The sequence below is a fragment of the Algoriphagus yeomjeoni genome (genome assembly GCF_003259505.1).
GTDB classification, from domain to species: Bacteria; Bacteroidota; Bacteroidia; order Cytophagales; family Cyclobacteriaceae; genus Algoriphagus; species Algoriphagus yeomjeoni.
On record NZ_QLLK01000016.1, the window covers coordinates 1 to 57,671 of the forward strand.

Below are 57,671 nucleotides of genomic sequence, written 5' to 3' on the forward strand. Positions count from 1 at the left end.
GGAGGGTTCTGGGTTTGAGTCAAAGAAAATGAAATTACCGAGTGGATAACGATCTACTAAAAACAATATGATTCCGTAGCTCAGCTGGTAGAGCAATACACTTTTAATGTATGGGTCCTGGGTTCGAGCCCCAGCGGGATCACTTGATAGCGTCAAGAAAAGCCTTGACAAAATTACAGTTTTAACTTACAAGGAGTTAAAAAGAAAGTTTCGGGGTGTAGCGTAGCCCGGTATCGCGCCTCGTTTGGGACGAGGAGGTCGTAGGTTCGAATCCTGCCACCCCGACTTTATTATTGTTAGTTTGAAGTTCACTTCTCACTAATTGTCCGGTCCTGTAGCTCAACCGGATAGAGCAACTGCCTTCTAAGCAGTAGGTTTCAGGTTCGAGTCCTGACAGGATCACTATTCAAAAGCGGAATCACGTTCCGCTTTTTGTTTTATTATTAATTACCGATTCCGTAGCTCAGCTGGTAGAGCATCCCGATTTTGATCGGGAGGGTACTGGTTTGGAGTTAAAGAAAAGAAATACAAAGTGGATAATGATTCACTATTATATAATATGATTCCTTAGCTCAGCTGGTAGAGCAATACACTTTTAATGTATGGGTCCTGGGTTCGAGCCCCAGAGGGATCACAAGAAAGCAGACTAGAAATGGTCTGCTTTTCTTATTTTTATGGCAATCTTTTTTTAACCATGGCCACTCTTTACATCCTTTTCTCTGAAAAGCTAAACAAATACTACGTTGGTGCATGCAAAGAATTAGAAAGGCGCTTATATGAGCATAATATTGGTCATTCCAGATTTACCTCTACGGGAATTCCATGGAGGGTCGTGTATAAAGAGGCTTTCGAAGATCTACCATCTGCCAAAAGGAGAGAATCCCAAATTAAAAAGATGAAATCTAGAAAATATATTGAAGCGTTAGTAGACTCAACTCAGTAGGGCATCCCGATTCTAATCGGGAGGGTCCTGGTTCCGTACAGTTGTCGGAACGAGCCCCAGAGGGATCACAAGAAAGCAGACTAGAAATGGTCTGCTTTTCTTATTTTTATGGCAATCGCTTTTTATGGCTTCTGTTTATATCCTGTTTTCAGAAAAACTTAACAAATACTATGTTGGTGCATGTACCAATATTGAAAGGCGCCTTTATGAACACAATATAGGTCATTCAAAATTTACTTCAACTGGAATCCCTTGGACAGTAGTTTATACGGAATTTTTCGATGATTTACCTTCTGCAAAGCGAAGGGAATTACAAATCAAAAAAATGAAATCTAGGAAATACATTGAAGAATTAATTTGCTCTGCACAGTAGGGCATCCCGATTCTAATCGGGAGGGTCCTGGTTCCGTACAGTTGTCGGAACGAGCCCCAGCGGGATCACTAGATAGCAGTCCAAACGGGCTGCTTTTCTTATTTTTAGGCATTTCTATGGTTTGTTGTGTCATTCCTTCACCATTAAAGGAAGTAGGATGGAAGGAAAAAAAAATGCCCCCATCAAGCTATTCACTTAATGGGGGCAGACTCAAAGGGAAGTTTCCTTAAAGCTTCTTAATCATCACATTTTTAAAATAAACTAGATCACTATGATCTTGGAGTGCAATTCTCCCCTTTTTGAACGTACCCCAATTAGGCATGTTCTTGAATTTGCTGTCAGCAACCAATGCTTCCCATTCAGGTGTCCAAAGCGTAGTGCTTACCACTGTGGTTCCGTTAAGAATAAGATCTAGCTGGCCATTGTTTGAGATGATCTCCGCTGAGTTCCACTCTCCATGTGGCTTAACGGTTTCTTCACTGCTTACAATCAAATCATACAGGTCTCCAGCTCTATGGCTGATGATTTTAGCATCAGGGTGGCCATCATTATCTAGCACCTGCATTTCTAAGCCAGTATTATAGGTGTTCTCATATTCTGGAGCTTCTTGTACATAGAATATGAGACCACTATTACCGTTCTCGGCGATTTTCCAATCGTATTTCAAATGAAAATTCTCATATTCTTCATTGGTTACGATATCTCCTCCTTCTCCGGCTTCCTTGTCAATATTCTCTACATCAAGATAGACTTCACCATTTTCAATTTTCCAGGCATCTATGGCATCTCCTCCATTGTATTTATGCCACTTGGAGAAATCATTATTTGCAAATAGATCAACCCATTCTTCTTCCTGAGATTCAGAAACAGTCACTTCTTCTACTTCAGTTTCGACTGTTTTCTCGCCAGAGCATGAAGCAAGGATTCCTGCCAAAGCTGCGACGATGATATAGTTAATCTTCATTTTACTTTTTCAAAAGTAGAACGTATGCTACCATATCCTTAGCATCTTCTATGCTCAAAGCTGGGTGTGGAGGCATTGGGATTTCCCCCCAGGTTCCCACGCCACCTTCAATTACTTTTTTGGCCAGCATTTCGATGTTTTCTTCCGTAGCTTCGTATTTAGCTGCTACATCTGCATAGGAAGGGCCTACGATCTTCCTTTCTACCATATGACAAGATGTACAATCAGAAGCCTTTAATTTTGCTAAACCTTTGATGTAAATTGGATTATCTTGGTATTTTTCTTCCAAACTCATTTCTACTTCAGGTGTCGCTGGGGTAGCGACAGTTTCAGCGGTTTCAGTAGTTTTTTCTCCGCCACCGCAGGCAAATGCCAATCCTGCCATTGCTGCAATTGCAAAGTTTATTGGTTTTGTGATTTTCATAAATGTTATAAATAAATTGTTTAAGTAATTAGATTCCTAAAATTCGTTTGTTGAATTCCTCGTCTGCTCCTCTACCAGCAAAGTCATCAAATGCTTTTTCTGTGACGTTAATGATGTGGGATGCGATAAATGGAGCGCCTTCTGCGGCTCCTTGCTCAGGATGCTTGATCGCACACTCCCATTCCAAAACGGCCCATCCATCATAATCGTACTGCGAAAGTTTGCTAAAAATTCCGCTAAAATCAACTTGGCCGTCTCCCAAAGATCTGAAGCGACCTGCTCGCTCTACCCATCCTTGGTATCCACCATAGACGCCTTGCTTCCCTGTCGGGTTGAACTCAGCATCTTTTACGTGGAACATTTTGATTCTTTCATGGTAAAAATCAATGAATTGCAAATAGTCTAAGCACTGTAGCACAAAGTGGCTTGGGTCATACAGGATGTTGGCACGCTTATGATTATTGACTTTATCTAGAAACATTTCAAATGTCACTCCGTCATGCAAATCTTCTCCCGGGTGAAGCTCATAGCATACATCAACGCCGTATTTATCGAATTCATCAAGGATAGGAGTCCATCTTTTGGCTAGCTCAGTGAATCCAGTTTCGACCAAACCAGCAGGTCTTTGAGGCCATGGATAAACCGTATGCCACATCAATGCACCCGAAAAAGTAGCATGTGCGGTGAGCCCCATATTGTGAGAAGCTTTTGCTGCATACTTCAATTGCTGCACTGCCCAGTCAGTTTTTCCTTGCAGGTTTCCCTTCAGATTATCAGGAGCAAAGCCATCAAATAACTCGTTGTATGCCGGATGAACAGCTACCAATTGTCCTTGCAGGTGAGTAGATAATTCAGTAACCTGTAAGCCAGCTTCTTCTACTGTACCCTTGATCTCATCTGCGTAAGTTTTACTTTCTGCAGCTTTCTGCAAATCAATCATTCGACCATCCCAAGATGGTATTTGAACACCAGCATAGCCAAGGTCGGCCATGTAGTTACAAATGTTCTTAAGATTATTAAATGGTTCTTTGTCGTCAATAAATTGTGCGAGGAAAATCGCAGGGCCTTTAATTGTCTTCATTTTTCTTAGATTAAAATATTAGGTTCAAGAATTTATTTTTCAACTATGAATGGTGTCCACTTCGTATCAGACTCATTGCTTTTTAATACATGATCTATGAAAGCCATTCCTCTGATTCCATCTTCTATACCAGGGTAATCTTCCCATTCAGGTTTTGGAATTTCTCCGGCTCTCTCTGCATAGATACAGCGTGCAAAATTTCTATACAAATTAGCAAATGCCTCCACGTAGCCTTCTGGGTGTCCTGCTGGGGTTCTGGTGTTTTCATTTGCCAGAGACCCAAGGTATCCTGTTCCAGCTCTTAAAATCTGGGCTGGAGCGTCTGGCCATCGGGCAATCAGCGTGTTATTTAACTCTTGCTGCCATTCCAAGCCGCCTTTTTCGCCATAGATGCGAATTCTGAGATTGTTTTCTGCACCTGTGTCTGTTTGCGAAGCTGTAAGTACGCCAGAAGCACCATTTTCAAACCTCATCAAAACTACGCCATCATCGTCGATGGGTCTTCCTTCAATTTTAATATATAAATCTGCGCAAATAGCAGATACCTTTTCTCCAGAAACATACTCTGCTAAGTGGAATGCATGCGTGCCTATATCTCCCATGCAGCCCGCTAATCCGTTTCTCTTCGGATCGGTCCGCCATTCTGCCTGCTTGTTGTTTTCTGATTCGAGTAATTTCCAAAGCCAACCTTGAGGATATTCTACGTACACTTTTCTCACTTTACCTATTTCACCTTCAGCAATCATTTGTTTTGCTTGCTTGATCATAGGATACCCTGAGTAAGTATGCGTCAGTAAGAAACGCTTGTCAGAAGCTTTTACAATATGGTAGAGGTCCTTAGCTTCTTGGTAATTTAAAGTCAGCGGCTTGTCCAATGCGACATGAAAGCCATGCTTAAGTGCTTTTACTGCAGGATCGAAATGGACATTATTTGGGGTCACAATAGCAACCACGTCAATTCGCTCAGACTCTGGAAGTTCAAGTTCCTTGGCAAACATCTCATCATAACTGGCATAAACACGTGTAGGGTCTAGCATGAGTTCTTCCCCTCGTTGTTTTGATTTTTCAGGATTTGAGCTGAATGCACCTGCGACAAGTTCGAACATGCCGTCCATCAATGCTCCATTTAAATGAATAGCTCCGATAAAAGACCCTGGACCACCACCTATTAGTCCGATTTTTAATTTTTCTGAGGATAACATATGTAAAAAGACTATATATTCAGGATTAAATACTTGAAATAATTGAATCTGAATTGAAAAACCTTCGGTCTTCGACTGAATTGATAGAATAATTGACCAATAGCTTCATCTTGGTATGAGTGGCTTTTGAGTTGGTTTCAAGTCAGAACTTTATGAAGTAGTTTGTACGCTCTAAAATACTTCAAATTGGTTAAAGTTTAAACCATACCTAATTCTTAATAGTTATCGTAATCCTAATCTTTTCCTAAACCCATGAATATCAACGTAAAGCTTCGCCTTTCTTTAATGATGTTTTTGGAGTTTTTTATTTGGAGTTCATGGTATGTAACTATGGGGACTTTTCTTGGATCAAATCTAACGGCAAAAGATCAGGATGTCTCTCTGGCTTTTTCTACGCAATCATTCGGTGCCATCATCGCACCATTTATAGTAGGGTTGATTGCTGACCGGTATTTTCATGCACAGCGAATCTTGGGAGTGATTCATCTAATGGGTGCTGGCCTGATGTATGTACTCTACACTTCATCTGATTTCTCTGGATTTTTCCCAATCCTACTTTTATACATGATTCTGTTTATGCCAACTTTAGCTTTGGTCAATTCAATCTCCTTTCATCAAATGAAAAATCCTGCTAAGGAATTTTCATTTATTCGAGTTTGGGGTACAATAGGTTGGATCACAGCCGGGTTATTGATCAGTTTTTTGTCATGGGATAGTCAGGTAGGATTAAGGGAAGGTTTATTGAGAAATACCTGGATGATGGCAGCCATTAGCTCTTTAATATTAGGGGTGTTTAGTTTTATGCTTCCGCATACTCCCCCACAGGCTAGGGTCAAGGGACAATTCAAACTTTCTGAAGCACTAGGACTAGATGCATTAGGAATGCTAAAACATAAAAATTACGCGGTTTTCTTCGTTTCCTCGATTCTGATCTGCATTCCTCTTGCTTTCTACTATCAAAGCACAAGCCCATTTCTGACTGAGATAGGTATGGAAAATTCTACTGGGAAAATGGCAATGGGGCAAGCTTCAGAGGTGATTTTTATGCTGGCTTTACCAATTTTCTTCGTCAGATTTGGCATTAAAAAAACCTTGATTGTCGCCATGATAGCTTGGGCAGTACGCTATGCTTTCTTCGCTTTAGGAGATGCAAATGAGGGCGTTTGGATGCTTCTAGCTGGGATCGCTCTTCATGGGATATGCTATGATTTCTTTTTTGTGAGTGGTCAGATTTATACCGACTTTCATGCAGGAACAAAATATAAATCATCAGCTCAAGGTTTAATTACTTTGGCTACCTACGGAATAGGGATGCTAATTGGCTTCTGGGCGGCGGGTTTGATTTCAAATTATTATTCGAATGATGGTGGAGAACACATTTGGCAATCAATTTGGTTAATTCCTTCTGGTATTTCTGTTTTGGTTTTGCTACTTTTCACTGCTCTTTTCAAGAAGGAACAAATAAATTAACTTCAATTAAAACCCTAATGACCAAACGTATTGATAATGGAAGAAGAGAATCTTTCAAAAAAGTTTTACTCGGAGGCGCTGCTTTCAGCACCCTTTCTTCGTTCGAGATGAAGGAAGAGAAACCATACGAATTGAAAGGAAATATTAACCATGGCGTTTGTCACTGGTGTTTCAGAGATTTTGAACTTGATGCTTTCTGTGCCGAGGCAAAGAAAATTGGCATCAAAGGAATAGACTTAATAGGACCTAGTAATTGGCACATACTTAAAAAACATGGTCTGGATTCCTCCATGTGTAACGGCGCTGAAATCAGCCTGACGGAAGGATTTGGCGAGGTAAAATATCACGATCAACTCATCAAGAATTACACAGAAATGATTCCTAAAGTAGCAGATGCAGGCTACAAAAATCTAATTTGTTTCTCTGGAAATCGAAGAGGGATGGATGATGAAACTGGATTGAAAAATTGCCAAATAGGACTTGAGAAAATTATCCCTTTAGCTGAAAAGCATGGAGTAATCATTCAGATGGAGCTGCTCAACAGTAGAGTGAACCATAAAGATTATCTGTGCGATAAATCCGCTTTTGGCGTGGAGTTATGTAAGCGATTGGGTAGTGAAAACTTCAAACTACTATATGACATCTATCATATGCAGATCGATGAGGGTGATTTGATCCGAAGCGTAAATGATAATCACCAATACTTTGGTCATTATCATACTGCAGGTAATCCAGGAAGAAATGAGCTGGATGATACTCAGGAAATTTATTATCCAGCTTTGATGAAAGCTATAGTAGCTACAGGTTTCAAGGGGTATGTATCCCATGAGTTTATTCCAAAATCTGCAGATAAAATAGCGGCTTTAGCTCAGGGAGTACAAATCTGTGACGTGTAATTAACATTTAAATCAAACACCCATATATATGGCAAATGAATCATATGACGCAATTGTAGTTGGGTCAGGAATAAGTGGCGGTTGGGCTGCGAAAGAATTAACAGAAAAAGGTCTTAAGGTATTATTGCTGGAAAGAGGCCCAAATGTAGAACACATTAAAGATTATAAAACAGCTACCCTTCCACCTTGGGAAGTGCCTCATCGAGGTAGAAGAACACAGGAACAGCTGGAAAATCACCCAAACTTAAGAAGAGATTATGTTCTGAATGAGCTTAATCTTGACTGGTGGGCACACGAAGATGATTCACCTTATGTTGAAGAAAAACCGTTCACTTGGTTCCGTGGATATCAAGTTGGTGGTCGTTCTCTTCTTTGGGGAAGACAATCGTACAGATGGTCTGATTTAGATTTTGAAGGAAATGTAAAAGAAGGCGTTGCCGTAGATTGGCCTATTCGCTATAAAGATATTGCTCCTTGGTATTCTTATGTGGAGAAATTTGCCGGAGTTTCTGGTTCCAAAGACGGATTAGATGTACTTCCGGACGGTGAGTTTATGCCTCCTATGCCTATGAATTGTGTAGAGACAGATGCCGCAGCAAAAATCAAAGAACATTACCAAGGTGCCAGAACATGGACTATCGGCCGTCCAGCAAATATTACCCAGCCACTTCCTGGTAGGCCTGGTTGTCAGTACCGAAACAAATGTTCATTAGGTTGTCCTTTTGGAGGATATTTCAGTACTCAAGCATCTACCTTGCCTGCAGCTGAAGCTACTGGTAATCTTACGCTTCGTCCTTGGTCAATTGTAAGAAGATTGATTTATGATAAAGACACTAAGAAAGCAACGGGAGTAGAGATCATCGATGGGCAAACCAACGAAACTATTGAGTTCGATGCGAAGATCGTCTTCCTCTGTGCTTCAGCTTTCAACTCAACAGCTATCCTTATGCGTACAGCTACGGATATTTGGCCGGGTGGATTAGGTAGTAGTTCAGGGGAGCTTGGGCATAATGTAATGGATCACCATTTCCGTTTGGGAGCTAGTGGTACCATGGATGGCTATGAGGATAAGTATTATTTTGGGCGCAGACCTACAGGTCTTTATATCCCAAGATTCCGAAATGTAAACGGTGATAAAAGAGATTACCTAAGAGGTTTTGGATACCAAGGAGGAGCTAGCCGAAGTGGATGGACGCGTGATGTTGCTGAATTGAATTTTGGGGCTCCAATGAAAGAGGCACTTACACAGCCAGGACCATGGTCTATGGGAATTACGGCGTTTGGAGAAATTTTGCCATACCATGAAAACACTATCAAACTAAGTGATACTGTAAAAGATAAATGGGGTCTGGAATCCTTGGTGATGAATGCTGAGATCAAAGACAATGAAATCAAAATGCGTAAGGATATGATGGCCGATGCGGCAGAGATGCTTGAAGTGGCTGGTTTCAAAAATATCAATGAATATGATTCTGGCTATACCTTCGGACAAGGCATTCACGAAATGGGAACTGCAAGAATGGGTAGAGACCCGAAAACTTCAGTTTTGAATGGGAATAACCAAGTTTGGGAAGCGAAGAATGTGTTTGTGACTGATGGAGCATGTATGACTTCGGCTGCAGCTGTAAATCCTTCACTTACTTATATGGCGTTGACTGCAAGAGCAGCAGCTTTCGCAGTAGATGAATTGAAAAAGCAAAATCTCTAATCGTAAAAGACAAGACTATGACTATGAATAGAAGAGACGCTTTGAAAAGCGTCATGGTAATGATGGGAGGCACAATGGTTGGCGCTACGGCAATCATGACAGGCTGTACTCCTGAAAACCAAATAGAGGGTTTGGACTTTGATCCAAATGACATTGCTTTCTTGGACGAGTTGGGAGATACTATCATTCCTGAGACCAACACTCCTGGAGCTAAAGCTGTAGGAATTGGTTCCTTTATGGTAATGATGGTGAAAGACACCTACGACGGAGATAGCCAAAAGACTTTTGTAGACGGAGTGAATAAGCTTGGTAAGGATTTCAAAGCGGCTAATGGTAAGAGCTTTGTAGGAGCTCCTGCAGAGGAAAGATTAGCTTATTTAAATGGGATGTATGAAGCTTATAAAGTTAGCGCTGAAGCTAGAAGCCCAGAGGTAATTAATATGCTTCGTGACTTGACAGTTCTTGGCTACTTTACTTCTGAAATCGGAGCGACTCAAGCCTTAAATTACGTTGAAGTACCTGGGAGATTTGATCCCTGTATTCCATACAACGAAGGAGACAAAGCTTACGCAGTTTAATTAATTTACCTATATAAATGGCCTGCTCTTTCGAAGGGCAGGCCTTCCTATTTTATGAATAAACAAAGAAGAAAATTCCTTCAGATTGGCGGTATGCTTGGTGTAGGAGCTGCATTATTTCCTTACGAAATCGCCGCGAGATCGGCGGAAATTGCAAAGCTATCTAAATTTGGACTTCAACTATACTCTGTGAAGGAAGAGATGGCAAAGGATGCTGCTGGCACCATGCGCAAGCTTGCTGGGTTTGGTTACAAGCAATTTGAAGGGTTTGATGGCGGTAAAGGGATTCTCTGGGGAATGAAGCCAGCGGAATGCAAAAGTTTATTAAGTGATATTGGTGTTGATTTTATTTCTTCTCATGCTGATGTGTTCAAAAATCTCGATGAGCAGGCAGAGCAAGCTGCGGAAGTGGGTATGAAATACTTGATTTGCCCATATATCGGAGCTCAGAACTCGGTAGAGGAATGGAAAAATATCTCTGAAAGATTCAATAAGGCAGGTGCGACTTTAAAATCCCATGGGCTGAAGTTTGCCTATCACAACCACGATTATACTTTTAAGATGCTTGATGGACAGTTGCCTCAGGATATTTTGATGGCAAATACTGATCCTGATTTAGTGGATTTCGAATTGGACATGTATTGGTCTCATGTGGCAGGTTACGATCCGTTAAAGTACATAGCTAAATTCCCAGGTAGATTTAAACTATGTCATGTAAAAGATGCTGAACCAGATGGAGGAGATACACACGATCGAGGTGTCCTACTTGGAGCAGGTGAAATGCCCTACGCAGAAATCATCAAGAAGTCCAAAAAGTATGGAATGGAGTATTTCGTTGTGGAGCAAGAGCGCTTTGTAGGTACTACACCTCTTAAAGCAGCCGAAGCAAATGCTGTGTACTTAAGTAAGCTAAAGGTTTAGATTAGGTAAAAGGTACTTTGCTTCTAAAGAGAAGTAAATAAACTGCCAGTGCTAAAATAATCAACAAAGCCACTTCAAATTGCGCCCAAATCTGGGATCGGTTAATGATGATATTGGCTTTGTTGATTAGCTTTTCACCTTCCTCTAATTGGATTTTACTCAAATTATCTAAGTCCTTTTGTGCTTTACTTATTTTTTGATCGTAGAGTTTTACTTGATTTTTATTCACACCAGAAGAGTCTGAGTAGAGTAGGCTGTAGGTTTTGATTTGTAAATCATTTTCGATTATACTTTTGAAATCAGTCAAATATTGCTCTTCATTTTCGGTGAGGTTGGTTTGCTCAAAATCAATAACTATATCCAAAATATTTTTCTCATGCATAGCTATTTCATTTACTACTTTGGAATAATCGTAGCCCAAATCGCAGTGATCTACCAGCTTTTGAATCCTAAATAGGTTTTCTGAAATTCTAAAAATATACCCCTCTACAACCAATCGGTCATTATATACCTCTGTGAATGTGCTGCTTATACTTTTAAAAGCTTGGCGTTCTGTTAGGTTTTTACCATAGATCAAAAGCATCAAAATTCCAATAATTACTAGGGCTGTAATTTTCCTTTTCTTGAAAGCAGTGTTTTCCATTAATAAATAGATTTAAGCTGGGTTCTTAATTGTTTTCAGTTTAGGGATATCTCCTTGACTTTCCAATTTTTTTTGTTCTAAACAAGAAGGTCCTTCAAAACCGGTAATGTTTTTATGATTTTCCTACCAGTTTTAACTCAATCTAAATTGAGAATGTTTTTTGAACTCATTTTAATTGTCCGGCATTAAAGATATGCAGAGAAAAAATCATTTTCAGCGCATAGGTAGAGACCTTTTGATGGAATGATTAAATTTAGGCTAAGAAATAAACCCAAAAAGAATGGCATATTATCATAGAATGGGAAATATCCCACCCAAACGACACACTCAATTCCGACAGCCAGATGGCAGTCTCTACAAGGAAGAAGTCGTGAGTTCAAAGGGGTTCTCGGGAATCTACTCTACACTTTATCATATCAATAATCCTAATGAAGTAACAGCAATAGGCAAACCGAAACCTTATTCCTGGAAGGCAGCAACCGAGCATGGTTTAAAGCAAACTCATCTAAAAACTTCCAATGTGGAGTTCACTGGGGATGATTACTTGTCGGCACGGAGAAATCTCATGATGAACTCTGATGTGATGATGGGAATTTGTTCACCTCGCCAGCGGAAAATGGATTATTATTTCAAAAATGCAGATGGAGATGAATTAATTTATGTGCACGATGGGGAAGGAGTGATGTATTCCCAGTTTGGAAAACTGGAAGTGCACAAAGGAGATTATATCGTGATTCCTCGCACTACAATTTACCGTTTTGAATTTGAGGAAAAGGGCCCGCTACGTTTATTGATTATAGAATCTTTTGGAGCTATCGAGACGGTCAAGCGCTATAGAAATGAGGTAGGGCAATTACTTGAACATTCACCGTACTGTGAGCGGGATATCCGTCCGCCTCACGAGCTTCATGTCGAAGATAAAAAAGGTGAATACCTAGTCCAGATCAAAAAGCAGGGAATGCTTCATCAATACTCTTATGGCCACAGCCCGCTGGATATTGTAGGTTGGGATGGGTACTTATATCCATATGCTCTTTCGATTTATGATTTCGAACCGATAACTGGTAGAATTCATCAGCCACCTCCAGTTCACCAGACTTTCCAAGCCTGGGGATTTGTGATTTGCTCCTTTGTACCGAGACTCTTTGATTATCATCCACTTTCTATTCCTGCGCCATATAATCATTCCAATATCGATTCGGATGAGGTCTTATACTATGCCGAAGGGGAATTTATGAGTAGAAAAGGAATAGACCGAGGTTCATTTACCCTTCATATGGGAGGTTTGCCGCATGGTCCGCATCCAGGAACTGTGGAGAAATCCATCGGAGCAAAAGCTACCGATGAGTATGCGGTGATGCTAGATACGTTCAAATCACTTCAGCTTACGACTGACGCGCTGGCGTTTGTGGATGAAAATTATCCGATGAGTTGGACGGAGTAAAGCTAGTTTATCTAAAAAGTAATAAACCAAAAAGCCTCGATCTGTACGGATCGAGGCTTTTTGCTTGAGGAGTATAAATTCTTACTTTTTGTCTGTGATTTCCAAGATAGGCTCCCCAGTTGAGCCATTTGGAAGCTTGATATTCAGCATCATAGAAAGCGTAGGTGCGATGTCAGTAATGGTTGCATATCGGGAGCTCTCACCTGCTGGCACATTCCATCCATAGAATAGGATTGGGACATTGGTATCATAAGAATAGCCGGTTCCATGCGAAGTACCTGTATCTCCACCTGATAGCCATGCCGGTTCGAGTACAATCAGAATATCTCCTGAAGCCTTATGATTGTATCCCATTTGCAGTCGCATCGCTCTACCTTGTGTAAATTCCCGTGTGCGCATTGCCGTCCCAGTATAGACTTCTTTGATCCCATCAGCTTTCAACAGATACCGTGCAATTTCATTTTCAAAATCTTCAAGGTTTATCTCCTTTTCCTGTATTAGCTCATGGTTAAGGAAGAGTTGTCCATTTGAATAGTTTTTTATCCATTTGCCTACTCCATATTTCGCTAAAATGTAGCTTTGAAGCTCATTCATGACAGCGCCGGTACGAATATTACCTGCTGGTACCTTCTCGCTAATCATGTGTGTAGCAACTTCAGCTACTGCATGATCTGCAGATAGGAAAACTACATATTGGTCTTTGCCATAAGTCTCATCAAGGTAGTTTAGTAGCCTCTCAATATCTTGGTCCAGTCGTAGGTAAGTGTCTTCGATTTCTTTGGATTGAGGGCCAAATCTATGTCCTACATAGTCAGTAGAAGAAAAGCTCAGGGCCAAAAAATCAGTTTCTTCTCCCATGCCCAATTTTTCTCCTTCAAGCGCTGCCAAAGCAAAATCTAATGTTAGCGTATTACCAAAAGGCGTAGAAGAAATCAATCCAAATTTGCCATTAGTTTCTCTAAGAGCTTTCAGGTCATAAGGAAAAGTAGGTGTGTCTTTTCCGCTGAAAGTTCCTTCAAAAGGATTGTCATCCTCCATACTTTGAGTGTAGGTTTTGATGGGGTAGAGTGTGTTCCAAGTTTGCGAAAGGTATTGATCCACCAGTTTCCGGTCATTGAATTTATCTACCCATTTAGGAAGCTGATCGTAATAGTAGGTAGAAGTCATGAATTCTCCAGTGTTGGAATCAAACCAGTAGGCATCGCCCATGTGGCCTGCCGGAAGGCTGGCGCCACGATCTTTGATCGCCACACCCACTACTTTGGATCGCTTTTGCGTCGCGATTCGTAGCTCGTCCGTGATGGTTGTCGTGAGCATGTTTCTAGGGCTGATGTAGCCATTGCTTTCTGAACCGCCTACATTCGTCACGGTAGTGTCTCCAGCACAATAGATCATTTTATCTATGCTTTTCGCATACCAGTCATTGCTAATGATCCCGTGTGTTGCAGGAGTAGTGCCTGTATAGACAGAGGCATGGCCGGGCCCTGTGTACGTTGGGATGTAGTTGAAATGGCCGTTTTTCATCATAAATCCATCGTTCATCATCCGCTTAAAACCACCTTCAGAATACCTGTCTGCAAATCGATATAAGTAATCCTGACGCATCTGATCTACGATGATGCCAACTACTAGTTTGGGTTTTTTGGATGCTTCCTGTGCCAGTAGAGGACTGGAAGCCAAAATGAATAGCAAAAATACAATCCCGATTTTTTTCATCTGTTTATATAATTGGGTTTTTATGGTCAGATAGCCTGTCCCTAACTTAACTTATGAGAATCTCGCTTGATCGAAATTTATCTTAAATCGTGACGATTTGGTTGAGCAAGGTTCCAAGATTTAATTTTTATAATAGCCAAAGATAAGGATATGCCGGAATCTATGGATTAAGACTTTGTTAAATGGTCAAAAGGCCAGACATTAGATTTCCATACTTAAATTAATTTTATGAAAAAGACTATTTGGACTTTTGTAATGCTGATGTTCGCTGCGAGCGCTTTTGCTCAGTCCTATTTTGAAGACGGTCTTACTTCCGAGTGGCATAGAGGCAGAAGAGATGAGTTGAGAAAGCTTATGCCGGAGAATTCTGTGGCAGTTTTTTTTAATAATCCTGTAAAAAACCGAACCAATGATGTTGATTTTGTCTATCATCCTAATACGGATTTTTTCTATTTGACAGGATTCCGCGAGCCCAATGCTGTACTTGTCCTGTTCAGTGAATTGAGGGAAATAAATGGAGAAATGGCTGATGAGCTGATCTTTGTACAGAACAGAGATCCCCGAGCTGAAATGTGGAACGGAAAACGTCTGGGTTTAGAAGGAATGATGAACGAGCTAGGTTTTGAAGAAGCTTTGCTAAACTCAGATTTTGGGGCAAAGTCAGGAATTAATCTTCAGGATTTTGATAAGATCCTGACTTTTAGTCTCTCAGAATCTATCGAAGAGAGTACTTCAAATGAGCCTCTAATCACGATGGTGAATGAATTCAAAGCTGCCACAGCGTATCCAGACAAGCTGACTGAAGCCAGTGCTCAGTTGTATACTATGATCAAAAACTCGGATCTGGAAACTTCTGATCGAGTGGTACAGATGCTCAAACGATATCAAAATCAGTACCCTGAAATGATGGATGATCCATTTATAAGTTCCTTCATGAATGCAGAGTCTCCTGAGAAGAGAATGGTGGTAAAAGAGGAAATGCCTGAGCAAAAGCTTGATATCACCGCTTTAGCAAGTATGATGGCAACGCTGCGGGAAATAAAGACTCCTGAAGAAATTACCCTGCTCAGAAAAGCAGTGATGATTTCGGCCGTAGGCCAAATAGAAGTGATGAAAGCTGCGAAAGTTGGAATGACCGAACGTGAAATTCAGGGTGTTCATGAGTTTATTTATAAGCGGTATGGTGCTGAGGAACTGGGATATCCATCTATTGTAGGCAGTGGGAATAATGGCTGTATTCTACATTACATCGAGAATGATAAACGTGATTTGACTGATAGATTACTTCTGATGGATTTGGGTGCAGAGTGGAGAGGGTATACTGCAGATGTGACGCGCACCATTCCGATCAATGGTAAATTCAATGCAGAAGAAAAGGCGATTTATGAATTAGTTTACCAAGCTCAGGAAGCAGGAATAGCAATTTCTAAGCCTGGGGTTACTTTTCAGGAGATCGACGCTGCAGGCCGTCAGATCATCAATGACGGACTTGCCAAATTGGGAATTATCAAAAAAGGAGAAAGTCACATGTATTTTCCTCATGGGACTAGCCATCACATAGGACTGGATGTGCATGACAGTGGTACCCGTGATCCACTCAAGGAAGGAATTGTCTTTACAATTGAGCCAGGAATTTATATTCCTGAGGGGTCTGATTGTGATCCAAAATGGTGGGGAATAGGCGTGCGGATTGAGGATGATATTTTGATCACCGAAGACGGAGCGGTTAACCTATCCGAAGCTGCCCCAAGAACCATCGCTGCCATCGAGGAGATGATGCGACTTCCAAGTGTGCTGGAGGAGTGGGTGCTGCCGGAAATTGATTAGAAATCTCCCGCAAAGGCGCAAGAGACGCAATATTTGAGGTTTCTTTTTTGAACCACGAACTCGAAATATTTTGTCCCTTATCATTCGCTCAACAGAATTTAGATTTGCCTTGAAAAGGATGTTTTCTATTAATTTTTACCTGAGACCTTTATGCATGAAAACGAGATTTCAAAGATTATCGTAGATATCGCCTTTTTGATATAGAAAAGGCTAGGTCCAGGACTATTGGAATCAGTTTACCAATCCGTATTTGTATATGAGCTCAGATCAAAAGGACTTGAGGTAAAAACAGAGGTGATTATTCCGGTGATTTGGAATAATTTAAAATTAGATCAAGGCTTTCGTGCCGATATTATTGTAAATGACAAAGTCATTATTGAGCTGAAATCTGTAGAGAAAATTCTCCCAGTTCATCCGAAGCAACTGAGGACCTACCTTAGGTTGACGGGACTCAGGCTTGGAATGCTAATAAACTTCAATGAGGATAAACTCACAGAAGGAATCAGACGAGTTGTGAATGGTCTTACTGAAACTTAAAATTGCGTCTTTGCGCCTTCGCGGGAGGTTTAGATTAGAATTCCTAATCCTTCCTCTTCAGATCACCCCGCTTGATAGACCGAATAAACTGACTCCAAGCAAAAGGATCGAGGAGTCTGAGTGTTCTTGGGCCATAGAGATCCTGATTTTGCTGGGCTTGGGTTTGTTGGAAATATCGGAAGTTTTCATTGCCAGATGCTGGCATGGATTCAGCCCAGCGAAGAAGCATTTCTGGACTCATGTTCGCGCGGGAAATAGACATTGGGTCAACCACATTCAACGCGATTACGGCTTGTTTGAATTCCTCCTCTGTTGGATAAGGCATTACTTCAATTTCAGCTAACGCTATTTCGTCTACCTCCATGGTAAGAATCAAGCTGATTCTATCACTTTCTACTTTGGTGGGGACTTTGAAGGTTTGTTTTTTCAAACCTATAAAGCTAAATACCACTGAATCTCCCTCTAAAACAGGCATGGAAAAGTAACCGAATCGGCCTGAGCTAGTACCTCTACCTTTTGTTGGGACATAAATATTTACGCCAGCAACAGCATCTGTGCTATCGGAATTAAGGATAATACCCGAAAGTTGGATTACTTTTTTTTCTTGCACATCTTGAGCTTTTACTTCAAGTGATGAAAAAAATATTCCTGTTAGGAAAATGAAAGTGGCGCTAATGAGTAATGAGTTCTTCACAAATTGTAAACTTAATAGAACGGCAAATGGTTGTTATTTCGGACACGATATTACCCTAATTTCGTGTGATTTTTTGTTTTACCCTCATAAACTCCGTTAAATCTTACTAATGCGGCTAAAAAATATCAGCTTAAACTACGGACTTAGAATCTTCAAAGCGCTTTCTGAAGAGCCAAGAGTGAGGATTTTTCATCTTCTGATGCTGAATAAAGAGCTTTCTATCTCGGACTTTGAGCTAATCCTTGATTTTACTCAAACAAAGACAAGTAGGCACCTTATTTATCTGAAGAATGCTGGACTATTGGGAAGTAGGAGGGTAGATCAATGGGTGTTTTATTACATCCTCGAAGAGTACCTTGAAATCATTAATCAGATTTTTAAGTTTATTCAGAAAGACGCAAGTCTCATCAAGGACCAAGAAACTTTCGAAATTCTGAAATCCAATAGAGAGCTTGCAATCAATAAAATTCAGAATAATCAATACAGACGTTAATTAACTTGAAAACTTACCAGCACCTCTTCTTTGATCTGGACCACACGCTTTGGGATTATGATCGAAATGTTCAAGAATCACTTTCCGAGCTATTTCTTCATTACAAGCTAGAAGAACTCGGGCTTACATCCGCTCAGCACTTAATTGATTCATTCTATGCAGTCAATTTCAAGCTTTGGGCAGCATATGATAAGGGAGAACTGCAGAAAGATGAGCTTAGAACTACACGTTTTCCTAGGATTTTTGCTCAAGCCGGAGTGCTCAACGCAGTTATCCCTGAAGAATTTGAAGGTGACTTCATGCTTCGTACATCGAGTAAAAAGCATCTTTTTCCCCATACGATCGAAATTTTAAATTATCTCAAGCCTAAATATAAACTGCATGTGATTACTAATGGGTTTGACGAAAGTCAGGCAAATAAAATGAAGTCATCAGGTTTGACCGACTATTTCGATCTTGTGATTACATCTGAGACAACGGGATATAAAAAGCCCGACCCAAAAATTTTTCAACATGCGTTGTCAATGGCTGGAGCAACCAAAGAAACTAGTCTGATGATCGGAGATAATCCTAACTCAGACATCTTGGGAGCCTATAATTCAGGAATAGATCAGGTGTTTTTTAATCCGAATGGAAAGTCAATTGATATTCTACCTACCCACACAATTTCACATTTGAGAGAACTAGAAAGACTTCTCTGAGGTTCTTTTGTAGCCAAATCACTTAGCCAAGTAAGAGCTTCTGGCTATCTTTGGCCTACAGAAAATCAAAAATCCAAATATATTATGCTTAAAGGTTTTTTCAACGTACCCATTCCGGTTAACGAGCCGGTAAAAGCTTATGCTCCCGGAAGTCCGGAGAGAAAAGAATTACAAGCTGCTCTAAAAGAAGCTAGATTACAGCAGGTTGACGTGCCGATGTATATCGGTTCTGAAGAAGTAAGAACTGGAAATACGCACAAAATGTCTCCTCCTCACGATCACCAACACGTGTTGGGTCATTTTCACGAAGGCGATGCTTCTCATGTGGAGCAGGCGATTGATGCGGCGCTTGGCGCCAAAGAAGCTTGGGAAAACCTAGCTTGGGAACAGAGAGCAGCTATTTTCTTGAAAGCAGCAGATCTTTTGGCTGGACCTTACCGTGCCAAAATCAATGCAGCCACCATGCTTGGTCAATCCAAAAATGCAATGCAAGCTGAAATTGACGCAGCATGTGAATTCATAGATTTCCTACGATTCAATGTGCAATACATGACTGAAATCTATGCGCAGCAGCCTCCAGTTTCTGGAAATGGTGTTTGGAATAGACTGGAGCAGCGTCCACTTGAAGGATTTATATTTGCCTTGACTCCGTTCAACTTCACTGCAATCGCAGGTAATCTGCCTACTTCTGCCGCTATGATGGGAAATACCATCGTGTGGAAGCCAGCTTACACCCAGATTTATTCTGCTAACGTACTTATGCAGGTGTTCAAAGAGGCAGGTGTTCCTGCTGGTGTGATCAACTTGATCTACGTGGATGGTCCTGTGGCGGGAGATGTGATTTTCAAGCATCGTGATTTCGCAGGAATTCACTTTACAGGTTCTACTGGCGTATTCCAGCATATTTGGAAGACTATTGGAACGAATATTCATCAATACAAATCTTATCCAAGAATCGTTGGTGAGACGGGAGGAAAAGACTTTGTGATCGCACATAAATCAGCTATTCCAAAAGCCGTTGCAGTTGGACTGGCGAGAGGAGCTTTTGAATATCAAGGTCAAAAATGCTCTGCCGCTTCCCGTGCTTATATTCCTTCCAATATTTGGGATGAGGTAAAAGAGAGTTTGGTGGCTGATTTATCAACCATGAAAATGGGGGGGACTGAAGATTTCACGAACTTCATTAATGCCGTAATTGACGAAAAGTCATTTGACAAAATCGCTAAGTACATTGACAATGCGAAGGCAAATCCTGCTGTGGAAATCATCGCCGGAGGTAACTACGACAAATCAAAAGGTTACTTCATCGAGCCAACTGTGATTGTAACGCAAGATCCTATGTACACAACTATGTGCGAGGAGATTTTCGGTCCGGTGTTGACGATTTACGTGTATGACTCGGAGCGATTCGAAGAGGCGTTGGAATTGGTTGATCAAACTTCCCCGTATGCATTGACCGGAGCGATATTCTCTCAAGACCGATATGCGGTAGAGCTGGCTACGACAAAGCTGAGAAATGCAGCTGGCAACTTCTATATCAACGATAAGCCGACCGGGGCAGTAGTAGGGCAGCAGCCATTTGGCGGAGCGAGAGCATCAGGAACCAACGATAAAGCAGGTTCTATGATCAACTTGCTACGTTGGGTTTCTCCGCGTACGCTTAAGGAAACATTCGTTTCTCCGGAGGATTACAGATACCCATTCCTAGGAGAAGATTGAGAAATATTCAATTTCAATTACTAGATATAAAAGGAAAGGCCAGCATTTGCTGGCCTTTTTTACTTTTACTCTGGGTGATTAATAAACTATCTTTCCTTTTATAGTACTCATGCCTTGGCCGTTTAAGGGGTTGAAATAGCCATCAACAGTTGCCGAGCCTGTAGCACCTTCAAATTTCCCTGTTCCTCCTATAATTTCAACTTCAGCTTTAAATTCTATCCTCTCTTCACTAGCCGGAGTAGCGATGTTTTGAATATTTTTGAACCAAACAGAATTGCCTTTTCCATCCGTAGTCACAGAACTTACTTCAGGATTATCTACAAAAATCCCTAAAGCTTCTAATTGTTTAGCATAAAATTGAGTCACTGGAGCACCGACAGTTCCAAATCCATCAGTACGCTGATTTAGAAAAGTAAGGGCTTTCCCCATATGATTGGAATTTCCTACGCCTTGCCCCGGAAAGTAGATGGGATTAATTGCAGTCCATTGGCCATTTTCATCTAATTGTGTTAGTTGATTAGTGAATTTTTCAAAGTAGCTTCTTTCTACAGCTTTCTTAGCATTTGGGTCGGTGGAGGTTGTAGGTTTGACAAGAAGTTCTGAATCATTAATCTCCTGAAGTTGAACTGGTTCCTCCATGTATGTGGTACATGAAGCCATTAGGATTGATCCAGCTAGAGTCATTAGGCTCAGCTTTGAGCGCATTGATTTTTTCATATTTTTTTAAAGTTGGGTGTGGGTATAAACATATTATTTTTAAGTACTTATAGGTTTTGAATTGGGTGAGAAATGGGTGATTTCAAAACTTATAAATACTAATATGCACTTTATACCAATAAAAATGCCAGAAATTAAATTTCTATACAATAAAAAATTGTCTCTGATACTTTCTTCCTTACTTATTTTGCTTAGAAATACTTCATAGAATAATACTATTTTTCTTCAAAAGTCTAATCGAAGTATACAAGTTTATCCTTCATGCCTCTTTTGGTGTTCTGATCCCTTAGCTGGAATTTCTGGAATTACTTACTACTCTCATTAGTCGTGGATCCAAATTGCTGACAGTTTTGCACTCCTACACAAACTATATAAAAAAGCGTTGTCATTTCGCAATAATATATTCAGCGTATTGTATTGGTAATGAGCTAGTTATTAGTAAACCCTTAGTCTGATCTGATGATATCTTTCTGATAAAAGCAACTAGATAACTTGCGGTGGCATAGGATGTTCTTCTCATAGAAATGCCCCCAGAAGCATCAAGCTTTTTGGGGGCATATTAAATTGTTGAGCTTTTTCTACTTAAATAAGATTAAGGAACTCAATACACTTGACCTCTTAATTCACCACCAGGATGTATGTCAGTATGAACATTGACATAGGCATTGCCTGTTCGGAAAGCCTCTTGGAGTATAAGCAAATCACCACCTTCTAATTTTCCTGAGAAATTTGTAGGCAAAATATCACCTCTAGCATAAATTCCAGAAACAGGCCCGACCACTTTATCCATTCTCAAGGTAAAAACGACTCCTCCATTTACACCAGCTTTTGCAAAGTGAATGTGAGCAAACCTCACGTCAGAAATTCCATCCACATTTACATGGAAAGAAGCTGCACTACCGTCATTAGAAAAATTAAATTTGGCGACACCAGTTCCTTCTGAATCTACTGAAGGGACTTCATTTGCTCCGGCTAAATTTGCACTATAATTTTTGTTGTCATTGGCTTTGATCATGCTTACTTGACCTCGAATTTCGCCTCCAGGATTGGTGGTGGTGTGCACATTTACATAAATTCTACCTGCTTCTAACTCTGTAATCAAGTCGGCAATGGTCTTTCCGGCCAATGCTCCAGACAGGTTTGAGGCGTCGATCATACCCTGTGCGATTACACCATTCTCAATACCTGACTGACTTTGTAAATTGACTACCACTCCACCATTTACTCCCATTGGTGCATTGTGAAGATGGGCAGCGACAATCCCTGTAGTATTAGCAACGCGCACCTCAAATTTTAATGTGTTCCCATCCACCTGCGTAATTCGTGCAGCACCTGATCCAGGTGAATTTACAGAAGGGTTTTCCTCCGATCCTATTAAAAATGCACCGAATTCAGCCAGTTGACCTTTACGTGCATTAGGGTCAGAATCTGTTGCAGAAGTGATAGTGTTTTCATCTACTGACCGATTCAACACGGGTACTTCTTCCTGCATATTTTGGCAGCCAAAGGCAAAAAAAGCCAAAACAGCAAGGCTCATGAGTTTTTGAAAAGAATTTTTCATAATGATATATTTTAGGTTTGTATATTAACAATAAGAATATACGAAAGTAATTTCAGGAATATATTGTTTTGATTTTCAAATAGTTAAAAAATTGGATTTTGGCAGGTTACCAATGAAAAAATCAAGTGCCAATTATTTTTGCTTACCTACTTTGAATTGATTTTGAATTTTTAGTTATTCATCTGAACTCTCGTAAATGAAACATCTATACTTACTTCTTCTGGTCTTTACATTTTTTGCTTGTTCCAAAGAAAAAGAACCTATTCAGGGTAAACTTGAAGATTATGTCTCAGGAGAAATGAGTTTTGAGCGGGATGCGGAGACGGGTTTTATGGGGTTTCAAGGAAGTTTAATTAAAGACGGGAATGAAATAGCTTATACTAAGTGGAATGATATTTTTAGTTTTTACGATGTCAAGAACGGTCGGAAAATAGCAACTTATGTGGTTCCTAGGGAAGGGCCAATGGCGTTTAAAGGAATGCCGGAAGTTGGAGGTTTATTAGAGGATGGTGGATTATTTGTCACAAGCTCTACTGGCTTCACCAATATATACAAGAATGATACTTTAACTCTTTCCTATATGCGGGATATGGAAGAGTACGAGCCAGATAAGTACCTTTATTTGGCAGATAAGAGAAATGCATTTCATGAGCTTGCCGACGGTAAGTATGAATTGACATTTAATCCATTTGAATTTATGGCATTTCGTGAAGGGAGGGATGGTTTGGATTTGTCTTTCAAATCTTGGATTGGGGAATTTGATGGTGAAGGAAAGTTGCTGTGTAAATCTGATTTTAAAGCGCCATACGATGAATCCTATTCCCAGTCTTCCTCAGGAGGAAAATTGGTGAGGATGGTAGCAGAAGGGAAGTCCTGGGCCATGTTCCCTTATTCTGATTCCCTTTATCAAATCAAAAACTGTAAGGTGATAAGCCGTAGAAAATTGCCAAAATTGACCCCATTTGTCTATTATCCAGATATTTATGTAGGAGATAGAAATAGGGGTTCCTGGGAAAGGCCTGACGACGGAGCTCTCAATTTGCACCTGATTCATGATCTATCCTCTGGTCTGAATGTGAGAATGACACTTGTAAAAGACAAGAAGGTCAATACAGAAATCAAGGATCCCAGACAAAGAATGTTTCTAGATGAAAAAACTTATCTGCTTTTGATTTATGATTCTGAATGGAAGCTTCGGGCGGAGCTTGAAATAGTTTATCCTACAGGGACTCGCTTTGAGAATATTTTTTCTATCTCGGAAGGACTGCTGATTAATAAACCCGCGCAAAAGTCAGAGGATGAATACGAGTTTTATAAAATTGATTTCAGTGGGTTTGCTGACTGACCTTTGTCATTACGCAGGAGAAACGACCAAGGGATTTCCTCGAAGGTCTTGAACATTTAGTGCTTTCTTTTAATTTTCATGCTATTAATAGAAGCCTTTTAGACCAAGAAAAACTAAATGTTTGTCGAAAAATATAAACTCTCGAGGTGATTTCTCAGTCATACTTCCTTCGAAATGACATGCCAGACAAAAAAAACGGCTGAATCTCTCCAGCCGCTCAATCTCAAATTTCAAATAATAAATTTCAAATTTTTAGGTATACATCGCGCCATTTACCGAAAGCACCTGCCCGGAGATATAGCTACTCATCTCTGAGCCTAGGAATACACAGGCATCAGCCACTTCTTCCGGTCTTCCGCCTCGTTTCATTGGGATTCCGTCTCTCCAGCCTTGTACTGTTTTTTCGTCAAGCACTTCAGTCATTTCCGTTTCGATAAATCCTGGCGCCACGGCATTGCATCTAATGTTTCTGGAGCCTAGCTCCAATGCAACCGATTTGGTGAAGCCTATGATTCCAGCTTTGGAGGCGGCATAGTTTGCCTGCCCGGCATTTCCTTTCAATCCTACTACGGAGGTGATATTGATGATGGAGCCAGCTTTGGCTTTCATCATCGTTCTATTGGCAGCTTTTACTGTATTAAAGCAAGATTTCAGGTTGATTCCGATCACCTCGTCCCAGGCTTCCTCGGTCATTCTCATCAATAAGTTGTCACGGGTGATGCCGGCGTTGTTAATCAAAACGTCCAATCCCCCAAATTCTGCCACTACAGCATTTACCAGTTCCTCGGCAGCTTTGAAATCTGAAGCATCAGATCTATAGCCTTTGGCTTTGATGCCATAAGCGGCCAATTCTCTTTCGAGTGTTTGCCCTTTTTCCACACTTGACAAAAAAGTAAAAGCGACATTTGCGCCTTCCTGTGCATATCTGATAGCTATTGCTCTTCCGATGCCTTTAGATGCGCCGGTGATCAATGCCGTTTTTCCTGAAAGTAATCCCATGGAGTTTAAAATTTTGTTTGGTCAAAATTAGAAAAAAAGCTAAAACTTTCGATTCTAAAATTCATTTCCCTTTCCATAGATTGCATTAGAAGTCTATTTATTTGAGAATCAGGGATAAGTGAAAATATAATTTTAGTCTTTATCAAATAGGCCAAATATTCCTTCGAAAACCACTTCCCTTTTTCTCCAAATCCTGATTTCTGATTGGAATCTGGATTGAAACCTAATTTTTTTCTGAAGCCAAAAGGCCTATTTTTGCATAGTTTCAACTCGTTTTAAATAACTCAAAATAGATATGTCTTCGACAAAATTTGACGTGATCGTGGTGGGTAGTGGACCAGGCGGCTATGTAGCAGCTATTCGCGCTTCCCAACTCGGCCTAAAAACTGCCGTGGTAGAAGCTGCGGAATTGGGTGGTATTTGTCTTAACTGGGGTTGTATTCCCACCAAAGCATTATTGAAAAGTGCTCAGGTATTTGAGTACATCAATCACGCTGCTGATTACGGAATTACCGTAAAGGATGCCAGCGCTGATTTCACAGGAATCGTCAAAAGAAGCCGGGGCGTAGCTGACGGAATGAGCAAGGGAGTTACCTTCCTAATGAAGAAAAATAAGATCGAAGTGATAAAAGGTTGGGGTAAAATCCAGCCGGGTAAGAAAGTTGAAGTCACTGATAGCGAAGATAAAAAGACAGTCTACTCCGCGGATAATATTATCATCGCCACTGGTGCAAGATCTAGAGAATTGCCTGCAATGAAGATCGATAAGAAAAAGATTCTCGGTTACCGTGATGCGATGGTGCTGGATAAGATGCCAAAGAAAATGGTCGTTGTAGGTTCTGGTGCAATAGGAATTGAGTTCGCTTATTTCTATGCTACTATGGGCGCTGAGGTGACAATCGTGGAATTTTTGGATAGAATTGTTCCAGTGGAAGACGCTGAAGTTTCCAAAACTTTGGAGAAACTCTATAAAAAAGCAGGCATGACGATCATGACTTCTTCTGAAGTAACTGCGGTGGATACCAAAGGAACTGGTTGCAAAGTGACCGTCAAAACAGCTAAAGGCGAAGAGACTTTGGAATGTGATGTGGTACTTTCTGCTGCTGGTGTAGTTTCTAACCTTGAAAACTGCGGATTAGAAGACGTAGGGATTTTGGTAGATAAAGGGAAAATCAAAGTTGACGAGTTTTACAAAACAAACATGCCTGGCTATTATGCAATAGGCGATGTAGTTCCTGGGCCAGCTTTGGCACACGTAGCATCTGCCGAAGGTATTATATGTGTGGAGAAAATTGCAGGTCAGAATCCTGAGCCATTAGATTACGGTAATATTCCAGGTTGTACCTATTGCTCTCCTGAGATCGCCTCTGTGGGCATGACAGAAGCTAAGGCAAAAGAAGCTGGCTATGAGTTGAGAATCGGTAAATTCCCATTCTCAGCATCAGGAAAAGCATCGGCAGCTGGCGCAAAAGACGGTTTTGTGAAACTGGTATTCGATAAGAAATACGGAGAATTACTTGGTGCGCACATGATAGGATATAATGTGACTGAGATGATTGCTGAGATTGTGGCTATCCGCAAGCTAGAAACCACGGGACACGAATTAATCAAAACCGTGCATCCTCACCCGACAATGTCAGAAGCGATTATGGAGGCTGCGGCCGCTGCTTATGACGAGGTTATTCACCTTTGATAAAAATATTTTGAAAATAATGGACACAAGACTTACTAGTGTAGGTCTTGTGTTTTACATTTAGGGAACAAATTTTTCAAACCCCCAATTTTTGGAAGAAGTACAACTCATCGCCGGACTCAGGGCAAAAGACAGAAAGACCACAGAGTATTTGTATGACAAATACTCAAGGGCTCTATTTGCGGTGATCTCAAGAATTGTATTCGATAAGGATATTGCAGAGGAGGTTTTTCACGATTCTTTTGTGAAAATTACTAGAAAAATAGATCATTACGATGAGTCAAAAGGGCGTCTGTACACTTGGATGGCCAATATTTGTCGTAATTCAGCCATTGATAAACTTCGCTCCAAAGAAATTTCACAATCCGGTAAGACCAACACAATAGATGACTTCGTATATGGAATGGAGAGCCAATCAGGCACCCAAGAACAAATAGACGGAATCGGAGTGAAAGAACTGATGATCGAACTCAATGATGATCAGAAGTTTATAGTTGAGTATATTTACTTTAAAGGATATACACATTCTGAGGTATCGGAGGAATTCGATATACCTCTTGGCACCGTCAAGTCTAGGGTGAGAGCGGCCATACAAGTGTTGAAAAAAAATGTAGCAAGAATCTAGTGGATATTCAATCTTACATATCGTCAGGTAAACTGGAACTTTTCCTTCTTGGAGAGTTGACGGAGCGAGAGCGTGAGGAGGTATTGAGCCTAGCTATGATGCATCCGGAGATCCAAAGGGAGTTGGATGAGTTGGAGGAGACTATGTTCTCTTTTGACAATATGACTGGTGTAGCGCCATCTCAGGAAGTAAAGGATAAGATTTTCTCTACCCTAGAAAATGATTTTATTCTCAAAGAAGCTCCAAAACCAACTACTGCACCGACTGACACGAAAGTGGTGCCTATAGCTAGTCCTTGGAAGCCTTTTGCGATAGCAGCATCTATAGCGGCAATAGTAGCCTCAGGAGCAGCATTCTATTATGCTGACAAGTACCAAGAAAGAAATGATCAATTTACTGCCTTACTTCAGGATCAAAGCGTGATGGCTGATAACTTGAATCAGGTTAAGCAGGACTTTGAAGAAGCTGATAGCAGACTTGATAAATTTGTAGCTGGAGATTTCAAGCGAATTGAAATGAAAGGCGAAGGTTTTGACATGCAGAAAGATGCAAGAGTCGATGTTCTTTGGGATCAAAATGCACAAGAAGTATTTATCGCGGTAAATAATCTGAATGAGTTAAGTGATGATCTGGATTACCAGCTTTGGGCTATCGGAGACGATGGGCCAGTAGGAATCGGGCTTGTTAATTCAGGAGAAAAGCTGACTTTACAGCAAATGGAAGCAGTAGCTCAAGCTGGAGCTTTTGCAATCACCATAGAGCCAAAAGGAGGTTCCAAATCACCTACGCTAGAGAAGTTGGTTGTGCTGGGAGAAGTGGCTTAGTAATTTAAAATGATAAAATTTAAAAAAGCCTGTTCTGAAAAGAGCAGGCTTTTTTTGTTTAATTCTTACTTTAGGCTGCTTTTGTATCTTTATTGGCATGAAAGCGAAACTACTTACTATATGAAAATAAGTTGGTAGACTTTACGAATACTCACAAGAGATCATGATTCAATACCTATGAAGAAATTACTTTTAAGTTTATTACTTTCTTTTTTTTCACTTTATTCCTTTGCTCAATCAGGTCCTGATGAAGATCAATTGGGTACTTGGTACATGTACTTTTATAATAAGTCCTTTAAGAACTCCCAGTTTGGCATTCAAGGAGACTTACAGCTACGTCTTTGGAGTCCAGTCAGTGATTTGGAGCAGTTACTCCTCAGGTCTGGTCTTACTTACAAGCCTGAAAATGCCAATATCTTATTTACTCTGGGGTATGCTAATATTACTACTGGGGCTTATGGCGAATCCGATGCAACAGTAATGGAGAACAGGATTTATCAAGAAGCATTATTTCCCACTAAAGTAGGTCGTGTTTTCCTGTTTAACCATAGGTTCAGATATGAGCAAAGATGGGTAGAGACACAGGATCTCCGGACCAGATTTCGCTACAACCTTTTCCTTAATGTTCCATTAAATGGTTCAGCTTTAGAAAAAGGAGTAGTATATCTGGCTCTGTACAATGAGATTTTCATTAATGGTCAACGCGATATTGGTGAGGGAAGGACTGTTGAGCTATTTGATAGAAATCGATTATACCTCGGAGGAGGATATGGTTTGCTGTCTAATCTGAGAGTGCAAGGAGGCTGGATGTTGCAAACCACTGATAACTGGAGTAAAGGCCAATTGCAAGTTAGTTTGCACCATAAGTTCTAAAAGTTTTAGGCTTGGCCTGTACTGAAAAGAGTAGGTTTTTCATTTTAGGGAAATAGAAGCATTTTTAACCCGTATTATGCATTAGCAATTCTACTACGGCTTCAAGCTGCTTCAAAATCAGACGGTAGGCTTCACTTTTCGCTCTCACCGTAGCGATGCTACGACTCGATCTCCAAAGTGACTGATTTTCTTGCAGTTTGAAGCCTCGCTTAGAATCCTAATGCATAGTTCGGGTTTAATCTATTAACTTTCGCCTATGGAACTTCAACTCTCTACGCCTGCCTTACTTTTTTCGGCGATTACACTTTTGATGCTTGCTTAGTGAAAGACAATTCTATGACTTCGATAAAAGTTTTTTATGTGTATTCGGATAAGTGCACGTAGCCAAATAAAGACAATTTGTGACACTAACTTGTTAGATAGTTTTGATTCGTGTTCCTTGGTTAAAAATAGCCAATGCCATGAATATCATCAATTTTGTCCAATATTTTCCTGACGAGGAAAGCTGCGAAGTTTATCTAAAATCCTATCGTGAGAAGGCTGGAATCCGGTACAAAACCTGTAAATCCATTACCAAGCACTATTGGTTCAGCACAGGTAAGTTTTTTGAGTGTAGCTGCTGTAGACGCAGGAGTTCGCTAAAAAGTGGAACTGTAATGGAACGAAGTAAGCTTTCACTTCATGTTTGGATGACTGCATTTATGCTTATGGCAGCTACCAAGAAGGGGTTTTCATGTCTTGAGTTTCAGCGTCAACTGGGATTGTGTCGGTATGATACCGCCTTCAGGTTGATGCATAAGATTAGAGTAGTCATGGGTAAAAGAGATGCGCTTTATACGCTCACTGACATGGTTGAAATGGATGAAGCCTATATAGGCATAGCAACTGACAAGAAAGTAAAAGAGAATTTAAAAAGAGGCAAAGGGAGTCAGCGGAAGGCTTCAGTGGCTGTTTCGGCAGAATCAATCCCTTTGGAAGATCTGGAAACAGGGAAAACAAGTCGGTTTTGTGGTTACTACAAAATGGAGGTGCTTGGGAAAGTTGATGGCGAACATGCTGAGAAATTCATCAAAAAAAACACGAGCGGTGAGATCGTATTGTTTACCGACAAAAACACTGCATATGAGCACATTGAGGATATCGTTGAAACTCACTTTACGGTGATTTCTGGAAAGGAAAGCACTAATGATACCCTTCAGTGGGTACACAAAGCAATCAGTAACCTGAAACGAAAATTATTGGGAATAAATCACATGATCACCTACAAGTACCTCCAGAACTATCTCAATGAGTTTGTATACAAACTAAATCGAAGATATTTTGGAGACCGCCTATTTGACAGACTGATTATTGCGGGAATTTATCCCTACGTGCAGTAGTGCGGATACACATAAAGTTTTTATATGAAAATAGATTAAAAAAAAATCTAATTAATTTTGTAGGTTGATTTTTTTTATAATTAGCCATTCTTTTCCGGATAATTGAATTGGTAAAGGCTCTACCAGCGTATTGCAATGAGCAATTAACTTTATGTTTTATGAAAAAACGAATGATTTATCTTTTAGCAACAGGGATAGTTATTTTCTCTGGAATGATTTTGCCTCACTCAACAGATGCCTCATGCACAAGAAGCACGTCACAACCACAAAATAATGGTTTTTGTAATTTGAACGCAGAGGAAAATAAGGATGGTAGTGTTACATTAGATATGGCTTGTGAAAAATTACTTGATGAGGAAAATGGATCTTTAGGGAAATGTAAGCTTCCGCCAGGGGAAGCGTAACTTTTATAAATTTCTAGGGCCAAGTTCAACTGGCCCTTTTTTAAACTCTAATCTAATTCTTTAACCAGGTATGAAGAAGTATCTATTTGCACTATTAATTGTAGCTTTCTCGTGCAATTCTAAACAGCAAGATTCGGCAGTGCAGATTGAGCTTGAGGAATATTATATTTTTGAGTTGGATTCTTTAACTCGACGAGATTCTAAACACGTGGGTTTTGTCCCATCTCTCAACTCTATTTATCTTTTTAACGATAATACTTATACCATTTATTTTTACGATTTAGAGACAAAGAAGAACTGGAAAAAAATTCCATTAGCCAAAGAAGGTCCAGATGGCTTAGGAAGAGTAGATTTATTTAAAGTATATAGTTTGGACAGCATTTTTTCAGTGAATGAAATACTTGGACAGGTAACCAGAATTAGCAACGAAGGAACAAAAATTGAGAAGATTAGATTTTTGGACATGGATAATGGAGATCCAGCCATACAATCAGGAATAAGTTTTTTTGAATTTAATAAATCCAAACTTTATACTTTGGCAAGGCAGACACCAAACGTATTACCATTAAGAAACAAAATTTTACTAGAATATGATTTTCATTCAAAAGAGAAGACTTTTGAAATAGAATGGCCCATTGAATATATAGAAGATTGGATGATGGCGACTAAACCATCTAGTGCTGTTATACGAGGTGATAAAGTGTATTTATCTTTGCCCTACAACGAAAACATTTTAATTTATGACCTTATTGATGGTAACTTAGAAAAAAAGTATGCGGGATCTTCAAAAATAAAAAAGTATGTTCCTTACTCTGGAGATGGAGATATTCAAAGCCGGATAAGACATAGTCTCGAAGGAGCTAGATACGGTAAACTAGTTTACGAGCCAAGTTCAAAAGTATTTCTTCGAGAAGCATCGGTTGGATTGAGTATTCCTTTGGATGCAAATCCATTACTGGCAACTTCAGAATCAGGAAGCTTTTTGTCAAATAACAAGGATAATGTTTATGTGCTTACAATTGTATTAGATGATTCTCTGAATAAGATAGGGGAAGTTCCACATCAAAAATTATATCAAGATGCTTTTTGTACAGATAGTGCACTATTTAGAAGGGTGGTTATATATGAAAAAGAGAATGAAGATATTTTGGTTTTTGGAAAGTATAAGCTGAAATACTGATGAGGAAATATGGGTATTTCATCATAGTTGCGCTTGCTATAGTTTCATGTGCAAAACAAAACGATGAATTGGCTAGATATCTTTTTAATGAGAATCCAGATATTAGTTTTTTATTGGTTATTCCAAATGCAGGATGTACCGAATGCATTACGACAGTCGAAGAGTTTGTTAGTGTTAATAAGCAGGAAATAAACCAAGGGATAATAGTTTTTACCGGGAAAATATCTAAAAAGAATATTGGTAGACTGGGATTTACTTTTGATGATAAAAATATTTATCTGGATACCTCCTCTTATTTTTTAAGAGAAAATTTTTTAACCGTCTATCCTTTAATTATTTACAAGAATGGCTTTGATTTTAGGATTGAAGAAATATCTCCCAATAATCCTGAAGCATTGGATTCTTTGAAATATGTCCTAGAGGTAAATTAAAGTTCATGCAGCTTTCAAGGCTAATGTTGATTGCTGATATTTACATTTATGGAACTTCAACTCTCTACGCCTGCCTTACTTTTTTCGGCTATCACACTACTGATGCTTGCTTACACCAATCGCTTTCTGGCGATAGCTAGCCTGATTCGAGGATTGCATAAAAACTATGTGGAAGCTTCCAATCAGGAAATCATCGTAGAGCAGATCCATAATTTGCGCCGTCGACTTACCCTCATCAAAAACATGCAGCTCTTCGGAGTTTTTAGCTTTTTATTATGCATCATTTGCATGTACTTGCTCTTCCGGGGTTATACTACGATTGCGAATTGGATTTTCGTTGGGAGCATGGCTTCGCTTTTAATTTCTTTAGGAATATCGCTGATTGAAATTCAGATTTCCACGAAAGCTTTGAATTTAGAGCTTAAGGATATGGAGGATATTTTCGAAAAACGTGCTAGTGGACTGGATTTTATATTCAAAAAAGAATCAAAGAAAGATGAAGTATAAGTTTTTGTGGATCCCGTTTTTACTCTTGGTATTTGGTTCATGTAACCAAAAGCCAGCAGAGCAACAGGAGTTAGCAGCGGTAGAATCTACAGTAGAAGAAGTATCTCAGCATTACATCCAATTAAGTAGTGTAGAAGAAGCCCGGGATTTTTATGCCTGGACTTCCGATCGGATTCCGATGGTCTCGGCACATAGAGGCGGTCCATATCCGGGATTTCCAGAGAATGCCATTGAGACCTTTGCCAATGTGCTGAAATACACTCCGACGATTATTGAATTGGACGTGGCCATGACCAAAGACGGGGTATTGGTTCTGATGCATGATGATAAACTGGATCGCACGACAACTGGGAAAGGGTTGGTCAGTGAGGCTACTTATGCTGAGGTTCAGGAGCTTTATTTGAAAGACGAGGATGGAACGATTACAGATTTCAAAGTCCCGACTTTGGAAGAAGCTTTGATCTGGTCCAAGGGGAAAGCACTGTTGACAGTGGACATCAAGCAGTCAGTTCCCTATGAAAAAATCATCGAAGCAGTACGGGAAACGGAATCAGAAGCTCATGCAGCTTTGATCACCTATTCCTTTGCGGCAGCCAAGAAATTGCACTATATGGCACCCGAGTTAATGCTTTCAGTGACAATACGAAACATTGAAGAAATTCAGCGCTTGGAAGAATCCGGTATTCCATGGACTCGGGTGATTGCTTTTACAGGTGTAGCAGAGCGTCCGCAAGAATTCAACAAGGCCCTACACGAAAAAGGAGTGTTCACTATTTTAGGTGTTTTGGGTAATCTTGACCGAAGCGCAATCGCAAGAGGGGATCAACTCTATACTAGTTTCGTCCAGAAAGGCGCTGATATTTTGGCGACAGATCGTCCGATTGAAGCTGCAGCAGCCATCAAGACTTTGGCTCCATCAAAAAGTTCTAAATCCAAGTATTTCAAGAAATGATAATTGACTTAAGAAGCGATACGCTTACAAAACCGACGGCGGGAATGAAAGAAGCGATGTTTACGGCGCCGGTTGGAGATGATGTCTTCGGCGAAGACCCAACGATAAATGCTTTGGAGGAAAAAGCCGCCAAACTCTTCGGTATGGAAGCTGCGATTTATTGCCCTTCAGGAACGATGACCAACCAGATCGCAATTCGACTCCATACCCGTATACAGACAGAAGTCATTTGCCATAAATATTCACACATCTACCTCTATGAGGGTGGAGGAATCATGGCAAACTCCCTGGCCTCAGTGAAGTTGCTGGAAGGTGATTTGGGGAAAATCACTGCTGATCAGATCAAAGCTGCAATTAACCCTGACGATGTACATGCGCCTGAGACGACTTTGGTTTCACTTGAAAACACGATGAATAAGGGTGGAGGAAGTATTTACACCTTAGATGAAATCAAGCCGATTCGAAAAGTATGTAATGAAACTGGACTAAAATTGCACTTAGACGGAGCTCGTCTTTTCAATGCATTGGCAGAAACAAGAGAAAGTCCGGCGGACTGGGGTGCACAATTTGATACGATTTCCATCTGCCTGAGTAAAGGACTGGGTTGTCCAGTTGGTTCTTTGCTTCTAGGTTCAAAAGCTGATATCAAGCGAGCCAGAAAAGTCAGAAAGTCTTGGGGTGGAGGAATGCGTCAAGCAGGGTTTTTAGCCGCTGCCGGGATTTATGCCTTGGATCATCATGTTTCTAGACTAAAGGAAGATCATGCACGAGCTAGAACTTTGGGGGAAATGTTGTTGAAGTTATCTTTCGTTTCGGAAGTTTTTCCTGTTGCTACCAATATTGTAATCGCGCGATTGGAAAGGGTTACACCTGAAGAATTCATGAAGAAGCTTTCAGACCAGCAGATCAAATCCGTGAAGTTTGGGCCAGATCTAGTCCGATTTGTGACTCATCTGGATTTTGGAGATGAGCAATTGGAGGAGTTTGGAAAACGAGTTTCACATATATAAACCGTCGGACAACTTTTGTCAAATTAAAAGGCCTTTGAAGGCCTTTTTTCATTTCTCCCTATCTTGCCTCTTGAATCTAGATTCTTCAAAATGAACAATACTCCTCTTGCAGAACGTATGCGCCCAACCCGATTGGAAGACCTGATCGGGCAGGAGCATCTATCTTCTCCCAAGTCATTTTTATTTAAGGCCATCAAGTCTGGAAATGTTCCCTCTCTGATTCTTTGGGGACCTCCAGGGGTGGGGAAAACTACTATAGCCAATATCATCGCGAATGAAATCAAAGCGCCTTTTTATACGCTGAGCGCGATCAGTTCAGGGGTGAAAGACATTCGTGAAGTTATCGAGAAGGCCAAGTTTCAGCAGGGAGTGGTTCTCTTTATAGATGAGATTCACCGCTTCAATAAGTCTCAGCAAGATGCGCTACTTGGAGCTGTCGAAAAGGGAGTAATCCGTCTGATTGGAGCGACTACAGAAAATCCCTCTTTTGAAGTCAACGCTGCATTGCTTTCGAGATGTCAGGTTTTTACACTCAATTCTTTAGGAAAAACAGAGCTTGAAGCGATGATTCATCAGGCGCTGGAGCAGGATGTGGAATTGAAGAAAATCCAAGTAGACCTGAAGGAAACTGACGCGCTATTACGAATCTCTGGAGGAGATGGACGAAAACTGCTGAATCTGCTGGAAATCGTCATTGATGGCATTAACGAAGATCCATGCGTGATCACTGATGAAAAAGTCATGCAGATTGCCCAGCAGAAAGTGGCGCTATATGATAAATCAGGAGAGCAGCATTACGATATTATTTCTGCCTTTATCAAATCTATCCGTGGATCTGACCCCAATGCCGCTGTTTATTGGCTGGCAAGGATGATCGAAGGGGGAGAAGATGTGAAGTTTATTGCTAGAAGATTGGTGATTTTGGCTTCGGAAGATATAGGAAACGCTAACCCGAATGCTTTGCTATTGGCAACGAATTGCTTCGAGGCAGTGAAAATCATTGGTTATCCAGAGTCCAGAATAATTCTTTCACAGTGTGTCACATATCTGGCAAGTTCTCAGAAAAGCAATGCTGCCTATATGGCTATCAATCAAGCTCAAGCTTTGGTGAGAGAAAAGGGTGATTTGTCAGTTCCTCTAGCTTTGCGCAACGCGCCGACAAAACTGATGAATGATCTGAACTATGGAAAAGCCTATAAATATTCCCATGATTTTCCTGGGAATTTCTTGAATCAGGAGTTTTTGCCTGATGAGATCAAAGGTTTGAAACTGTATGATCCCGGAGAGAATGCGAGGGAAAATGAGCTAAGAAGATACCTGAGCTCGAAATGGCAGGGGAAATACGGGTATTGAGGAAATCTGAAATTTGAATTCTGAAATCTCAAATTGGTAATTTTCCAATATTTCAATTTTCTAATCATAATCCCATAAACCCCATAAAAATAGTAGAGAATTGTTTTCCCGACTTATATTTTTTATATATTTGTCACACTAACTATTGGTATGACACAAGAGCAATATTCCAAGTATTCATTTCTATTGGACCGCACGGCCCGAAAGGTGAAGCAATATGCTCAGCAACAGTTTAAATCAGGAGATTTTGATGTGACGGTTGATCAATGGTTGGTACTGAAAAACTTATCAGAAAATGAGGTGCTCAGTCAGACGGAACTGGCTAATCTGGTTTTTAAGGACCATCCAACGCTGACCCGAATTATTGATTTGCTTTGCAAAAAAGGATACGTGGAGCGAATGCCACACCCTCAGGACCGTCGTAGTTTTCAGTTGCACTTGACAGAATCAGGAGTTTCTAAGGTTTCTTCCTTGAGGCCAGAAATACTTCATATTAGAGAGAAAGCTTGGGAGAATTTAAGTCCCCATGATTTCGATGAGTTTAAGAGGATTCTTGATACGATTTACCAGAATCTAAACGGAGAATCTTTAGACCAATAAATAGTTAACAATAAAGAAAATTTTTAACCAGGGGAAGCCCCAAATTTTCAATAATCATGATCCATACAGACCTTTGTATTATCGGAGCCGGCCCAGTAGGCCTTTTTGCAGTATTCGAAGCTGGTTTGCTGAAAATGCGCTGTCACCTTATTGATGCCCTTCCTCAGGTGGGTGGTCAACTTTCGGAGATTTATCCGCAAAAGCCTATCTACGACATTCCTGGTTACCCTGAAGTTAATGCGCAGGATTTGGTGGACAATCTGATGGAGCAGGCAAAGCCGTTTTCTCCGACTTTTACGCTAGGCGAGCGTGTGGATCATTTGGATAAGCAGGAGGATGGGTCTTTCATCGTGACTACTAGTGACAAGACACATGTGCATGCTCAGGTAATAATCATCGCTGGTGGTTTGGGTTGTTTTGAGCCCAGAAAGCCAGTGGTTGAGAACTTAGAGCTTTTTGAAGGAAAAGGAATTACCTATATGGTGAAGAATCCTGAGACTTTCAGAGATAAAAATGTAATTCTTGCAGGTGGTGGAGATTCAGCGTTGGACTGGACTATTTTCTTGTCTAAAGTTGCCAAAAGGGTGACTTTGGTACACAGAAATGAGACTTTCCGTGGAGCTCCAGATTCTGCTGCTAAGGTGTTTGACTTGGCAAACCAAGGAAAAATCGACCTAATTCTTTCTGCTAATTTGAAGGAAGTGTCTGGAAACGGAGTATTGGATACCGTGACTTTTGTAGATAAGAGCAAAGCTGAAATCAAAATTGAAACTGACTATTTGATTCCACTATTTGGCTTGAGTCCAAAGCTTGGGCCGATAGCTGACTGGGGATTGAGCATTGATAAAAATGCGATTGAGGTAGATACGCGCGATTACTCAACTGGGGTGGACAGAATTTATGCAATTGGTGATATCAATACTTATCCGGGAAAATTGAAATTGATCCTTTGTGGGTTCCACGAAGCGGCGATTATGATGCATTCTGCTTTCAAATACGTGTATCCAGATCAGAAATTGAGCTTCAAATACACGACTGTTAATGGTGTAAATTCATTTTAATTCTATTTTTGCCGTATGGTTAATTTCACTGTAGAAGATCAAGAAGGAAATCGTCAGGAATGCGAAGCACCAGATGACATGGGCTTCAACCTGATGGAAATCCTCAAAGCATACGAATATCCGATTTTGGCTACCTGCGGAGGTATGGCGCTATGCGGCACTTGCCACATCGAAGTGTTGGAAGGCAAAGACGAATTGGGAGAAGCCACAGATCCTGAATTGGATCAATTGGAAAACTTGCCTGAGTATTTCCCTACCTCACGTTTGGCTTGCCAGATTCGAATCGGAGATGTATTGGAAGGATCAGTTCTCAAACTAAGAGGAGAAGATCAGTAAGCGATAACTAACTCACTGTTGTCCTGCTTCTCCAGAAGCTGGACTCTCGAATTGAATTTTTAAGCCACTCAGGAATGGGTGGCTTTTTTACGTTTTTACCGCTGAGATCACAAAGTTCTCACGGAGTAACAGTTGTCGTGCTCCTAGAGAAACTTGAGATGTTATGTATTTTAGAAAATGTGTAAATTACTTCAAATTGAAAGTTATGATCACGAAGCGAAAACTGTTAAAGCACATTCAGCAATTCCCAGAGGAAATGTCTATGGAGGAGTTGATTGAAAAGTTGCTTTTCATAGAGAAGTTGGAGAAGCGAATTGCTGAATCAGATACCGGTGAAGTTATTTCTGAGGAGGAATTGAAGAAAAATTTCATTTAAAACGTATTGTTTTCAACTATGAGGAGAAAGTCTTTAGGTCTTTTATTAATAGCTGTGATATTTCCTCTATTGAGTTATTCGCAAAACTTTAGCCTTATCGAGCCTAATATCAAAGAACTAAAAGCGGATTTAGGAAAAAGTGATTTTGTAGAGGATATATTTTATCTCTACCTAACTCGCAATTATAAGGTTGAATCAGAAAAGTTCGAAATAAAGAATTTTGAATACCCTGATTATGGAATTTGTTCTTTTAAACAAAGCTTTCATTTTGGAATCAGTTATTATTCTTATAAATGTGATGAAGCAGGTGGGTTAACTACTGAATTGACTTTGCCTAAAATTGACGTAGCCGACCTGAAAAATTGGATTGAGAAAATATACTATGCTGATTTAACAGAGATTCCTAATGAATGGTACGAGGATGGTGTAACCTATGGTCCTATTGATAGGGAAGTTGGTTGCTATTATCAGATTATGCTTGAAAATGAAAGTTGGATTGTCAGCGCTTATTGCGGTTGCTAAAATGAAATTTTGAAGATTTATCCCTCAATTTTAATATTGATAGAATGAAAAGTTAATTAACATGAAAATCTACCTATTTGTAATTTCCATTTTCCTCATCACCTCTTCAGCTTTTTGCCAAAACCCTAATAATACAAAGGAAGAATCCCAAGAAATCATCGACCTGATTAGTTCTTATTCCAAAGCTAGGGAGACCAAAGATACAGTGCTGCTGAAGGAAATATTGGTTAAAGATATTGATCAGCTGGTTTCCTCTGGAGTTTGGCGCAAAGGGATCGCGGAAGCGGTAAAAGGAATGATGGAAAGCTCCACCGAAAATCCAGGTGATCGAACACTCAAAGTAGAATCCATTCGATTTTTAGGTCAGGAAGCGGCACTTGTAGATTGTCGCTATGAGATCAAGAATGCTGATGGAACCATCCGGAAAATGTGGAGCACATTTGTCGTGGAGGCAGTGAAGGGAAAGTGGAAAATCTCAGCCATCAGAAATATGTTACCTACTTCTAGCAATTGATAAATTTTATTCATGCGTAGCCTCCTCCTTCTCTTCCTTTCAGGTCTCTTATTTTTTCAATGTAAACCAGAAAGAAGTCCGCCCACACTTATCCTTCACAATGCTAAAATTTGGACTGGAGAAAGCGAAAACTCCTTTGTGGAAGCAATTGCGATTCGAGACAGCCTAATTATTTCCATTGGTGATTCAGAATCTATTTTGGCCTTGGCTGGACCAGAAACCCAAGTCTTGGATTTAGCGGGAAAACTTGTTACTGCAGGATTCAACGATTCACATATCCATTTTTTAGGTGGTTCGATGGGTTTGACTCAAGTGGAATTATCAGGTGCAGAAACGTTTGACGCTGCCATTACAAGTACCTTGAAATTTATCGATGATAACCCAGACAAGGAATGGATCACGGGTAGAGGTTGGCAATACACTTTTTTTGAATCGGGCTTGCCTGACCATGAGACAATGAAGGCGCTGGATATTGATCGCCCAGTTTTTATCCGCGCCTATGACGGACATTCGGCTTATGCCAATCCAAAGGCTATGGAGCTGGCTGGATTGGACGAAGCTTCGGTTTTTACTGGTTTTGGAGAATTGGTCAAAGATGAAAACGGGAAACCCACAGGTGCCTTAAAGGAAAATGCGATGGGGTTGGTAGGTAATTTGGTTCCTGAGGATACCTTTGAAGATGAATTGGACGGGCTTCGTAAAGGCTTGGAGTATGCGGCTTCGCTTGGAATCACCTCTGTGCAAAATGCCTCTGGTTCGGAAAAAGACCTTCGCTTATTTCAAACTCTTTATGAAAATGGTGAGCTTACCCTTCGCTATGCAGCGGCATTTTCGGTTTCTGAAGAGACTAGTCCAAGCCAACTTGAGCGCTTTGCATTTTTGAAAGATAGTGTTGGTGTTTCCAATCCTTGGATCCGGGCTGATGCGATCAAATTCATGATTGATGGCGTGATAGAGGGGCATACCGGAGCAATGTTAGCCCCATATTCAGATCTTCCTCCATCCGATCCTTTGGCCTTAGGTCAGTTGAATTTCTCCATAGAAAACTATCAGAAGTTAGTAAAAACATTGGATGCAAAAGGCTTCCGATTGTATGCGCATGCCATAGGGGATCGTGGCGTACGGGAAGTTTTGAATGCCTATGAAAAAGCGATGTTGGAAAATGATTCTAAGGAAAGAAGACATCGTGTGGAGCATATTGAGACGATCAACCCTGATGATATTCCGCGCTTTTCAAAATTAGGAGTACTACCAAGCATGGAGCCGATTCATGCGGAACCTGGCACGACGACGGTTTGGTCAAAGGCTGTAGGTGAGGAGCGATTGCCTTATTCATTTGCTTGGAGGTCACTTTTGGATGCAGATGCAAAATTGGTTTTCAGTAGTGATTGGCCGGCATGTATAAGTTTGAATCCCATTAGAGGAATTCACGATGCGGTGAATCGAAGGAACCCGAGCGGGTATCCAGCTGAAGGTTGGATTCCTCAGGAGCGTATCAGCATCTTTGAGGCTATGAAAGCATATACTTCGATGGGTGCTTATTCATCCTTTGAGGAAGACCGAAAAGGACTTTTGAAAGTGGGTTTTTTGGCTGATTTGGTCGTTTTTTCAAGAGATTTGTTTGCGATTGATCCAATGGAAATCCATCAGGTTGTCGTAGAAAAGACGGTAGTAGATGGGAAGATTATCTATTCAAAAGATTGAAAAAATTATGAGGCTACCGGTTATTTCTTGAAGATACCTGAAATTAAGAAAATGCCCAGGGTTCGAAATTGATTGTTGACTGACTTTTACATGAACAGTGTTTATGATCCTGTTTTTTAGGTTAATTTCACCCTGAAGTTTATTTTTCTACACAAGTTCATTTAGATAGAACGATTTCTTAACCCCCAATATTTATGAAGAGAAAATTATTAATCCTGCCGGCGTTACTTTTAGCCGGAGTGACTTTTGCCCAACAAGTAGAACTTGAGGCAATTGAAAAAATCAAAAAAGAAGGCTTAGAAAATTCCAAAGTAGAGGAGATTGCTTTTCAATTAGTGGACAAAGCTGGCCCGAGATTGAGCAATTCTGAAGGCTACGAACGTGCTACAACTTATGCAGTCAAGCAGCTTTCTGATTGGGGTTTGGAAAATGCCGCAACTGAGCCTTGGGGCGAATTTGGCCGTGGCTGGGAAATGGAAAAGAGCTACGTTGCGATGACTAAGCCTTATTACATGCCTTTTATCGCTATTCCGAAAGCCTGGACTGAAAGCACTAAGGGTGAAGTAAGTGGCAAGGTTTATTTTCTTGACATAAAAACTGAAGATGACTTTGCTAAATACAAAGGCAAACTCAAAGGTGCTATTGTGGCTATTAAGCCAACTGGAACCCAAGAGCCTACCTACGAACCAGATGCTGTACGTTTCACAGCGGAACAGCTGCATGGTATGGAACATCCAGCTCCGAGAGGAAATAGTGGCTACACGCCGGAGATGATTGCTGACTTGAGAGCTGCTAGAGCTTTGGCTCAGAAAGTCAATGAGTTTATTGCTGAAGAAGGTGCAGCTTTGATCATCAAAGGAGTAAATGGTCGTCACGGCACACTTTTTACAAGTAGCCCCCGAGGTTATATTAAAGACACCCCAGAAGGAATTCCTGAATTGGAAACTGCGCCTGAAAATGTGAATTTGATGGCTCGATTGAGTGAAAATGGGGTAGAAGTGGAAGTGGAAGCAGAAGTGAAAACCCGCTACAGAACTGATGATCTTCAGGGATATAATGTGATCGCTGAGATTCCAGGTTCTGATCCTACTTTAAAATCAGAAGTAGTTATGCTTGGTGGACATTTGGATTCATGGCATGGTGCAGGTGGAGCGACTGATAATGCAGCGGGTTGTATCGTGATGATGGAAGCTGTTAGGATTTTGAAAGCTACAGGTCTTCAGCCAAAGAGAACTGTACGCATTGCACTTTGGGGCGGTGAAGAGCAAGGGCTTCACGGATCTAGAGGATATGTGAAGAATCATTTTGGTGATCGTGAGACGATGGAATTGAAACCTGAGCATGAAAAGTTGTCCGCGTATTACAATATTGACAACGGTACAGGTCGAGTTCGTGGGATTTACCTTCAAGGAAATGCTGCTGCTGAGCCGATTTTCAATGAGTGGTTTTTGCCTTTGGATGATATCGTTGAAGACCGTACGATCACCATCAGCAATACCGGAGGAACGGATCACCAGAGCTTTGATGCATTGAGCCTTCCAGGTTTCCAATTCATCCAAGATCCTGTAGAATACCGCACTCGAACGCACCATACAAATATGGATACGTTTGAGAGATTGGAGTTGGATGACTTGAAGCAAATGGCCGTGGTTATTGCTTCATTCGTGTACAACACAGCTCAAAGAGATGAAATGATTCCTAGAAAAGAATTAAGAAAAGTAGAATAAAAGAATAACTATCCACCAAATCCAAAACGGATATAAAGCAATTTATATCCGTTTTTTGTTTTCAGGTAGCCAAATGTTCTGGGCATTAGGGTTTACTTTTGGGAAAGCAAAAAAGTTAAGTTTTGAACAAAGAGAAAGCACTTTTCAACTGGAGTGGGGGAAAAGACTCTGCACTGGCATTATATAAATTGCAGCAGTCACGGGAGTTTGAAATCGCTTGTTTATTGACAAGTATCAGTCAAAAATACCAGCGGATATCCATGCATGGAGTTCGGGTAGAATTATTGGAAAAACAAGCTGAACGTATTGGGATTCCCTTAGTGAAAATGGAAGTTCCAGATATGCCTTCTATGGAAGTCTACGAAGAAACCATGCGAAATACCCTATCCAAAATCAAGGAAGATGGAATCACAACCTCAATTTTCGGAGATATTTTTTTAGAAGATTTGAGAACTTATCGTGAGAATAAGTTATCCGAATTAGACATTAAAGGTGTTTTTCCACTGTGGAAACAGCCTACAGATAGACTTATTCGTGAGTTTCTGGATTTAGGATTCAAGACCATCACCACTTGTGTGAACGAGAAATATTTGGATAAAAGCTTTGTGGGCAGAGTGATTGATGAATACTTCTTGAAAGACCTTCCATCCAATGTCGATCCTTGCGGCGAAAATGGTGAGTTTCATACGTTCGTATTCGACGGACCAATTTTCAGTAAGCCGATTGCCTTTGAAAAAGGGGGAATCGTACTTAGGAAATACGAGGCACCAAAAACTGAAGACGATTCTGATCAGTGCTTTTCAAATGAGCAAGAAGATCCTGAGCTGTATGGGTTTTGGTATTGTGATTTGCTTTCTACTGAGTGAAAGACTTCCAGATTCCTTCAAAAAAACCCTCTTTTTTTACGTTTTTAGCTGATTCTCCTATGCTTATTCCCAATGTCATTTCTAATTCTATCGGCTGGTCGACTTCTTCTTCGATCTCAGATTTTATTTCATCAAAATCATCTGCAGTGAGAACTTTATCTGCAAGAATTGTCACTGAGAGGCGGAGTGGATTCAACTGTATCACTTTTACTTCTCTTAGTATTCCATGAGGGATTTCCTTTCCAGCTAATTCCTGAATGATCGAGTTTTCATTGACCATTTTAGTAAAGCTCAAACCAAGAGGCAAAGCGATAGCAAGTAGAATTCCCAGGCTGATCATAAGTCCGCGCTTGGCAAGACGGAAAGGTGAGAAGCCCAATATCAAGAAAGTCAATGAGGCCGACATGACAATCCCCGCTAAGTTTGTTCCTAGGAGAAGCATGGCTCCTCCGAATACTCCCGGATCTAGCCATCCTATACCTATTCCTGCCACAGCCAAAGGTGGTACCAAAGCAACAGAAATAGCTACGCCAGCAAGCGTTTTGTTGATTTCCTCTTTAGAGTAGGCATATGCGCCAGCAACTCCCGAAGCAATTGCGATTCCTAAATCCAATAGATTTGGTCGGATTCTGGCGAGAATTTGATCATTGAGAACTTCCAGAGGTGTAATCAATGAAATTAGAATTGAGAAGAACAGCCCAATAACAACTCCCCAAAAGATAGTGATCATGCTGTTTTTGATGAGTAACCCGTCTTGACGAAGTGCCCCCATAGCCAAGGAAATAATAGGTCCCATCAATGGAGCTAAGATCATTGCGCCTATCACGACTGGTGCGGAATTGCCGAAAAGTCCAAAGGTCGCAATCATCGTAGAAAGTGCCATCAAAACCAAGTAGCTAGAACTGGTTTGCGCATTCTGTCTTAACAAGGAAAATAGCTCTTTGAATTCTTCTGCAGTAGCGTGACGAACCCATGGCAAATATCCGTGAAGTAATTCTTCTTTCAGTTTTCCGGTTGGAAGCGACTTTGCATTTATCTCTGCAGGGCCTTCTTTTTTTTCTTGCTCAAGCAAGATTTTTCCAGGCAAAATGGAGATCGGGTCTTCGGTGAGCTTAATGATAAGTTCTTTTTCTTCTCCTTCTTGTCCATCAAGTGCAAAATGAATCTTTTGTTTCGAATTGATTTTTACCTCACTGCTGGAGATATAGCCTACAAAACTTGGAAGCGTACTTCCATGTGTTGGAAAAAATAGATTTTGGAGTCCGAACTGGATTAAAGCAAATAGGCTTTTGGGAGCCAAAATTAAAATGTGAATTCTTCCATCATTTAATCCAGACTCTTCAATAACCCTCCGAAAAATGAAATTGCTTTCACAATGGGCCACCGCTAAAATCCCCATTGCGGCTGTCTCAACTGTTTTTTCTTCCTCATTCTTATCAAGATAAGTTATGGTGTATGGCTTAAGTATTACCCTTCGAAAAAGATTTACTAGTTGAGAAAAGCGTTTTTTAATTCCCGCAAAAAAGGAGGAGGTAGAATTGGAATAAAGGATACTCATAGAAGTACCTACGACCAGCGAGTTAAAAACTATCTGCTCGTTTACCTGCATAGTTTCTAAATCAGGGATTTCCTTAGCTTCTTGTATTTCTTGCCAGGCATCTTCAAAGTCAGAATTGATGCAAAATCCTTTTCTGTTCTCAATCCCATCAGGATGTGGTAATAGGGCAAGTTTTACTTTAGTCTTGCCAAGCGATTCTATTAACTCTTTTAATTGTTTGTCGGAAAGGGAGCAGGCTAAGCAATCATTTTCGGAATAATTTGAACCCTTCAATTCAGATAGTGAGACATGGTTGTCAGGCTTTGGGTCAAGTCTTTCTAGAAGCTCGTCAAGTTTTTTTTGCTCTGTTTCCGGGTCAAATACAAAAGTAATTTTCTTCATTCTTTACTATTAAAAAGGTTCGTAACTCTATTCGCCATGTCTACTTATTTCTCTCAATCTTTCAATGCAATGATCTAAAGACCTATAATGATGGTAAATTCCTTTCCAAATATTGCCTTTTCCTACAGTTTTAAGTTCAGGTTGTTTGTCCAAACCACCAGAATACCAATCTCCGTTCTCATGATCGATTAAGTAAGTGTCGGTATAGTTCCACAGCTTTTCAAACTTACCATAATAGTCGTGTGGATCGTCTGGATAAAGTTCAGCCATAAGCAAAAGTGCATTCATTCCCTCAGCCTGTGCCCACCAATTTTTGGTGTCGTGAGTAATTCTGAAGCCATCTTTGAAATAATAACCCTCATCATAAAAACCACCTACACTTTCATCCCAACCCTTTTCCAGCGCATGATCGATCATCTTTTTTGCAATTCGGTGGGTTGTAGTGTCATTTTCCCAACCTAATGTTTCTGAGGCTTCTATCATCAGAAAACCTGTTTCCACATCGTGGCCAAATGAAACGTGGTCCAAATTATGATGAGCAAGAATAACTGCTTCAGTTGAGTCTACGAAAGTCACAGGCTTCCAATCTGGATAAAGAAAAAGGGTCAAGTTACCTTTCTCGGTCACAATTTGATCTCTTATTAGGAGAAGCATTTCCTCTAATCGCGCCTTCACAACTGGGTCTGGCCAAACATGATACAATTCAGTGAATGCTTCCAGCAAATGAATGGAGCTATTTTGATCCTTATAGCCCAAATCGGAAGTGGACGGGATAGAGTCTGATCTGAAAATTGGCGTGCCGTCAATGGCTAAATGCTGGTAATATCCTCCGTTAATTGTGTCGTGGGCATGTTTGTCCAGCCAGAGAAAAGATTCCTTTGCGAAAGCTAGAGCTGATTCGTCTTTGGAGGCTTCATAGTAAGCTGCTAATGCAAAAATCCCAAACGCATTTCCATAGGCTGTTTTCATTGGGTTACCGATTTGCTTTCCTTTCTTGTCTACTAGCCAATAAAATCCACCATATTCATAATCCCACATTTTACCTTTGAGGAATTGATAGCCATGTTTTGCGCCTTCTTTATAGTGATCTATTTCAGGGTATTTTAACGAAGCTTTTGAGTTTGTCCAAACATGCCGTGCTTGGGTGACGATCATTTTTTCCTGCTTTTCTCCAGGTTTGAAATCGTAGGAGAAATTACTCAGGAAACCACCATCTACTGTATCTATAGATGTGGGGTACCACTTGTCAAGTACTTCTGTTTTGAGATGGTGTTCCAGTTGATCAGCTAGGATTTCTTTATCATTCTTTACCTTTTCAGGAGAAGAGCAAGCAAAGCAAAGCGACAGAAATAATGTAGGGAAATACTTTAAGGACATATTGGAAATAAATTTTTAAAAAAGTGATGATAAAATGAACAACTTCAGACAAATGTCGTTAATTTTATGACAGTTGTACTTAGTGTAAAGTTAGAGACATGACTCAATTTACTATTTTCGATCCAGAAGTTGCTTATAATACTACAGACGATAAGTTCATTAATGACGTGATAACTCTTGTCAGGCAAGGTGTTTCGTTTGATGATTTTGATAAGTTTGCTTCCAAGAGCGCATTTTCGAACGAAGAATGGGCCGATTATTTACACATCTCGGAGCGTACACTCCAACGATACCAAAAAGAACAAAAATCATTTGATTCCTTGCAGTCAGAAAAGATAATCGAAATTGCCCTACTCCAGAAGCGAGGTGTGGAGGTGTTTGGTAAGAAGGCGAAGTTTCAATCTTGGCTAGAGACTCCAAGTTTAGCTTTGGGAGATTTAAAGCCAAAGTCATTTTTGGATAGCAGTTTTGGGATTACGCTTTTGAAGGACGAGCTCACTAGGATTGAGTATGGCGTTCTGGCATGAAGGTTTACCGCTTGAGCAAAAGCAAGTATAGCCTTGATTTATCAGGCAAAGGAGCTGAATTAGCTGGTGGGAGGTGGAATAGCAAGGGAAAAGCGGTACTTTACACCAGCCAATCCCGAGCACTATGCACTGCTGAAATCGCTGTTCATACTCCGTTGGGAAACATTCCGACTGATTATGAATTAGTGGAAATCATAATTCCAGAGAATATTGAAGTGAAGGAAATTGAGATTTCTGATTTATCACAGGATTGGAAAGCTATTCCGCACTCTCATGCCACTCAGCAATTGGGAGATAAATTTCTTGCTGAAAATAGATTTTTGGTTTTGAAAGTTCCATCTGCAGTGGTTCAAGGGGATTTCAATTATTTAATCAATCCTCTGCATAGAAGGTTCTATGAGGTGGAAATCTCCCTCACAGAACCATTCGATTTTGATGCCCGACTATTCTCGAGATAATATCAAGGCTACTCTTCTATCAACTTCTTCAATATTTCTATCGCAGCTTCTGACAAAACTGTCCCTGGACCAAATACAGCAAATACTCCTGCTTCTTTTAGAAAAGAATAGTCTTTTGCAGGAATCACTCCACCTGCAACCACCATGATATCAGGTCTTCCCAATTCATTCAAGGCCTTTATCAATTGAGGAACCAGCGTCTTATGACCTGCTGCCAAAGAGGAGGCGCCGACTATGTGCACATCATTTTCAATTGCCTGTTGAGCAACTTCTTCTGGAGTCTGGAAAAGCGGTCCGATGTCCACGTCAAAGCCCATGTCCGCAAAGCCTGTTGCAATAATCTTCGCCCCACGGTCATGACCGTCTTGGCCCATTTTAGCTACCATGATTCTTGGGCGACGGCCTTCTAATTCAGCGAATTCGTCAGATAAAGCAATTGCTTTTTTAAAAGAGTCTTGATTTTTCACTTCTGCTGCATAAACTCCAGTGATAGATTTTGTTTGTGCTTGATGGCGTCCAAAAGCTACCTCCATCGCGTCTGAGATTTCTCCTAAAGTAGCTCTTTTTCTAGCGGCATCGATTGCTAGTTCAAGTAGATTTCCTTCACCGGATTTCGCTACTTCAGTTAGATTTTCCAAGCTTTTTTCTACTTCACTCTGATTTCTGGATTCCTTCACTTTTTTTAGTCTTGCCAGTTGAGATTCCCTGACGGCTTGATTGTCTACATCCCGAACCTCTATTTCAGAATCTTCTTTAATTTGATAGCGATTTACTCCTACAATGATGTCTTTTCCACTATCGATTCGTGCTTGTTTTTTAGCTGCTGCTTCTTCGATTCTTAGTTTAGGCAAACCTTCTTCTATTGCTTTGGCCATTCCGCCTAATTCTTCTACCTCTTCTATCAAAGCCCAGGCGCGCTGCACCAATTGATCTGTCAAAAACTCTACATAATGCGAGCCGCCCCATGGGTCAACTACTTCGCTGATACTAGTTTCTTCCTGTAGAACCAATTGCGTATTTCTGGCGATTCTAGCAGAGAAATCTGTTGGTAATGCTATTGCTTCATCTAGAGAATTAGTATGAAGTGACTGCGTGCCCCCCATCACGGCAGCCAAGGCTTCTACAGCTGTTCGGGTGACGTTATTAAATGGGTCTTGCTCTGTAAGAGACCAGCCTGAAGTCTGGCAATGCGTACGAAGGGCTAAGGATTTATCGGATTTGGGATCGAATTGCTGGACTATTTTTGCCCAAAGCAGACGACCTGCGCGTAGCTTGGCAGTTTCCATGAAGTAGTTCATCCCAATCCCCCAAAAGAAAGAAAGTCTAGGAGCGAAATTATCGATATCTAAACCTGCTTTTACGCCAGTTTTCAAATATTCCATTCCATCTGCAAGCGTGTAGGCCAATTCTATATCTGCAGTTGCACCAGCTTCCTGCATATGATAGCCGGAAATTGAGATAGAGTTGAATTTGGGCATGTGCTCAGAAGTGAATTTGAAGATATCTGCAATAATCTGCATCGACGGCTGAGGAGGATAGATGTAGGTGTTACGCACCATGAATTCCTTCAGAATATCATTTTGTATCGTTCCACTGAGTTGTTCAGGCTTTACTCCTTGCTCTTCAGCTGCCACTATATAGAAAGCCAAAATTGGGATCACGGCGCCATTCATGGTCATGGAAACCGACATTTGATCCAATGGGATTTGGTCGAAAAGCAGCTTCATGTCTTCAACTGAATCGATTGCCACACCTGCTTTTCCAACATCACCCACTACTCTTGGATGATCAGAATCGTAACCTCGGTGAGTCGCTAAGTCAAAAGCGACGGATAGACCTTTTTGGCCACCTGCTAAGTTTTTTCTGTAAAAAGCATTGGATTCCTCAGCCGTAGAAAACCCTGCATACTGTCTGATAGTCCAAGGTCGCATGCGGTACATTGTACTGTATGGTCCCCTCAAATAGGGAGGAATTCCGGCTGCATAATTTATATGAGAGAGCTTGGACATTTCTTTTAAATCAAAAATAGGCGGGATGGAAATCTGCTCTGGAGCTTCCCAGTTTGCTTGTGGATTTGATTCAGAAGTCTGAATGTCTGATGTTTTCCAATTTTTTATATCAGGTCTCATGCGTTCTTCAGGGATTTTTCTTCTACAAAATAAGTTGCTCTGCTTGGGAGTAATTGAAAGTCTTTCTCGACGATTGGCTCAAAAGGAAGGTGGTTTTCCAATTCGCCCTTTGCGGGGTATTTATTGGCTCCCACTTTTATTTCTGAGTTTGAGAGAACTCTCTTTTGAGCAGCTTCTCGAGTATTTCGGATTTTTTCATGAAGTGTTCGGTCTTCAAAACTTTTTAGCCAACCACCATCTTTCTCTAATTCTTGCAAGCTTGAGACTACGGATTTCTCAAGTTCCTTTTGCAATTTTTCCAGATAAAATGATCCAGCTGCAGGATCCATCACCTTGTCCAAATAGCTTTCTTCTTTGAGAATGGAAGAAACATTTCTGGCAATTCTTTTTTCCAAAACTGAGGCATTTTTCCCTTCAGCAGGATTTACCCAAAGTGAATTCCCGCCTCCAAGAATTCCCGCCATTGCTTCATAAGTCTGTCGGATTAGATTGGTGTTTTTGTCTAGAAGTGATTTGCTGAACGAGCTAGTGGAGGTAATAATGTGAATATCCTCCATCTGGATTTTTGCGCCATAATTTCCAGCTAGCTCCACGATCAGCTTCCGCAATGCTTTGACTTTAGCTATCTCGGCGAAATGTGAATCGCCAACTGCTGTGTGAAAAGCGAGATTCTCAAAAACCTGAGTAGGGGAAATGGCTTTTTTCGAAAGCTTGTCAATCAATTCAATAATTTCTCCAAGTCCAAAGCAAAGTTCTTGGATGCCCGTTGCTCCAGTATTTGCATACCTGGCAAAATCAATAGTCATGGGGTAAAACTCACGGAAATCTTTAAAATCGTTGATCGCTTCTGCCACTAGGTTAATGCCTGAATCAAAATTTTCGCCGCTTTGAAACAATTCGTCGCATGGGTTCCATAAAATTGCTCCGCTCAACATCGTAGGCTTAAGAGATAGATCTTTGATCCATTCTTTTAATTCACGGAAAAACAAGGCAGTTTCTCCAGTGGGTAAAAAGTTGGTAGATATAAACTCTGTGTGAACACCTTTTAAGATCTGACTTAGATTTTTTGTCCCATCCAAATTCAAGATCAAACCTTCTGCACCAGTCTGAAGTGCATGAAGGATTTCTTGGTTTGCCTGTTTTTCATTTTCAGGGAAAATAGAAACCAGATTACTCCAGATTCGAGGCGACATGCCAGGGATTTTTGGATCCTGGTGAAATTTAAATTGAGGAGAAGAATCATCTAAATCCTCATTCGTATAGAAAGGCTGTGTTTTAATAGTATCCCAAATCACCGAAGTAAGGGTTTCCTCAAAATCCTTTCCTTTTAGGTCCTTTTTCACCTGATCTATCCAGGCCTCTTTACTGGACTGTGGGAAGGTATAAAAGTCATTATTTATCATAGTTGGGTTTAAAATTTCTCTAATTCTGTAACTCTTTTAATAAAAACCATTTTTCAATCTAAAGTAATTAGTCAAAATGACCTTTATCAAAATTAGGGAAATGAGAGAGAAATAAAGAATGTTGATGAATTGCAGTATAATTTCGAATTGAGTAATGATTCTTTCAAGGTCTTGAATATTAGAATAGTTGAATAGGGGAATTAAAATATGCCTTCAATCAGTCCAATATGATCCTCATAAACCAAAAAGTATTTTGATCTCAAAATTTCTTTCAACAAAAAATAGTAATTGATCAAAAACTCAATATTTCAAGAAGAAATCCATTTTTTATTTAAGTTAATTTTCTCCAAATTTGACACCCTTGTACCTACCGCAAGATCATTGTTTTTCAGAAATCTTCTCTAATGAGTTCAGAAGCTAGCGCCGTTTGGAATGAATGTTTACGTGTTATCGAGCAACACGTCAATGAGCAGAGCTTTTCAACTTGGTTTAAACCTATCAATCCCGTAAAACTTGAAGGCACTTCGTTGACTATTCAAGTTCCTAGTCAATTTTTCTACGAATGGCTGGAGGATAATTATGTGCAAGAGCTGAAAATCGCTATTAAAACAACCCTGGGGCAAAGTGGGAGATTGGAATACGCAGTGGTTGTAGATCGAGGTAACTCTTCGAATCAACCTTATGTAGTTTCATTTCCCCAAGGGAATTCAGCAAGTAATAAGAAAACGCAAGTTCAGACTGAGCCTGACAAGACTCCTTTTGAGATGAAATCGCTAAATGCAGAAGCATTGACGAATAGTAATCTAAATCCTACTTACACTTTTACCACCTATATAGAAGGGGATTGTAACCGGCTTGCACGATCTGCAGGATTTGCTGTTGCCACAAAGCCAGGAATCACTTCCTTTAATCCCCTGATGGTTTATGGGGGAGTAGGTTTGGGAAAAACGCACTTAGTGCAGGCGATAGGGAATGAAATCAAAAACGGTCCGGATAATAAATTCGTGCTGTACGTTTCCTCTGAGAAATTTGTAAATCAATTCATGGACTCCATCAAGGATGGAAATGTGAAAAGTTTCACCAATTTCTACATGCAAGTGGACGTGTTGATCATTGATGATATTCAGTTTTTGGCTGGAAAAGATAGAACTCAGGAGATGTTTTTCCATATTTTCAACCACCTCCATCAGAGTAAGAAGCAAATCATAATGACTTCAGATTGTCCGCCTAGGGATTTGAAAGGATTGGAGGAACGATTACTTTCCAGATTCAAATGGGGTTTGACGGCAGATCTACAAATGCCTGATTTCGAAACGAGGGTTGCGATTATTAGAAGGAAAATGCAGTCCGAAGGAATTATTATTCCTGATGATGTAGTAGAATACCTGGCTTACACCGTAGATACCAATGTGCGAGAGCTAGAAGGAATTCTTATTTCATTGATTGCGCATGCTTCACTGAACCGTGTTGAAATCAGTCTTGAGCTCGGTAAAACTGTGATGAAAAACATCATCAAGGACATTGAAACTGAGGTGGGAGTGGATTTTATTCAGAAGACAGTTTCTGAATATTATGGAATTGCGCTGGATGACTTGAAAGCAAAAACAAGAAAAAAGGAAATTGTGACTGCTCGGCAAGTTGCGATGTATTTTTGTAAGGAATTCACCAATCATTCTTTGAAATCAATAGGCTATCACTTTGGAGGAAGAGATCATTCTACGGTCATCCATGCGGTGCAAACAGTGAATGATATCATGGAAACTGATACTTCTTTCCGAAATGCAGTGCTAGAGCTGAAGAAGAAATTCAAGATGCGGTCATATTAATCTGGACGTTTTTAGCTTTTAACTATTCGTTAAGCACTTTACCCATCGTATCTTCAAATCGCTGTAAAAGCCTAATGTAACGTTTCTGAATATTATCTATGAATTTCTCTTGCGTATCAATGTCATACACTGGGCTGTATTGAATTCTATCAATCACGATATCCAACCATGCTTTCCCATCATCGATTAATTCAGCGTGAAAAGCTTCCACTGTCAAATCCCTAGATCCGGAAAAAGGACCTTTTCCTATTTGCTTGAAATAATGGGTAATCACATTCAGCGCCAACTCGTGCGTTGCTTCAAAATGACTCAAGAGATCCCTAGCTTGGGACTCGGTGAGTTTACCGTTTTTTGCTCTCTTCCCGTATTCGGTTAGGTCAACTAGTTCAGTACTAAATTCCTCTAAAAGAACTGCGCAGGATTTTGAGATAGTTTTCATAATATGGGGCTATATTCTAACACTCTTAAAATAATAAAATATGATGAATATTATATATTATTTAGTGAATGTTATTTAAATGTTAAAGAAGAAAAGCAGGTTTTGTATTTTTGGCACGGAAGAAAAAAAATATTTTTTTATTAAAAACTGCAAAAGTAGGGGTGGCAATGAAAAGTCTGCTTTTTTGAATTTGAGCTTCAATTAGTGAAGAAAATTTAAATTTTATCAGCTAAAAAATTTGTTTGAGGGTCATATTCCATAGAAAAGTAATTGAGGAAAAGGCATTTTGCCAAATACTGGTAGATCCTACAGTCTGATGAAATTTGTACGGTTTCCGAAATTACATATATTTGTTCTGTACGATTATGAAACATTAACGTTTCAACTAAACATCAATCAACCAAATTAAACAAAACCTTTATGAAGAAAATTTTACTATTTTCTTTCTTGATGGTCCTTACAGGTATTGCCTGGGCCCAGACCCGTACTATTGAAGGTACGGTGACGTCATCGACGGATGGAACCACATTACCCGGAGTAAGTGTCCTCGTGAAAGGAACTCAAAACGGAACGATTACCGATATCGACGGTAAGTATCAGCTCACTGTACCAAGTACAGGAGGAGTGTTGGTATTCTCTTTTGTAGGCATGACCTCTACAGAGATTGCGATTGGAAACCAATCAACCATTGACGCGCAGTTGGCAGATGATGTGACTCAACTAAACGAAGTGGTAGTAACTGCCTTGAACGTAGAGCGTGAGAAAAAGACCTTGGGTTATGCAACTCAAGAAGTAACTTCTGACAACCTACGTGTAGCTAGAGAGACAAACTTGAACGAAGCACTGGCAGGTAAAGTGTCAGGTGTACAAGTAATCTCTGGATCAGGTGCTAAATTTGGTGAAGCAGCTGTCCGTATTCGTGGTGTAAGAGGATTCGGATCAAACTCTCCGCTATATGTAGTGGATGGTATTCCTACAGCAGATCCTGCTACTATCAACATGGACAACGTGCAGTCAATCAACGTATTGAAAGGCGCGAATGCATCCGCTCTTTACGGTTCTAGAGCTCGTGATGGTGTTATTTTGATCACCATGAAAAAAGCTAAGGCAGGTAGAATGAACATTGACTTCAACAACACTACTACGTTTGAGAATGTCTCTGTTATGCCTAAGTATCAGAACCAATATGGTGGAGGTTACTCTCAGGAGTTTCAGACTTTCACCTTCAATCCAGCTACTGATGATCCAGCTTTGGCAGGTCTAAATGGAGCTTTGATTCCTGAATTTTATGCTGATGAGAGCTGGGGACCTAGAATGGACGGTCGTCAGGTAGCGCAGTGGGATGCATTCACACCAGGTACAGACACATATGGTCAGACTAGACCATGGTCTCCTAATCCTGACAACGTGAAAAACTTCTTTAACACGGGTGTAGCTCTTAACAACAGTTTATCAGTAAGTAAAGCAGGTGATGGATACAATATTACAGCTACGCTTTCTAACGTAAACCGTACTGGTGTACTTCCTAACACTAAGCAAGAGAAAACTTTCTTGAACTTAAATGCAACTGTTGATCTTGCCAAAAACTTGACCTTGACTACACTTGCTAACTACAACAGAACTAATGTGTTTGGTAGCCTTACTGAAGGTTATCAAGGAGGTAGTATTGGACAAAACTTCAACCAGTGGTTCCAGAGACAATTGGACATGGATTTGTTGAAGAAGTATTACAGAATGCCTGATGGAAGATATACTAGCTGGAACATCAACTCAGCAAGAAATTCTAGACCATTGTACTGGAATAACCCATACACTGAGCAGTATGCCAACTTCTCTGAAAACACTAAGGATACTTATAGCGGTAAGTTCGGATTGACTTATGAGTTGATTGATGGGCTTTCTGTATCTGCTAATCTAAGTCGTTATTTTACTTCATATTTCTCTGACGGACGTACTGCTTCTGGAACATTAGATCTAGATTCTTATGGTCAAAGTAAATATCAACAAAAAGAGGATAATTATGAGTTTTTAGCTCAATACAATAAAGTGACTGAAAACTTCTCCGTATCAGCTTTGATCGGTGGAAACATTAGAATGGAGGAATACAGTTCAAATAGTATTTCTACTGCTGGTGGACTTTCTGTTCCTAATTTGTATAATATCAGTGCTTCAGTTGATAGACCTAATGCTTCTAATTACTTCAGTCAGCGTCAGGTAAATTCAATCTTTGCTCAAGCTAGCTTTGGTTGGAAAGAAATTGTTTTTGTGGATGGATCTATTCGTCGTGATTACGATTCTGTTCTACCTACGACAAGTAATGCATTTACTTATCCAGCGGTTTCTGCATCATTCATTTTCTCTGAATTGTTGCCAAACACCAACATCCTTTCTTTTGGTAAACTACGTGCTGGTTATGCTGAAGTAGGTGGAGAGCTTAATCCATATCAGTTGGATCCGGCGTTTTCTCTAGGAACTCCTTACAACGGAAATCCTACGATGACTTATCCAAATTCTTTGATTGATCCTAATCTTCGTGCTTCCACTACAGGTGCACTTGAAGGAGGTATCGAATTAGCGTTCTTGCAAGGTAGAATTAGAACTGATTTCTCTTACTACTACTATGATAACACGAATGAGATCCTAAGTACAGAGGTGCCAAGTACAACTGGTATTTCTTCCTACACAATCAATGCAGGTAAAACCTTTACTAGAGGTTGGGATGCAACAATCGGAGGTACTCCAGTGCAAACTGCTAACTTCAATTGGGATGTTAACTTCAACATCGCAAGAAGTAGAAACGTAATCGAAGAAATCTATCCAGGAATCGATGCGATCCAACTTGTTAACGGTTTCCTTGGAAACCGTGTAGCTGGTGGATGGGGATCTATCTCAGCCAGAGCTAAAGTAGGCGAAGAATGGGGAACTATCATCGGTGAAAAATTCCAAAGAGACGAAGCTGGAAACATCCTAATCGATGAAGATGGCTATCCAATGACTGAGCAAAACCAAGTTTTGGGTACAGTACTTCCTGATTATACCGGTGGTATTTTTAATAGAGTGACTTATAAAGGTTTTGAATTAAGTTTCACTATTGATTGGCAAATGGGTGGTAAAATCAACTCTATCACCAATATGTTTAACGCATACTCAGGTCTAGGTGAAATGACTGTAGGTAATAACGACAGAGGTACTCCAATGCGTGATCCAGTAGCAGATGGTGGTGGGTTGAGATTCGACGGTGTTTTTGCTGACGGTACTGAAAATAACATCTATCTAGAAGCATCTGAATACTTTAAATCTCAATTTGCACTTCATGAGGCTTGGGTTTATGACGCAAGTTATGTGAAGCTACGTGAAATCAGATTGGGTTACAGCCTTCCACAGTCGCTTCTTCAGCGCACAAATTTTGTAAGAACTGCTTCCTTTGCAGTAGTTGCAAACAACCCTTGGTTGATTAAGACTAATGTACCTGGTTTGGATCCTTCTCAAGTGAGTGGTGATACTAGAAACTCCAGAAACAATGGTGCATGGGTAGATTCAGGTCAATTGCCTGCTACTCGTTCTATCGGTTTTGACATTCGTCTAGGATTCTAAATTAAAGAAACATGAAAAATTCAATTTCAAAATATATACTTGTAGGGATGATTGCCGTAGGGGTGACATCTTGTGATCTGGGAGAT

General features: G+C 40.3%; 54 protein-coding genes, 4 tRNA genes and 1 pseudogene (1 of these 59 running past the window's edge). 44 read left to right on the forward strand and 15 right to left on the reverse strand.

What is annotated here, in order from left to right; genetic code table 11:
- Nucleotides 1-69: 69 nt before the first annotated feature.
- From LV83_RS19320 to LV83_RS19345, 6 genes are all read left to right on the forward strand, one after another.
- Nucleotides 70-142 (forward strand) — tRNA-Lys (locus tag LV83_RS19320).
- Between the two features lie 69 nt (nt 143-211).
- A tRNA-Pro gene (locus LV83_RS19325) sits at nt 212-285 on the forward strand.
- 43 nt (nt 286-328) lie between these two features.
- Nucleotides 329-402 (forward strand) — tRNA-Arg (locus LV83_RS19330).
- A gap of 159 nt (nt 403-561) precedes the next feature.
- A tRNA-Lys gene (locus tag LV83_RS19335) sits at nt 562-634 on the forward strand.
- 60 nt (nt 635-694) lie between these two features.
- Nucleotides 695-943 (forward strand): GIY-YIG nuclease family protein, encoded by a 249-nt coding sequence (locus LV83_RS19340; RefSeq protein WP_111613217.1) that lies wholly within the window; start codon nt 695-697, stop codon nt 941-943.
- 124 nt (nt 944-1,067) lie between these two features.
- Entirely contained in the window at nt 1,068-1,316 is a 249-nt protein-coding gene (locus LV83_RS19345) for a GIY-YIG nuclease family protein (protein ID WP_111613218.1), read from the forward strand.
- 226 nt (nt 1,317-1,542) lie between these two features.
- Here the strand turns inward: LV83_RS19345 and LV83_RS19350 are convergent, their stop codons facing one another.
- Genes LV83_RS19350 through LV83_RS19365 form a run of 4 tightly spaced genes read right to left on the reverse strand, consistent with a single transcriptional unit; the run spans nt 1,543 to nt 4,987 of the window.
- Nucleotides 1,543-2,280 (reverse strand): 3-keto-disaccharide hydrolase, encoded by a 738-nt coding sequence (locus LV83_RS19350; RefSeq protein WP_111613219.1) that lies wholly within the window; start codon nt 2,278-2,280, stop codon nt 1,543-1,545.
- Between the two features lies 1 nt (nt 2,281).
- The gene (locus LV83_RS19355; protein WP_111613220.1) at nt 2,282-2,704 is read right to left on the reverse strand and encodes a c-type cytochrome; all 423 of its coding nucleotides are present in this window, start codon (nt 2,702-2,704) and stop codon (nt 2,282-2,284) included.
- 28 nt (nt 2,705-2,732) lie between these two features.
- On the reverse strand, nt 2,733-3,785 hold the full coding sequence (locus LV83_RS19360; protein ID WP_111613221.1) for a sugar phosphate isomerase/epimerase family protein: 1,053 nt from the start codon (nt 3,783-3,785) through the stop codon (nt 2,733-2,735).
- A gap of 32 nt (nt 3,786-3,817) precedes the next feature.
- Nucleotides 3,818-4,987 (reverse strand): Gfo/Idh/MocA family protein, encoded by a 1,170-nt coding sequence (locus LV83_RS19365; RefSeq protein ID WP_111613222.1) that lies wholly within the window; start codon nt 4,985-4,987, stop codon nt 3,818-3,820.
- A 252-nt stretch (nt 4,988-5,239) separates the two neighbouring features.
- Between LV83_RS19365 and LV83_RS19370 the strand changes: the two genes are divergently transcribed.
- From LV83_RS19370 to LV83_RS19390, 5 genes are read left to right on the forward strand one after another with little or no spacing between them, the layout of a single operon-like run.
- The gene (locus tag LV83_RS19370; protein WP_111613223.1) at nt 5,240-6,457 is read left to right on the forward strand and encodes a nucleoside permease; all 1,218 of its coding nucleotides are present in this window, start codon (nt 5,240-5,242) and stop codon (nt 6,455-6,457) included.
- Between the two features lie 17 nt (nt 6,458-6,474).
- A complete protein-coding gene (locus LV83_RS19375; RefSeq protein ID WP_111613224.1) occupies nt 6,475-7,353 on the forward strand; it encodes a hydroxypyruvate isomerase family protein in 879 nt (292 codons plus the stop codon).
- A gap of 28 nt (nt 7,354-7,381) precedes the next feature.
- Nucleotides 7,382-9,061: a GMC oxidoreductase gene (locus LV83_RS19380; RefSeq protein WP_111613225.1), complete on the forward strand. Its 1,680-nt coding sequence runs from the start codon at nt 7,382-7,384 to the stop codon at nt 9,059-9,061.
- Between the two features lie 17 nt (nt 9,062-9,078).
- Nucleotides 9,079-9,639: a gluconate 2-dehydrogenase subunit 3 family protein gene (locus LV83_RS19385; RefSeq protein WP_111613226.1), complete on the forward strand. Its 561-nt coding sequence runs from the start codon at nt 9,079-9,081 to the stop codon at nt 9,637-9,639.
- A 54-nt stretch (nt 9,640-9,693) separates the two neighbouring features.
- Nucleotides 9,694-10,560: a sugar phosphate isomerase/epimerase family protein gene (locus LV83_RS19390; protein ID WP_111613227.1), complete on the forward strand. Its 867-nt coding sequence runs from the start codon at nt 9,694-9,696 to the stop codon at nt 10,558-10,560.
- Between the two features lies 1 nt (nt 10,561).
- Here LV83_RS19390 and LV83_RS19395 read toward each other — a convergent pair whose 3' ends face one another.
- On the reverse strand, nt 10,562-11,203 hold the full coding sequence (locus tag LV83_RS19395) for an MCP four helix bundle domain-containing protein (RefSeq protein WP_111613228.1): 642 nt from the start codon (nt 11,201-11,203) through the stop codon (nt 10,562-10,564).
- Nucleotides 11,204-11,483: 280 nt separating this feature from the next.
- On the opposite strand from LV83_RS19395, the gene LV83_RS19400 reads away from it, so the two are divergent.
- Nucleotides 11,484-12,647 (forward strand): homogentisate 1,2-dioxygenase, encoded by a 1,164-nt coding sequence (locus LV83_RS19400; protein ID WP_111613229.1) that lies wholly within the window; start codon nt 11,484-11,486, stop codon nt 12,645-12,647.
- A gap of 81 nt (nt 12,648-12,728) precedes the next feature.
- Here LV83_RS19400 and pafA read toward each other — a convergent pair whose 3' ends face one another.
- A complete protein-coding gene (gene pafA / locus LV83_RS19405; RefSeq protein ID WP_111613230.1) occupies nt 12,729-14,363 on the reverse strand; it encodes an alkaline phosphatase PafA in 1,635 nt (544 codons plus the stop codon).
- A gap of 228 nt (nt 14,364-14,591) precedes the next feature.
- Here pafA and LV83_RS19410 point away from each other — a divergent pair, with 228 nt between their 5' ends.
- Together LV83_RS19410 and LV83_RS19415 are read left to right on the forward strand one after the other, a co-directional pair.
- Nucleotides 14,592-16,190, forward strand: coding sequence for an aminopeptidase P family protein (locus tag LV83_RS19410; protein WP_111613231.1), 1,599 nt, complete (start codon nt 14,592-14,594; stop codon nt 16,188-16,190).
- A 219-nt stretch (nt 16,191-16,409) separates the two neighbouring features.
- A pseudogene (locus LV83_RS19415) lies at nt 16,410-16,727 on the forward strand (GxxExxY protein); the annotation flags it as partial.
- Nucleotides 16,728-16,770: 43 nt separating this feature from the next.
- Here LV83_RS19415 and LV83_RS19420 read toward each other — a convergent pair.
- The gene (locus LV83_RS19420; protein ID WP_394335807.1) at nt 16,771-17,403 is read right to left on the reverse strand and encodes a carboxypeptidase-like regulatory domain-containing protein; all 633 of its coding nucleotides are present in this window, start codon (nt 17,401-17,403) and stop codon (nt 16,771-16,773) included.
- A 127-nt stretch (nt 17,404-17,530) separates the two neighbouring features.
- Between LV83_RS19420 and LV83_RS19425 the strand changes: the two genes are divergently transcribed.
- From LV83_RS19425 to pruA, 3 genes are all read left to right on the forward strand, one after another.
- Nucleotides 17,531-17,914 carry an ArsR/SmtB family transcription factor gene (locus tag LV83_RS19425; RefSeq protein ID WP_111613233.1) on the forward strand — a complete coding sequence of 128 codons (384 nt, stop codon included), beginning with the start codon at nt 17,531-17,533 and terminating at the stop codon, nt 17,912-17,914.
- A gap of 5 nt (nt 17,915-17,919) precedes the next feature.
- Nucleotides 17,920-18,615: a YjjG family noncanonical pyrimidine nucleotidase gene (locus LV83_RS19430; protein WP_111613234.1), complete on the forward strand. Its 696-nt coding sequence runs from the start codon at nt 17,920-17,922 to the stop codon at nt 18,613-18,615.
- Nucleotides 18,616-18,699: 84 nt separating this feature from the next.
- Nucleotides 18,700-20,334: an L-glutamate gamma-semialdehyde dehydrogenase gene (gene pruA / locus LV83_RS19435; RefSeq protein ID WP_111613235.1), complete on the forward strand. Its 1,635-nt coding sequence runs from the start codon at nt 18,700-18,702 to the stop codon at nt 20,332-20,334.
- Nucleotides 20,335-20,412: 78 nt separating this feature from the next.
- Here the strand turns inward: pruA and LV83_RS19440 are convergent, their stop codons facing one another.
- Nucleotides 20,413-21,051: a hypothetical protein gene (locus LV83_RS19440; protein ID WP_111613236.1), complete on the reverse strand. Its 639-nt coding sequence runs from the start codon at nt 21,049-21,051 to the stop codon at nt 20,413-20,415.
- Between the two features lie 601 nt (nt 21,052-21,652).
- Nucleotides 21,653-22,612, reverse strand: coding sequence for a CHRD domain-containing protein (locus LV83_RS19445; RefSeq protein ID WP_111613237.1), 960 nt, complete (start codon nt 22,610-22,612; stop codon nt 21,653-21,655).
- Between the two features lie 196 nt (nt 22,613-22,808).
- Between LV83_RS19445 and LV83_RS19450 the strand changes: the two genes are divergently transcribed.
- Entirely contained in the window at nt 22,809-23,957 is a 1,149-nt protein-coding gene (locus tag LV83_RS19450) for a hypothetical protein (RefSeq protein ID WP_111613238.1), read from the forward strand.
- 252 nt (nt 23,958-24,209) lie between these two features.
- On the opposite strand, the gene fabG is transcribed toward LV83_RS19450, so the two are convergent.
- Nucleotides 24,210-24,956: a 3-oxoacyl-[acyl-carrier-protein] reductase gene (gene fabG, locus LV83_RS19455; protein ID WP_111613239.1), complete on the reverse strand. Its 747-nt coding sequence runs from the start codon at nt 24,954-24,956 to the stop codon at nt 24,210-24,212.
- Between the two features lie 295 nt (nt 24,957-25,251).
- On the opposite strand from fabG, the gene lpdA reads away from it, so the two are divergent.
- The 21 genes from lpdA to LV83_RS19565 all read left to right on the forward strand — a co-directional run bounded on the left by lpdA (nt 25,252) and on the right by LV83_RS19565 (nt 43,893).
- The gene (lpdA, locus tag LV83_RS19465; RefSeq protein ID WP_111613241.1) at nt 25,252-26,649 is read left to right on the forward strand and encodes a dihydrolipoyl dehydrogenase; all 1,398 of its coding nucleotides are present in this window, start codon (nt 25,252-25,254) and stop codon (nt 26,647-26,649) included.
- Between the two features lie 91 nt (nt 26,650-26,740).
- Nucleotides 26,741-27,274, forward strand: a complete 534-nt coding sequence (locus tag LV83_RS19470) for an RNA polymerase sigma factor (RefSeq protein WP_111613242.1) — start codon at nt 26,741-26,743, stop codon at nt 27,272-27,274.
- Nucleotides 27,274-28,098, forward strand: coding sequence for an anti-sigma factor (locus LV83_RS19475; protein WP_111613243.1), 825 nt, complete (start codon nt 27,274-27,276; stop codon nt 28,096-28,098). Before LV83_RS19470 ends, LV83_RS19475 begins: the two co-directional genes overlap by 1 nt.
- A gap of 177 nt (nt 28,099-28,275) precedes the next feature.
- Complete coding sequence (locus LV83_RS19480; protein WP_111613244.1) at nt 28,276-28,971, forward strand: DUF2490 domain-containing protein; 696 nt, start codon at nt 28,276-28,278, stop codon at nt 28,969-28,971.
- A 461-nt stretch (nt 28,972-29,432) separates the two neighbouring features.
- Nucleotides 29,433-30,350, forward strand: a complete 918-nt coding sequence (locus LV83_RS19490; protein WP_111613245.1) for an IS1595 family transposase — start codon at nt 29,433-29,435, stop codon at nt 30,348-30,350.
- Between the two features lie 158 nt (nt 30,351-30,508).
- Entirely contained in the window at nt 30,509-30,754 is a 246-nt protein-coding gene (locus LV83_RS19495; RefSeq protein WP_111613246.1) for a hypothetical protein, read from the forward strand.
- A gap of 70 nt (nt 30,755-30,824) precedes the next feature.
- Nucleotides 30,825-31,934 carry a DUF4221 family protein gene (locus LV83_RS19500; protein ID WP_111613247.1) on the forward strand — a complete coding sequence of 370 codons (1,110 nt, stop codon included), beginning with the start codon at nt 30,825-30,827 and terminating at the stop codon, nt 31,932-31,934.
- Nucleotides 31,934-32,365: a hypothetical protein gene (locus tag LV83_RS19505; RefSeq protein ID WP_111613248.1), complete on the forward strand. Its 432-nt coding sequence runs from the start codon at nt 31,934-31,936 to the stop codon at nt 32,363-32,365. The genes LV83_RS19500 and LV83_RS19505 overlap by 1 nt, the downstream gene beginning before the upstream one ends.
- 48 nt (nt 32,366-32,413) lie before the next feature.
- A complete protein-coding gene (locus tag LV83_RS19510) occupies nt 32,414-32,872 on the forward strand; it encodes a DUF2721 domain-containing protein (protein ID WP_111613249.1) in 459 nt (152 codons plus the stop codon).
- Entirely contained in the window at nt 32,862-33,824 is a 963-nt protein-coding gene (locus tag LV83_RS19515) for a glycerophosphodiester phosphodiesterase family protein (protein WP_111613250.1), read from the forward strand. Before LV83_RS19510 ends, LV83_RS19515 begins: the two co-directional genes overlap by 11 nt.
- Nucleotides 33,821-34,834: a threonine aldolase family protein gene (locus LV83_RS19520; RefSeq protein ID WP_111613251.1), complete on the forward strand. Its 1,014-nt coding sequence runs from the start codon at nt 33,821-33,823 to the stop codon at nt 34,832-34,834. Before LV83_RS19515 ends, LV83_RS19520 begins: the two co-directional genes overlap by 4 nt.
- A 90-nt stretch (nt 34,835-34,924) precedes the next feature.
- Nucleotides 34,925-36,187 (forward strand): replication-associated recombination protein A, encoded by a 1,263-nt coding sequence (locus LV83_RS19525; RefSeq protein WP_111613252.1) that lies wholly within the window; start codon nt 34,925-34,927, stop codon nt 36,185-36,187.
- Between the two features lie 150 nt (nt 36,188-36,337).
- Complete coding sequence (locus LV83_RS19530; RefSeq protein ID WP_111613253.1) at nt 36,338-36,787, forward strand: MarR family winged helix-turn-helix transcriptional regulator; 450 nt, start codon at nt 36,338-36,340, stop codon at nt 36,785-36,787.
- Between the two features lie 56 nt (nt 36,788-36,843).
- Nucleotides 36,844-37,848: an NAD(P)/FAD-dependent oxidoreductase gene (locus LV83_RS19535; protein WP_111613254.1), complete on the forward strand. Its 1,005-nt coding sequence runs from the start codon at nt 36,844-36,846 to the stop codon at nt 37,846-37,848.
- Between the two features lie 15 nt (nt 37,849-37,863).
- Nucleotides 37,864-38,184 carry a 2Fe-2S iron-sulfur cluster-binding protein gene (locus tag LV83_RS19540; protein ID WP_111613255.1) on the forward strand — a complete coding sequence of 107 codons (321 nt, stop codon included), beginning with the start codon at nt 37,864-37,866 and terminating at the stop codon, nt 38,182-38,184.
- A 205-nt stretch (nt 38,185-38,389) separates the two neighbouring features.
- Nucleotides 38,390-38,560 (forward strand): hypothetical protein, encoded by a 171-nt coding sequence (locus tag LV83_RS21505; RefSeq protein WP_170124590.1) that lies wholly within the window; start codon nt 38,390-38,392, stop codon nt 38,558-38,560.
- A gap of 18 nt (nt 38,561-38,578) precedes the next feature.
- A complete protein-coding gene (locus tag LV83_RS19545; RefSeq protein ID WP_111613256.1) occupies nt 38,579-39,082 on the forward strand; it encodes a hypothetical protein in 504 nt (167 codons plus the stop codon).
- A gap of 61 nt (nt 39,083-39,143) precedes the next feature.
- Nucleotides 39,144-39,596: a YybH family protein gene (locus LV83_RS19550; RefSeq protein ID WP_111613257.1), complete on the forward strand. Its 453-nt coding sequence runs from the start codon at nt 39,144-39,146 to the stop codon at nt 39,594-39,596.
- 12 nt (nt 39,597-39,608) lie between these two features.
- Entirely contained in the window at nt 39,609-41,300 is a 1,692-nt protein-coding gene (locus LV83_RS19555) for an amidohydrolase (protein ID WP_111613258.1), read from the forward strand.
- A gap of 194 nt (nt 41,301-41,494) precedes the next feature.
- Nucleotides 41,495-43,027 (forward strand): M20/M25/M40 family metallo-hydrolase, encoded by a 1,533-nt coding sequence (locus tag LV83_RS19560; RefSeq protein WP_111613259.1) that lies wholly within the window; start codon nt 41,495-41,497, stop codon nt 43,025-43,027.
- Nucleotides 43,028-43,149: 122 nt separating this feature from the next.
- Nucleotides 43,150-43,893 carry a Dph6-related ATP pyrophosphatase gene (locus tag LV83_RS19565; RefSeq protein WP_111613260.1) on the forward strand — a complete coding sequence of 248 codons (744 nt, stop codon included), beginning with the start codon at nt 43,150-43,152 and terminating at the stop codon, nt 43,891-43,893.
- Here the strand turns inward: LV83_RS19565 and LV83_RS19570 are convergent.
- Together LV83_RS19570 and LV83_RS19575 are read right to left on the reverse strand one after the other, a co-directional pair.
- The gene (locus LV83_RS19570; RefSeq protein WP_111613261.1) at nt 43,883-45,832 is read right to left on the reverse strand and encodes a TIGR00341 family protein; all 1,950 of its coding nucleotides are present in this window, start codon (nt 45,830-45,832) and stop codon (nt 43,883-43,885) included. The genes LV83_RS19565 and LV83_RS19570 overlap by 11 nt on opposite strands.
- Before the next feature lie 27 nt (nt 45,833-45,859).
- On the reverse strand, nt 45,860-47,209 hold the full coding sequence (locus tag LV83_RS19575) for an AGE family epimerase/isomerase (protein WP_111613262.1): 1,350 nt from the start codon (nt 47,207-47,209) through the stop codon (nt 45,860-45,862).
- Nucleotides 47,210-47,307: 98 nt separating this feature from the next.
- Between LV83_RS19575 and parS the strand changes: the two genes are divergently transcribed.
- Complete coding sequence (parS, locus tag LV83_RS19580; protein ID WP_111613263.1) at nt 47,308-47,736, forward strand: type II RES/Xre toxin-antitoxin system antitoxin; 429 nt, start codon at nt 47,308-47,310, stop codon at nt 47,734-47,736.
- An 11-nt stretch (nt 47,737-47,747) separates the two neighbouring features.
- Nucleotides 47,748-48,194, forward strand: coding sequence for an RES family NAD+ phosphorylase (locus LV83_RS19585; protein WP_245947105.1), 447 nt, complete (start codon nt 47,748-47,750; stop codon nt 48,192-48,194).
- 8 nt (nt 48,195-48,202) lie between these two features.
- On the opposite strand, the gene scpA is transcribed toward LV83_RS19585, so the two are convergent.
- Both scpA and LV83_RS19595 read right to left on the reverse strand, forming a co-directional pair.
- A complete protein-coding gene (gene scpA / locus LV83_RS19590; RefSeq protein WP_111613265.1) occupies nt 48,203-50,323 on the reverse strand; it encodes a methylmalonyl-CoA mutase in 2,121 nt (706 codons plus the stop codon).
- A complete protein-coding gene (locus tag LV83_RS19595; RefSeq protein WP_111613266.1) occupies nt 50,320-51,726 on the reverse strand; it encodes a methylmalonyl-CoA mutase family protein in 1,407 nt (468 codons plus the stop codon). Before LV83_RS19595 ends, scpA begins: the two co-directional genes overlap by 4 nt.
- Nucleotides 51,727-52,130: 404 nt before the next feature.
- On the opposite strand from LV83_RS19595, the gene dnaA reads away from it, so the two are divergent.
- A complete protein-coding gene (gene dnaA / locus LV83_RS19600) occupies nt 52,131-53,552 on the forward strand; it encodes a chromosomal replication initiator protein DnaA (protein WP_111613267.1) in 1,422 nt (473 codons plus the stop codon).
- A gap of 22 nt (nt 53,553-53,574) precedes the next feature.
- Here dnaA and LV83_RS19605 read toward each other — a convergent pair whose 3' ends face one another.
- Nucleotides 53,575-53,991 carry a nucleotidyltransferase substrate binding protein gene (locus LV83_RS19605; protein ID WP_111613268.1) on the reverse strand — a complete coding sequence of 139 codons (417 nt, stop codon included), beginning with the start codon at nt 53,989-53,991 and terminating at the stop codon, nt 53,575-53,577.
- A 420-nt stretch (nt 53,992-54,411) separates the two neighbouring features.
- Between LV83_RS19605 and LV83_RS19610 the strand changes: the two genes are divergently transcribed.
- Nucleotides 54,412-57,585 carry a SusC/RagA family TonB-linked outer membrane protein gene (locus tag LV83_RS19610; RefSeq protein ID WP_111613269.1) on the forward strand — a complete coding sequence of 1,058 codons (3,174 nt, stop codon included), beginning with the start codon at nt 54,412-54,414 and terminating at the stop codon, nt 57,583-57,585.
- Nucleotides 57,586-57,596: 11 nt separating this feature from the next.
- Nucleotides 57,597-57,671 carry the 5' portion of a SusD/RagB family nutrient-binding outer membrane lipoprotein gene (locus LV83_RS19615; RefSeq protein WP_111613270.1) on the forward strand. Its footprint extends 1,389 nt past the window's final position, so the window shows 75 of its 1,464 coding nt (coding positions 1-75); it begins with the start codon at nt 57,597-57,599; its stop codon lies beyond the right edge, outside the window.

Bases quoted from the DNA above. Each gene is read 5' to 3' on its own strand.
- LV83_RS19410 (WP_111613231.1), top strand. From the start codon at position 14,592: ATGAAAAAGACTATTTGGACTTTTGTAATGCTGATGTTCGCTGCGAGC.
- LV83_RS19345 (WP_111613218.1), top strand. From the start codon at position 1,068: ATGGCTTCTGTTTATATCCTGTTTTCAGAAAAACTTAACAAATACTAT.
- LV83_RS19550 (WP_111613257.1), top strand. From the start codon at position 39,144: ATGAAAATCTACCTATTTGTAATTTCCATTTTCCTCATCACCTCTTCA.
- LV83_RS19540 (WP_111613255.1), top strand. From the start codon at position 37,864: ATGGTTAATTTCACTGTAGAAGATCAAGAAGGAAATCGTCAGGAATGC.
- LV83_RS19350 (WP_111613219.1), bottom strand. From the start codon at position 2,280: ATGAAGATTAACTATATCATCGTCGCAGCTTTGGCAGGAATCCTTGCT.
- LV83_RS19425 (WP_111613233.1), top strand. From the start codon at position 17,531: ATGCGGCTAAAAAATATCAGCTTAAACTACGGACTTAGAATCTTCAAA.
- LV83_RS19555 (WP_111613258.1), top strand. From the start codon at position 39,609: ATGCGTAGCCTCCTCCTTCTCTTCCTTTCAGGTCTCTTATTTTTTCAA.
- pafA (WP_111613230.1), bottom strand. From the start codon at position 14,363: ATGAAAAAAATCGGGATTGTATTTTTGCTATTCATTTTGGCTTCCAGT.
- LV83_RS19480 (WP_111613244.1), top strand. From the start codon at position 28,276: ATGAAGAAATTACTTTTAAGTTTATTACTTTCTTTTTTTTCACTTTAT.
- LV83_RS19495 (WP_111613246.1), top strand. From the start codon at position 30,509: ATGAAAAAACGAATGATTTATCTTTTAGCAACAGGGATAGTTATTTTC.
- LV83_RS19545 (WP_111613256.1), top strand. From the start codon at position 38,579: ATGAGGAGAAAGTCTTTAGGTCTTTTATTAATAGCTGTGATATTTCCT.
- LV83_RS19390 (WP_111613227.1), top strand. From the start codon at position 9,694: ATGAATAAACAAAGAAGAAAATTCCTTCAGATTGGCGGTATGCTTGGT.
- LV83_RS19365 (WP_111613222.1), bottom strand. From the start codon at position 4,987: ATGTTATCCTCAGAAAAATTAAAAATCGGACTAATAGGTGGTGGTCCA.
- LV83_RS19355 (WP_111613220.1), bottom strand. From the start codon at position 2,704: ATGAAAATCACAAAACCAATAAACTTTGCAATTGCAGCAATGGCAGGA.
- lpdA (WP_111613241.1), top strand. From the start codon at position 25,252: ATGTCTTCGACAAAATTTGACGTGATCGTGGTGGGTAGTGGACCAGGC.
- LV83_RS19445 (WP_111613237.1), bottom strand. From the start codon at position 22,612: ATGAAAAATTCTTTTCAAAAACTCATGAGCCTTGCTGTTTTGGCTTTT.
- LV83_RS19340 (WP_111613217.1), top strand. From the start codon at position 695: ATGGCCACTCTTTACATCCTTTTCTCTGAAAAGCTAAACAAATACTAC.
- LV83_RS19530 (WP_111613253.1), top strand. From the start codon at position 36,338: ATGACACAAGAGCAATATTCCAAGTATTCATTTCTATTGGACCGCACG.
- LV83_RS19395 (WP_111613228.1), bottom strand. From the start codon at position 11,203: ATGGAAAACACTGCTTTCAAGAAAAGGAAAATTACAGCCCTAGTAATT.
- LV83_RS19515 (WP_111613250.1), top strand. From the start codon at position 32,862: ATGAAGTATAAGTTTTTGTGGATCCCGTTTTTACTCTTGGTATTTGGT.
- LV83_RS19535 (WP_111613254.1), top strand. From the start codon at position 36,844: ATGATCCATACAGACCTTTGTATTATCGGAGCCGGCCCAGTAGGCCTT.
- LV83_RS19400 (WP_111613229.1), top strand. From the start codon at position 11,484: ATGGCATATTATCATAGAATGGGAAATATCCCACCCAAACGACACACT.
- LV83_RS19440 (WP_111613236.1), bottom strand. From the start codon at position 21,051: ATGAAAAAATCAATGCGCTCAAAGCTGAGCCTAATGACTCTAGCTGGA.
- LV83_RS19490 (WP_111613245.1), top strand. From the start codon at position 29,433: ATGAATATCATCAATTTTGTCCAATATTTTCCTGACGAGGAAAGCTGC.
- LV83_RS19375 (WP_111613224.1), top strand. From the start codon at position 6,475: ATGACCAAACGTATTGATAATGGAAGAAGAGAATCTTTCAAAAAAGTT.
- LV83_RS19505 (WP_111613248.1), top strand. From the start codon at position 31,934: ATGAGGAAATATGGGTATTTCATCATAGTTGCGCTTGCTATAGTTTCA.
- scpA (WP_111613265.1), bottom strand. From the start codon at position 50,323: ATGAGACCTGATATAAAAAATTGGAAAACATCAGACATTCAGACTTCT.
- LV83_RS19595 (WP_111613266.1), bottom strand. From the start codon at position 51,726: ATGATAAATAATGACTTTTATACCTTCCCACAGTCCAGTAAAGAGGCC.
- LV83_RS19575 (WP_111613262.1), bottom strand. From the start codon at position 47,209: ATGTCCTTAAAGTATTTCCCTACATTATTTCTGTCGCTTTGCTTTGCT.
- fabG (WP_111613239.1), bottom strand. From the start codon at position 24,956: ATGGGATTACTTTCAGGAAAAACGGCATTGATCACCGGCGCATCTAAA.
- LV83_RS21505 (WP_170124590.1), top strand. From the start codon at position 38,390: ATGATCACGAAGCGAAAACTGTTAAAGCACATTCAGCAATTCCCAGAG.
- LV83_RS19360 (WP_111613221.1), bottom strand. From the start codon at position 3,785: ATGAAGACAATTAAAGGCCCTGCGATTTTCCTCGCACAATTTATTGAC.
- parS (WP_111613263.1), top strand. From the start codon at position 47,308: ATGACTCAATTTACTATTTTCGATCCAGAAGTTGCTTATAATACTACA.
- LV83_RS19520 (WP_111613251.1), top strand. From the start codon at position 33,821: ATGATAATTGACTTAAGAAGCGATACGCTTACAAAACCGACGGCGGGA.
- LV83_RS19385 (WP_111613226.1), top strand. From the start codon at position 9,079: ATGACTATGAATAGAAGAGACGCTTTGAAAAGCGTCATGGTAATGATG.
- LV83_RS19500 (WP_111613247.1), top strand. From the start codon at position 30,825: ATGAAGAAGTATCTATTTGCACTATTAATTGTAGCTTTCTCGTGCAAT.
- LV83_RS19380 (WP_111613225.1), top strand. From the start codon at position 7,382: ATGGCAAATGAATCATATGACGCAATTGTAGTTGGGTCAGGAATAAGT.
- pruA (WP_111613235.1), top strand. From the start codon at position 18,700: ATGCTTAAAGGTTTTTTCAACGTACCCATTCCGGTTAACGAGCCGGTA.
- LV83_RS19510 (WP_111613249.1), top strand. From the start codon at position 32,414: ATGGAACTTCAACTCTCTACGCCTGCCTTACTTTTTTCGGCTATCACA.
- dnaA (WP_111613267.1), top strand. From the start codon at position 52,131: ATGAGTTCAGAAGCTAGCGCCGTTTGGAATGAATGTTTACGTGTTATC.
- LV83_RS19450 (WP_111613238.1), top strand. From the start codon at position 22,809: ATGAAACATCTATACTTACTTCTTCTGGTCTTTACATTTTTTGCTTGT.
- LV83_RS19570 (WP_111613261.1), bottom strand. From the start codon at position 45,832: ATGAAGAAAATTACTTTTGTATTTGACCCGGAAACAGAGCAAAAAAAA.
- LV83_RS19560 (WP_111613259.1), top strand. From the start codon at position 41,495: ATGAAGAGAAAATTATTAATCCTGCCGGCGTTACTTTTAGCCGGAGTG.
- LV83_RS19525 (WP_111613252.1), top strand. From the start codon at position 34,925: ATGAACAATACTCCTCTTGCAGAACGTATGCGCCCAACCCGATTGGAA.
- LV83_RS19370 (WP_111613223.1), top strand. From the start codon at position 5,240: ATGAATATCAACGTAAAGCTTCGCCTTTCTTTAATGATGTTTTTGGAG.
- LV83_RS19610 (WP_111613269.1), top strand. From the start codon at position 54,412: ATGAAGAAAATTTTACTATTTTCTTTCTTGATGGTCCTTACAGGTATT.
- LV83_RS19605 (WP_111613268.1), bottom strand. From the start codon at position 53,991: ATGAAAACTATCTCAAAATCCTGCGCAGTTCTTTTAGAGGAATTTAGT.